The organism is Legionella antarctica, assembly GCF_011764505.1.
Lineage (GTDB): Bacteria > Pseudomonadota > Gammaproteobacteria > Legionellales > Legionellaceae > Legionella > Legionella antarctica.
Map to the genome: position 1 here is coordinate 2083752 of NZ_AP022839.1, position 57671 is coordinate 2141422.

Genomic DNA, 57671 nt, shown 5'->3' on the forward strand with positions numbered 1-57671 from the left:
ATTTAATTTATCATCATATTATAGTTTACAATGAAGCAAGCTAATAGAGTCCCCAAGTTTAATGATAAGTTCTAACAATCATCCACAACCTTGACCTAAAACAGCTTCGATGCGTCTTGTTATTGGATAAAATGGTGGCTTAGTGAAATTATATTTCTCACGTAGTACAATTCATATCTCATATAGTATTAGGATTTATATAATGAAAATAACTGCTATTTCTAGAGCTGGGAAGTCAATAGAATTAAATACCGAACTTGCTGAAGGACAACTTAGCATTCAAGTTGGATCGGTTTGGAATACACCAAAAGGAATTGGAATTGTTGTTGGTGTGTGTAGTAAGGATTATTTATGGTTTGCATTAGAGAAGGATATTTTTGCTATTAGTTATTGGGATTGTATCAAAACAAAACGAGATTTAATAAAAGCAGGATTTAAATTAACGGAAAATTTTTATTCAATTAATGATTTGGTGGCATTGCTGCCCCGAAAATTTTCTATAACAGATGTTCCTGAAGAAACGCTACAAATAGCAATTAGTGCACAGGTTTCTTATTGGCTTAAAAACTATTCCAGTATTGAACAGCTTGTCCCGGTTGAAAGAAAATTAGTACAGAATTATATACGTTTCTTCGATGAGAGGCGTAAAAATTCTAATTGGCCAGGAAGAGATGCCGAGGTTAAAAATTTGATCGAAACTCTTGGTGGAGTTACTTTGTCCTAGTTAAAATTGGATTTAATTAATACCGTATTTACAACACCAACCTACGCATTGGAGAATCAATTCATCCTGACCCTTTGTTTTTATTATTGGCCGCTCTAAGTCGCATATATAGATACTATTATGATTTAAAAACATGTTTATTATGGTCTTTTATTTATTTGGCTCTCCTATTTCTTATTAACTTTATATGTTGACCTGGTAGTTCATTTTTCTTTTTATGGAAAATTGCTGTTGTATTATGGAAGTTTAATAATTTCATTAGGGGCAATTTCATATATTTTCTTTTCTACGTATTTTCAATATAAAGAGCGAATTGAATAAAACAATAGGCAACGTAGTTTTAATTGAGACTGGTGAAAAATTTTACTGGGAAGGTAACTTAACACTATATATTTCATGCAATCCAGCTTTTAATATCGAGCAACATCAGATTATTGATTAATTTTTTCAGCACTAATGAGTTCAAAATTAAACGCATATTGGGCCAAATAGACTCACCAAACGGTCCTTTTCGTTAAAATCCGGGCCAAATCTCTGGCTTATTAAATAACACCCTCGGTTTTATTACATAAAATAATCAACCTTCAGCATTTGAATCAAAAAAATAGTTTTCGAATAGAATCGTAAGCTTACGATTCATTTGAAGGGACGGTATCAATTTGACCATTTACAACTTAATGTGATCCATCTATGATTATTGCACCGATAATCAAAGGAGGCGGTCTAATGCCTAGAGGTGGAAAAAGACAGGGGGCAGGAAGGCCTAAAGGATATGGAAAATTTGGTTTTGAATCCACGAAACAAATTCGTATTCCAGTTTCACGTCTCTCGGACATTAAAGCCTCATTAGAGCAACATAAACCGGTTAGTTCCTTGCCATTATATTCGAGCAAAGTACAGGCTGGATTTCCATCACCCGCAGATGATTATATTGAGCGTTATCTGGATTTAAATGCAGAATATATTAAACATCCTTCGGCTACTTTTTTGGTCACCGCAATCGGTGACTCTATGGTTGATGCGGGCATTTACTCTGGTGATGTCCTAATTGTTGATAAAAGTTTAGAGGCAGTTGATGGAAAAATTGTTATTGCGGCAGTTAACGGTGAATTAACGGTAAAACGATTATCACGAAAAAAGGGGAGGGTGCAATTGCTGCCTGCCAATTCCAAATACAAGCCTATTGATATAACTGATGAGCAGGATGTAGTGATTTGGGGGGTTGTAACCCTTGTTTTACATGAGCCTATCTAATCATGTATGCCTTAATTGATTGTAATAATTTCTATGCATCATGTGAGCGTTTGTTTCGCCCAGACTTGCGCGATAAACCGATTATTGTTTTATCAAATAACGATGGATGTGTGATTGCTCGCTCTAATGAATCCAAGGCTCTGGGAATTGCTATGGGAGAGCCTTTTTTTAAAATTAAAGCACTATGTAAACAACATCAGGTTCATGCTTTCTCTGTCAATTACACGTTGTATGGTGATTTATCCCATCGAGTGATGACAACGATTGAAGAGACGTGGCCACATTGTGAAATTTATTCCATTGATGAGGCTTTTCTTGATTTAAGTACCATGCCCGTTAATCAGCATGATGCTTTTTGTGACGCCCTGCAAAAGAAGATTCTCAAAGAAACAGGCATTCCCACCTCTATTGGGATTGGTCAAACAAAAACGTTGGCAAAGATTGCTAATCACTGTTGCAAAAAAATTTTTAAAACTCCTGTCTTTAATGTGAGTGCTCAGCGAGAATTTATTCTTAGACAAATAGCAGTGGGGGATGTATGGGGAATAGGGAGGCAATGGCGTAAAAAACTAATCAATTGCGATATCCATACCGCTTTTGATTTGGCCTCAACCAATGCTCATCTGCTAAAAAAACAATTTAATGTAGTGATGATGCGCACTGCGATGGAGTTACAAGGCATCTCTTGTGGTGGACTTGAGGAAGTGCAACCCAAACAAAGCATCATGTCCTCCAAAAGTTTTGGACAGATGCAAACCCAGTACTCAAGTGTTGCGCAATCCATAAGCAGTCATTGCGCGCGAGCAGTGGAAAAATTAAGACAACAGCAATTAGTTGCCCAACGTATGTATGTTTTTGTTCATACCAATCGTTTCCGAGAGGATTTGGCGCAGCACTTTCAATCCATTGAAGTGAACTTTATCAACCCCACAGATGATTTGCGAATCATCACCAGATTTGCAAAAAAATGTTTGGGTCGTATTTTTAAACCCGGTTATCACTATAAAAAAGCAGGGGTGTGTTTAGAGGATTTGATTCCGAAAGACCCAAGACAGCTGGATATGTTTCATCAGCCCAGTGATGAGACTTTAGAAAAGACAGAACAACTAATGTCACTCTTTGATAAAATTAATCAAAAATTTGGACGCAGTACCATTCGCCTGGCGGCAGAGGGATATTCTAAGCCCTGGGCGATGCTTGCCGAGATTAAATCACCGGCCTATACTACACGCTGGTCTGATTTACCTGTTGTTATTATCTGATTATAAAGGCAGTCATGCATTATTTCGTAGGGCATTAATTGAGAAACTACGGGTTGTAATATCGTGAGTACATTACTGTGGGATTATTATTTACGCAGATAAGTAAAGGGTGCTGCAACAAAGACACTATAATATATTGATTAAACAAGGCAGTCTTCATAAAAAAAACATCAATTTTAACCGATGTGCAGCCCAATACCAAGCTCGGTGCAGCCTCTTTGAGCAAGTCTGTTTTTGCTTACCTGGTATTAAAATTTATCGACAAAGGTGTTAATTAGCTGAGTTATCTGGAGCGGTTTTTCTAGTCTCTGGTCGATCATTATTTGGGACGTTGGCACATGATATTGAATTAAATCAACTTGCAACGCATACATTTGGTGGTGATTTTGTTCAAGTTAAATACAAAATTGATGCAACTGGCTTATCGGAGACATAAAATGATTAAGTTTGATGGTGGATGTTTGTGTAACGCTACTACCTATATCGCTAAAGGTGAACCATATAACCCGCATTTATGGAGCATAATAACTAAAAGCAATCTTAATTAAATCCTGTTTGGATGTGCAGAATAATTTATCTTTAACAATTGTAAGATAGGACTCTATGGTTCTTTTGGACATATGGAGAATATCGGCAGTTTGTTTTGCAGTAAGTCCGCGCATTAACCAATAAAGACATTCTGTTTGTTTTAATGAAAGACCGGACTTTTTTGCACGTATTTGAAACTGTTCCTTTAAATATGAAACATTATTGATAATAGTCGACAGGCCAATTAAACCGTATATTTCTCCATGCTCATCTTTTAAGGGCTGTTTCACGGAAATACTTCTTAAAAACTGGCCGTCAAGGGTGGTTCCTTCTTCCGTCAGCAAGAGACGTTCGTCCGAATCAATCACTTTATTATCTGCTTTGTCCAAAACGTCTGCAGTTTGTTCTTCAAATAAATCATATACAGACAGGTTGACTACATCAGCAGGTTTTTCCAAATGGGCTGATTGTGCCTGAACAAGATTGCACCATTGATAAAGTCCATGATTATTTTTCCAATAGACATGAGTCTTATATTTGCCAAAGCGTCTTTCGAGGAAGGAGGCAATATTGATTTTATCATCAGCAGGAATTGTAGGAAAAATAAATTCTTCTATTTTTGTCATAGTAGTAAAAACAAATTTCTTTATCATCAATAATACAATTAATTCAATAATAGATCAAATGGGTGATTACTTTTGGGGTGGTTCTATGGTGTTTTAGTAAGCCATAAATTATATAATCCATCAAGGGCATCTTATGTATAATCATCTTTCTATTTTCTTCTTGAAGGTATTTGTAACGTGTTGGTTTTTAAATACCATTATTTGACAAATTTCTTGTTCCGTTGTTCATGAGCTTTGACCACCAGGAGACGCTTATTGCTGTCTAATTGTTTGGGACATCCCTTAGAGCACGAGATTGTGCAGCGAAATCCGGCCTTGGTATTATGTTATCCTGCATGTTGATTTATCCATTTCTTGTACTAAATATTCTTCCTTTATTTTTTTATAAGTATCCAATAACAATAGTGCTTCTTCCTGCTTATAATGATAAAAATATCCCTTGTCTGTTTTTTCAAGATAAGTAAAGTAATGTCTCAGACCTTCTCTTAACTCAGGACTTTTATAAAATATTTTTAATTTATTTTTAATTTCAGCTTTAAGTTCATTAATTTCAACTCCCTTTTTCAGATAATTTTCAACATGAGTCAGGAATTGCATTGGCACAATTGTATCTGAGAAATTAAACGGATAATTAAATCCTTCTGCAAAGTTTATGGGATATATCCCGGGGTTATTGTGTAGCCAATGGCAGTTTACATTTTCAGACTGATCGATATTAGCTTGATAAATGAGCATTAGCTGTACGATTTCTGTTTTCCCCAATAGCGCCGCAAAACAAATCGGCGGGATTTTATCAAAATTACATATAACAAAAGATCTCTCCATTATTGCAGAAAAACTTTGATTAATGTGTACAAGATTACAAATTAACAAATACTCAAGGGCCAGAATATTATTGTCTGTAATAACAGATTTTAAAATATCACTCTTATTTTTCCCTCCATGATGCATTCTTTTTCTTGCAGTATGTAATTCCTGAAAAAACCTTTGTCCATAACCTCCTTTCGTAAAATCACAAAACAACATATCTAAAGACATATCATTCGGCATTGTTCTGTTGACACGAAACAAATTCATAATATCCTCATTACTTAAAAGAGATAATATATATTCTTTTAGAGGCTTAGGAAGCGATTTAAATGGCATAATTCAATCCAATAAGTTTAATTAATATCATTTTATACTTTGTGATTTTAAAATATCAGCGTATTAAATACTCTGTTTGGGTATTAAGAATTCTACTTATACTTATAATGCATGAGGAATATACTGGCAAACCATGATGACATCTTTAATATAGGCGCGGTTTTCTGGACACAAAAAAAGGTTTTTTAAGAGCTATTCTTCTTAATACAAAGAGGAGAATAAAATGTCTAAAAAGCGAGCTTATTATACGGCGGCCAAGAAGGCAAAAATAACGCTAGCTGCGATTGAGGGGAAACTCACACAAGCGCAAATTACCAGTGAATACGGTGTTCACGCAACGCAGGTAAAAACTTGGAAGCAATCGGCCATCAAAGCCATTAACGATTTATTCTCTGGGGCTAATGAAAAAGAAGCCAAGTCCCAAGAGCAGCTTGTTGAGGCATTATATCAAGAAATTGGTCGACTTCAAGCGCAGCTATCTTGGCTAAAAAAAAAGCATGAACTTTAGTCTGGATGAAAAGCGCGTCATGATTGATCCTCTTGCCGAGCTCACCATTCGTGAACAATGCTTGCTATTAGACTTGCCTGTTTCAAGTTATTATTATAGTGCCAAGCCCATTTCTGTCGAAGATGAAGCGCTTATGGCGCTACTTGATGAGCACTATCTGCAGTATCCATGTGAAGGTAAAATTAAGCGGGCAAGATGGCTGTCAAAAGAAGTAGGCTATCCTGTTGGTAAACGTCGAGTAAAAAAGTTGATGGAAATGATGGGGTTATCGACTGTTTACCCAAAGCCAAATACAAGCGTTCCCAATAAGGAGCATGAGGTGTTCCCTTATTTATTAAAAGAGGTGGATATCACCAAACCAAATCAGGTTTGGGCCGCAGATATCACCTACATCCGCATGAAAGGAAAGCATGTGTATTTAGTAGCTATTATGGACTGGTATAGTCGTTATGTGATTGGATGGGCTATTTCACCTACTATGGAGGCTGAATTTTGTATTGAGGCGCTTAGAAACGCTTTGCTGCATTCGCGTTGTGAGATCTTTAACACGGATCAGGGTTCTCAATTTACCTCAAAAGATTGGATAAATACGCTAAAATCTCACCACATTTCTATCAGCATGGATGGGCGAGGACGTTATTTAGATAATATATTTATCGAGCGATTGTGGCGTAGTGTTAAGCAAGAAAAAATCTACCGGTATGATTTTGATACAATTGAAGAGGTTGAGCTGGCCTTAACGGAGTATTTTGAGTATTATAATAACCGAAGGCTTCACCAGTCCTTTAATTATTTAACGCCCGCAGAGGTGTATTATGGCCGGAAAAGACCATAAACCCTAAATGAGAGCGTCATGACTTACCCACAAGGCCCACAGGCCTATACGAGAAAGTGAAGCTCTCCTGACCTGTGGACTTGTGGATAAGTCATTCTGATAGAGTTGTGGTAAAATGACCTAAGACAATTCGTAGTAGCAATCACTATTCATACGGTATTGAGTAGGTTTAAATAGGTTAATTTGAGTGAATTTTTAACTATAAATGATGGATGAATAGCTCTTATTTTTCCTTAATTTTGTTCCAGACATGCGGACCCATATCACTTTTGGTCAATTATTTGTTTTATCAAATTGTCCAAACCTGAATTTGTCTTTTAATATAGGGTTGACACTAAATTAAAATGAAACAATTGATTCACTTTCATATTAATCGACCAAAATAAAAGCAAATAATAAAACCTACATATTTTGATTATTACTAATTTAGTCAGTACAATAATAAATCATTTGTTATGCTGAGTTTAAAATGTTTACATTAACCCAAGTACAATATATTTTTGATTATGCTATGCTTTCCTTTTATCAATATGCTGAAAAAACAAGACCTGAAGCAGTTAAAAGATCCGCGCAGGTGGCTGCTGCTGCTACGACAATGGTTAATAAAGAAGCAAACATGGCAATTAAAACTAGGGACACAGTTTTTAGATCCGGTTTAGAAGCAGTGGTATTCAATAAACACTTGACGGGAGAAGCCCACAGGGAGGCTTTTGATAACCAATTTGCTAAAAGTTTAAAAATTGGCTTTGAGAAGCTTTTTTGTGTTGAAAACATTATTGAATATGACAAGACAAATACTAAGTCTCCAACGCTTCCTATTGCAGCAGTTAAAATAGCAGCCTCCTCTTGTATTGAGCAGCCCGTAACTCCCGAGCCTACATCTAATTTTAATCCTCAATTTTTTTCAACTGTAATACCGCCTCAACAACATAATAATTCTAAAGAGCTTGATAACCCCCCTCAAGGCTATGCTTTGTAAAAGGATCTCTGAATTTGCTTGTACACACAACAAATTATTTATAATTCGCCAAGTATAATATTGGGTGTTATTACAGGAACGGGGCAAATGCGACCAAGTCCAGCTATTTCTGTCATTAATTCAACCATTTCAGACTAAATCTAAAATTTTATCTGCTGAAAAACTTTACTAGAAGCTTGTATCACTCCTTTTGGTTTACCAAGTTTTATGCCTTTAAGCCTAGTGTGTACGAAGTCGGTGCTTTCGGACAATATTTTAGATTACTTTTTAATCATTATGTTTCATTAATTCGTGTTTTGAGTAATATATAATTTTTCAATGATAATCATTTTTTTTAAAAACCCTGTGAACTGACAATCTAGCCTTAAATAAGAGATTTTAGCCCAGTTATGACAACTACATCATGCAATGTGGAACTAATTTTGACTGAAAATACCGTCTACGTACACTCTAGGCCTATAAGGCATGTTTGAGGGGAGTGGCTTGCGGCCAGGTTTTTTCTTTTTAATCGTAATGGTTTTGGTTTCAATAACTTCTTCAGATGTAACATCTTGTGAGCTCAACAGTTCTGCTTCATCAAAGCCTAAATCCAGCTGTTTGTCTTCTTCAAGCTTCTCGCTTTTTCGGCCAAATTTAGCGTTTTTTAATACAAAGAGCTGATGGTGCAGCGCAGAAATAATAATGTCTTTTGATTGAATATGTTCTTGGTGTTTTTTCTCGGACTCGACCAATTTCAGCTGTAAATCAGCCACCATTTGTTCCATGGTTTTGGAGTCTTTTTGAGTGATGTAATTGGTCTTTTTCATGGGCTTATTATACCAAAAAACCAGTGGCCAAACCATCATTTGACCCAATAAAACCAACACGTTTCATTAATAAAAACCACTGTAATCAAGGGCTTTATTCTGAGCCATCAGGTCATAATCAAGGCCTGCCAATAACCAACTTAATTGCTTGTTATCAAGTGTTGCAACATCCATATTTTCATCATATTTTATGATTTTAAACCGGCCTTTTTCCAGACGTTTATAAATCAGGACAAAGCCATTCTTGTCCCAGTACAGCAACTTCACTTTATCACGAGCCCGATTATAGAATAGAGTCAGTGAACCATCTTGTACTATATGGCTCGATAGGTCACTAATAATATAACTCAAGCCGTTAATTGATTTGCGCATATCTATGGGCTGGCTGTATAAATAAATCTGCTGCTGGTCAAATGATATCATCGTGCATCGCCTAATAGCTGGATAAGCGCACTGGCTTTGCTGATGTCTGCTTCAGTTTTAATGTGCAATTTAATACCCGTAGGTAGGATAACTTCCAGACAGGATGTCGGCGCAGCTTTAACTTGGGATAGTTCACGTGCTGGGGTCGTTGATACCTTCAACAGCTTCGGCTCAGCGTTCCCGGAGATCTTTTTATTAAGTCTTCCGCGCCAATAAACAAATTGCTTATATACCAGACCTTGTTGTTCACAAAATTTTGGTTGCGCTAATCCACTTGATTCCCAGAGGCTGTTTTGCTCTGACCAATAGGCCTGTCGATTTGAACTCATACTCATGTCTCCTTTGTTTGTAATTTAAAGGAGTTTGAGTTAATTCACTTGTCCTGTGTAGATGGGGTTGCTTTGGCGCTTACTTGAGTATGGAAGATCGGGAAAAATTTATACCAGAAAAGTTGAATTTTTTCTCAGGTTTGATTGGAATAAATAAATAATTGTAGCAATAGATATTTTTAGAAGAGCTCCAAAAAGGTATGGCCATACGCCTATCCACCAAGCATTGGTAAAACCCAAGTAACAACTTAAGACTAGGAACCCAATAAACAAAATTGAAGATTCATTTAGAGATAGAGTGAACCAACTGTATAAAAAATTTTCGGGCTTAGTAAATAATAATATTTTAGGCAAACTGTTTGGGCAGTTGATAAAATATGCTTGAAAATTGAATAGATGATGCGGCATGGGTATTTGCAGCTGAATCTGTAATAATGCTTTTTTTAAATTCAATATTTACTACTGCTGCTGGATACGGTTTTATATAGTATTGTTCACTAAATGTAATTGCATTTATATTAATTCCGGGAAACCCGTCTAATTGGGTATTCCTGCGAACGTGATCACCGATTATCGCCTAGCGTGATCACCTATTACTGCGCTGTTTTTACAAGCGGTGAGATTATTACAAAGTGATCACGATGAAGCAATTTCTTTTTTTCTCATGGACTCTCCGTTGAGTTCTATTCGATGTGCATTTTCAGAGATGCGATCGAGTATGGCATCGGCGATGGTTGGCTCACCTAAATACTCATGCCATTTAGCCACAGGAAACTGGCTTGTAATAATGGTCGATTTTAGCTGATACCGATCTTCAATAAGATTAAACAAGTCGTGGCGTTGTGCTGCATTGATTGCTGTTAATCCAAAGTCATCAAGAATCAGTACATCATCCTTGTGTAATTGCGTCATTAACTTGGCATAGCTTCCATCGGCATGTGAGATGCTCATTTCTTCTAAAAATCGCGTTAACAATAAATAGCGAACTTTATAACCTAGACGGCAAGCTTGGTTTCCGATAGCGCATGAAAGATATGTTTTCCCGCAGCCGGTAGGTCCGGTTATAAGTAAATTTTGATGGTGACGAACAAAGTCACATTTAGCAAGAGCCATCACTTTTGCCTTTTCCAAACCCCTCTTATTTTTATAACAAACATCTTCAATGGCTGCAGATTGCCTGAGTTTTGCTCGCCGCTGTAAACTCTGCACACGATTATTGTCTCTGCGTAGTATTTCGCGGTCCAACAAGAGACTTAACCTCTCTTCAAAGCTTAAGTCGGCGTGTTTGGGTTGGCTTTGTTGTTCACGAAAGCCCTCCTGCATGCCCGTCATTTTTAGTTGTCTCATTTGTTCTAATACGGATTCATTGTTCATTTTTTTCCTTGTTTTTTAATTAAAAATTGTTGATACAGACTCAGTGGTAATACTGAGAGCCCCTAATGTTGTCATGCGTTAATCCATGTAGGTTCACGTCACGTGATGCATGAATTTTTGCTCCTTGGTCAAGGTTATTTTCTAGAATGGATAACACGCTTTTACGGCTGTATGCCCCCTGGTGTACACCATAGGAGCAGGCTTGCTCTAAACGGATTTCTCCATAGCGTTTCGCTAGTTTCAAAATACCAAGGCAGGAACGGTAAGCCTGTTCGGGGTGAGGTTTTTCATCAAATATTCTTTTTACGACCATGTGTGTGCAAGCACCTATCTCGCTCGCCCACCGTAAATATCTCTCTTTTGATTGCTCGGTGTGTATGCGGTGCCTCTTGGGCATGTGATGAGAAATCGTGGATTGTTTACCTGGTATGCTTGAATACAGATGCATCGCTATGCGCTCTCCTTCAAAATAACATTCAACCGTATGCTGGTTAAACCATAAATCAATGAGCTGGCCGCAGTACCTATGAGGCACGCTGTAATAATGCCCTTGAAGCACAACATGGTAATCAATACCTGCGCGAGACGCTTTGTACTGCCTGTAATAATAGGCATCTGCTGGTAACGGTTTTAATACAGGTTTGTCCATTTCCATGAAGACTGACTCGCGACATCCAGGTAGTTTTTGAAATGGTTTTTGGTTCATTATGGTTAATAGCCGTGCAATCTCTGCATTGAGTTCATTAAGACCCACAAAGGTTTGATGTCGTAATCGGGCTAATATCCAACGTTGAGCAACTTGAACACCTGATTCAACAGATGCTTTGTCTTGAGGACGATAAGGCCTTGCTGGAAGTACAGCTGTGCCATAATGCTCAATGAAGTGTGCGTATGTTGGATTCGTATCAGGCTCATATCGACATGATTTACTGATGGCTGAACGGAGATTATCTGGCACAACAAGTGCTGGAACACCGCCAAAAAACTCAAACATCCGGCGTTGAGAACCCAAAAAGTCAGGAAGTTGCTGAGACCATGTGGCTTCAGCAAACGTATACTTAGAGGCACCCAAAACACCTACGAAAATTTCAGCAGCCCTGATGTCATTTGTTTCAGGATCAATAATACTGAACGTAACACCGCTGTAATCAATAAAAACCTTATCTCCCGCCTTATGTGTCTGACGCAACGAGCGTTTTAGGCTTTGCTTATAAGCACGATAGTGGTAACAATAACGAGAATAGCTTAAAGCGCCTTCTTGTTCTGATTGATGTTCATCCCAAAGCAACTGTAATGTGACGCCTTTTCGGCTTAATTCTTGGTGAGTTTTTGCGAAATCTATTAAGTCTAGCGCCTTGTTTAGGCTGGCATGAGCGGCTTTCGGCTTTAAAATTTCAAGTAAAGCTGGCTCGTCCATCCCCTCAGGAAGAGGCCATGAAAGATTTTTATCCAGGGCTCGATTGATGTATTTGATAACCACACCAACCGATACACTAAGACTGTTTGCTATTTGGCGCCTGCTTAATTTTAACTCAAAATGAAGACGCAGTATCTGAATCAATTTACGCATAGATGTTCCTTTTGCTGACATTTTTACTCTCCGATTAAACTAACTAGTATAACCGGTGCTAATGCTTGCAAAAGCCACGCCCCATATGGAGTGGTGGCATCGTGATCACCTATTCCTGTTTTTTGGGAAAAGTGATCACGATCAGGCGATAATCGGTGATCACGATCAAGCGATAATCACTGATCACGGTAGGGCGATAATGACTGATCACGATGGGCAGGAATACCCACTAATAAAACTTCTATTAAACCAAAGTCGTTTATCAAGTACCTCAGATAATCATCGGAGCTAGTTGAGATTAAATCACCGGCTTATCCTACGCGCTGGTCTGAATCATCACAACGAACGCGAACAAGTTATCTGGATTTTCTATACTCGCGTATTTTTTTATCAGTATTATATTGTGAGAGGGAATATACAGCCCATAGGGCAGCAGGTATCCAGCCAATAAGAGTTATTTGCAATATTAAACATATAATACCTGCGAAGGGACGTCCAATAGTAAAAAATACAGTAAATGGTAAAAATATGGCTAGAAGCAAACGCATTTTGACTCCGATTGATTATGAATTTAATAGAATTGTATTCAATAGAAATTTTATAATCAATATTATAAGTTTTGATTATTAAAGGCTTAATTACCACGTATCTAATTCTTTCAGGTATTAAGTGCTTAACCTATACAGTCACATTATTCTCTGGAATCTCATATTTTACACTTTTCTACCGTCATAAATAATTATCAAGGTGGTATGGTTATTTTTTATGATTGCCCAACATGGCTGCAACGTTTATGTTATCTAAATCCATCTCAGGAGTCACTTTGGCGTCACTTCTAAATAACCCCCATCGACTTAGCAACGATGCAGTAGCGGAGATCGGGGCAATGTCACCACTATCCTGGTTTTCATTAAAATGATATGGCCACTCATCTGGCAATGGAGGTAAGGAGCCCATTTCAAAGTGATATGGCAATTCATATGGCAATGGAGGTAAGGAGTCCATCTCAAGGTAATATGGCCACTCATCTGGTAATGGAGGTAAGGAGTCCATCTCAAGGTGATATGGCCACTCATCTGGTAATGGAGGTAAGGAGTCCATCTCAAGGTGATATGGCAATTCATCTGGCAATGGAGGCAAGGAATCCATCTCAAAGTGATCTGGCCACTCCTCCAGGCTCTCTCCCTGGGGTGGTTTCTCTGGCAGAGTTATTAAGTCTAGTTCTACGGGAGTAGGAGCCTTTCTTTTTTTTCTTATATCAGGGATAGAAGAACTCGTCAGTTTTCTTTTATTTACGCGCCTGACTCCAGAGGTGGGTTCTTCCTCTTTTCCAGATGCACTGCGCTGTGGTAGTTCGTTTTTCGCTGTCATTTTTTCCTTACAGAAATACTTTAAATCAGTAAAGGTATCTATGTATAGATTTTGGACTTGTTTTTGGGTATGCGGCTTTATATTTTTGCACAAATCCTCAAGAAGTAATCCACTCTTGATTTCTTTACGTAAGTCTTCTTTACTCAAAATCGTGCCTAAAAAAGCAATATGAGAAGACCTGGAGTTACCATTTGCCAAAATGACAATAGAATCATGCGCCCCAGGATATGAGGAAATAAAATCACTAATAGAGATATCCTTGACCAGGTTAAACAGAGCATCTAAATTCTTGTAACCACTACCATGACCCACTGCAGCCACTATTTGATCGCGCGTAAAACCTGCGTTGGTTAACAAATTAAGGTCTGTTGTCTGGTTATCTTGGGTAGAGGGCAACAACAATTTTTTTAAGGCGTTTAAATTCCTGGAGCTAGCAGCATGTCTCAATACCTTCTCCAGATGATCACCGGTAAATCCTGCGTTGATTAACAGGTCAAGATCTGTTGTCTGGCTATCTTGTGTAGAGGGGAGTAACAGCATTTCTAAGGCAGCCAAATTAGTGGGGTGTCTGTTTATTCTTTGAATCTGATCATAGGAAAAGGGGCCATTTACTACTAATTTCTGGTAATTACCATCAGCTATATTAACTTTCATCTGCTTCTGTGCGCCTAAGAAATCCAGATGGTATCATATTTAAACGACCAGAGTGAACCAACAATTTTTGGTGTACATCCAGGGAGCGTTGGTATTTAAAAGAGGCTCATAAAAATTTATAATGTTAAGAAAAAGATGCAGTATAAGGGGCTTTGGAATATATTTTAATGCAGTGAAATGCTCAAACCAATATATTTTCACTGCATTGGAAGATCTAAAACGCGTTGTTTTCAAGAACCCTCTGAAGATTACATGGTGTTGTTCGCAATCTGTGCGTTATTCACTATTGGCTCTTCTGGTATCGGTGCAAATAACCCCAATTTATTCCTGGCCTCATAACTAAGCCTAGCCTTTTGGTACTGGATACATATTTCTTCCTGAACAGCACTTGGCATCATACCAACAGCACCATAGACTTTAACATTCCCACCAGGTTTTTTTTCAGATGAGTATTGTTTTACAGAAACAATGGCATCATGAAGATCGTTGATGAATTTCTTATCAAACTCTTCAACCAGAGTATGTACATGAGTGAGACATAAATGAAATCCAACAGGATTTTGCAGAAGGTTTAACTTCCAGCCACGTGCTTCCAGTTCATCAGCAATTAAATAAGGATTTAAAGTGTCGCTGCGAAAGCCCAATACGGACCATTTCGGATCACCATATACATAGATGTCATGCTGATTGACACCATTTTCTTGCCCACATAATTCAGACACTTTCGTTTGTATACTCTGACGAAGGCTTATAATATTTTCAGCGATTTCTATGTATTTTTTTCGTCCATAGTAAGACAGTGTAGCATAAACTTCGGCAACACGGGCGCCACTTGTTGAACCATCTAAAATGCCTGAAGTAGCATATAATCCACCACACCAATTCAGTGCTGAGTAAACAGAAAGCGCGGGCGAGTTCTCGCTAAAAAGACAAACAGATGTTCCTTTGGGACAACAGCCATATTTATGCAAATCAGCCGAGAGAGATGTCACGCCAGGAACACGAAAATCCATTGGGCTTTCTGAAGTATCCAGGAACGCAGTTACAAAACCACCTAAACAAGCATCGACGTGGAAAGGAATGTTTTTTTCTTGCGCCAATTTACCTAACTCATCAATTGGATCGTTAATACCATTCATGAACGAAGGAGCAGAACCTACCATTACTGCAGTATTAGCTGAGAGATACTGCCTCATAGTCGCAGCTGAAACTGCACCTGTTTTTTTATCAACAGGGACTATTATTAAGGTAGCTCCTGTTAGATCAGCCGCCTTCTTAAATGCTGCATGGGCAGTTTCGGGCACCACTATTTCCGGGTGCGTAATGCCTTTTGATCGAGCCTCGATAACATAAGCTGCCATTGCTTCAATGATACTTGTTGTTCCACCATGGGTTAGTAAACCATAACCTTCTGTTGAGTTATGAAATAGCTCTTGGCACCAACGTATAATTTCTGCCTGCATAGCATTAATACGTGGCCATTTATCATGCATGGGGTTACTTAATGCTGTTTTTCCATTTGTTTCTTTGAGTAATTCCGTAAGCTCTTGGGGATGGACGGCATAAAGTGCTCCAGAATCCTGACCATCACCAAGTTGAACAAAAAATTTTCTTGCCGTGTCACCATCTTTAATCAATTGGAAATTAAAACTGCATCTGCTCACATCGATATCAAATTCATTTAAAATTTCAACTACGGAACGGCCTTCTTCAGGAATTTTATCCAGAAGGGACATTTTAGCACGCTGTGCAGTCAACTTATCTTTGGTGGATTGAAGATTTTTATTAAGCTCCTGCTGCAGATATTTCTGGAGGGGAGGTAAATTCTTAGCTAACTCATACGCAGCATCAAGAATGCGCTGTTTCGGTGTGGCATTATTTCGCGCTCGATAAGTTCGGGCTATCCATGGGTTATGGTATTGATTGTAAAGAAAATAAAGAGAAGCAGTAACCATGACAATCTGATGGGCCGGCGTATGTTGAAATGTCTCATCAAAAGCCTCAATGCTGCTGGTTAGTAATTCTAGAATAGTATCAAACATATTTATAAAATCCATTTTGTCATAACGGCGGCTATCTTAAACGTTTTTTATCTTCGGCACCATATTTTAATTTAATAAAAAATGTATTTAATACTCATGGAAGAAACCACTCATGTTAAAAGAAAAACGAATTAGAATTAATTGAAACTAATCATGACCAAGAATAATGCATAAGTTTCTACTTTATGGTTCGCGTAAATAAGGGTATTTTTTTTTATTATATCGATAAGAAAAAAAAATTTGTCACTATACTAAGATTATGAGTTTTATTAGCAATTTGGAATTAAATAAAGGATTTTATCATGAATATTGAATTGAATTGGATAGATTATTCCTTTTTTATTCTGTTTATCATATCGATTGTCTTCGGTTTTATCCGTGGCTTTATCAGAGGTGTGGTGTCATTGCTTTTTTTGATTGCGGCTGTATATTTAGCTGTTAAATACGCACCCCAATTAGCAAATAGTGCGGGTCGTGAACAGACTACTTCCTATCTGATCCTGGTTGGTATTTTCCTCCTTATTTTCATCGTTACGATTATCATCGGTGGCTTAGTGAGCTATCTTTTAAATCTGGCATTTCAATTTGGTGGGCTAGGATTTCTTAACAGCTTTCTCGGTGGGCTATTTGGCCTTGTTCGAGCTGTAGTTATCAGTATCGGGATTATCTACGTTGTTCAGTTGACACCTGCAAGTAATAACCCAATGTGGCATAAATCGAAAATTGTTATGTATTTTCAACCAATGACAGCATGGCTGAAAATCAATATTTCATCAAAAATTGAAATGATAAAAGGACAAGTGAACAGAACAGTTCAGGGTGTAAATTTCAGAAATTAGGAAATAACTGAAATCCAAGTCAAACAAATACATTGCAGAGTAGGTCGTTCCTGAATTTCCGCAAGTGATATATATGTCAATCTCACAAATTGCTGGAAAGCATCAATCAGCATATTACTAATCATTGTTTATATCAGATCAAGTATTTTCCATTCAACCAGTATTTTTGCTGCTATTTGATGTGTTTTATGGTTGGTCTGTGTAATGGATCGACTTCGTGTAGTTTTTCCCAGTAACTGTCTTCATTACATTTTCTTTTCCAGAAAGAGGGCAGCAATCTCTTTGTATAAAGTTCGGTAGGTTGTATTGGTCCAGCCTGGGTAGGAATAGGTGACGTATTTCCAGCGTCGATGGATTTACTGGGTTGTCTTTTATACCCTGCTCGTTGATCCGTGGCTTTGGGTTTTTGTTTAGGAAATTCAGCTTGAGCTGAATGACTTCGCGGTCTTATAGAAGCAGATTTAATGGGGGTAAGTTGAGCATTATATTGCTCTGTGAGTAAATTAAAAGTACTTGTAAGATGCGGCTTTAACTTCTTTCTAGTTTGCATTTTTGTTAAAATAAATTTTTCCAGCATTTGTTCTTTTAAGACCACATTATCATAGGAATTATCACTTGGGTTCAGATCTTTACTTTTACTGAATCTATGTTTTTCACCAATTACTTCATTGAGGGACGTCATATCTTTTGCCAATAGAAATACTGGAGGAAAACTTTTCGGGTGTAAATTTTCCTGAATGTGTGAGCGAAGAACTTTGAAATTTTGAGATGGGAACAAAAGTGAGCAGAGTTGATTGTAATCTTTTTTAGTATTCTTAGGCAATTCATTACTTAATCGCAACTCTGAATCTACTTGTAAAAGACGCATTATTACTAAACTATTTGCTTCATAATTATGGTGCTTTTTCAGTAACAGGTCAGCGATTCCAACCCATCTTCTGAAAGCTTGTAGTTGTGCTTCCCTTTTAGAGTGCCCACAAATATCATCAGAAATAAATTTTTCCAGGATGTCTCGGCATGCAAAAAAATTTTTAAGTGGCTGACTAGCTTTCTTCAGGTCTGAGAACCCCGATGGATCAGAGAAATTTTTGCTCTTTAATGTTCTAATGACTTTTCTTAGTTGCCCGTCAACTAAATCTGCGTAGTCATGAACAAGGAGAGCCTCGGTGGCCCTGTATATTTTCTGAACTGATTCGCTTGTTTGAAGGGCTTTTTGACTTAATGGATCAGAAATTCTTTTGTCCCATTCCTGTGAGGCTAAAGGTTCACGAAGAAAGAGTTTATTTGATTTATACCAGTTTATGAACCAGTTTTTTGCATTAGCCATAGCATCTCAAAATCAATCAATGATTTCAAATTATGCTTTTTTTATTCTAAAAAAGCAACGCCCCAACAGTGCAACAAGTTGCCTTAAAATGCATGGTGCCTATAGAGAAAATGATAATTAGAAATTTTTTTATTGTGGAAGGATCTAAAAAGCTATTTTTAAGTTTGCAGTTTTTTAAAAGGGATAGGTTTATCTGGTTAGTACATTGCAAATATACATTGTGCTTGTGCGCGGCATGAATGTCATTGATTTGAGATCATCCTTGATCTAGCTAGTATATAAACATCCTGTCAACACTCTAGCCGCGCCAAACAAATACATTATATATTGAGTCTAATAAAAAGCTCTAAATACATCCGCTCGCATTATTGTAAGAGATATCTCAAAATAGTGTAGTAAAATACCCTATTAAACGACCAAAGCGGCATATCTTTATAAATCACAAATTGAATCTACTGACAAAACTAGCGTTGGCCTAAGAGCAAGCCATATCCTGACCACAGCAAACTGGTGATTTAATTTGGCCACAACCATTAGGGCATTTTGCTACCTGAATTTTATTTTTTCCTTCTGGTGTTATTGTTTCAGAAACCAGCGATTCATTACACTTACTGCACGCTATACCCTTAACACCCATACCACACACATTACATTTACATTCCATGACATTTCTCCATTTAAAATAACTTGTTTAGTATAGACCAGACAATTATAAAATCAAAAATAACGCAGGATGATTTTTTTGCTTAATAATTTTTCGATACCTTTTCTAATAAAATTTAAAACATATCAGTGTTTTTTAAACTGACATACAGCTTAAGCGGGAATTGCTGGGGCACCCAAAACTTTTTTGACTAAAAAACAATACAACGTCAAATATATGCTCATCGATAAGAGTAGAGGGTATATTGGACATGTCGGATCCATTGGTAGATTTATGGCATTGGATAATTCGTAAAGAAGCATCATTTCCCAAGGATAGTACTAATCCAATAGTGATTCAGAAGCTCGAAGAAACAATCCGTGCTTTAATTCAAATGATTCGAATACAAAAGCTAGTCCCGCTGGAAACAAAGCTGGCGCCAAGCGCCGCATCTTCTTCCATAAAGGATATTGATAATTGCCTTGCCTTTCTGAATTATTGTCAAACAACCCTCCAGTCTAATAGGAATGAGACCGCGTATTCACTTGCGCTTCGTTATTTTGTAGAGAAAGAGCAGGCAACAGTATGGCCTGAAGAAAAAATAAATGCCGTTTTTTCTCACTACCTGGAGCAGAATAAAGAGGATGCATTGGAGTTATATACAACTCATGAGGATTATTTTAACGAGCATACTCCAGGCATGAAAAATATTATCAGTAACATAGAAGTGACGCTTGAATTGGAACGCTTTCGTGAATTGCTGCGTTTAGAAAATAACCTTCTAGGAATTATCCCCTTAAGCACTCAACTGTTTGCCGAGCCAAATCAATTGGCAGCGTTTCTTCTGTTACTTTTAGAACGAGGTATTAGTACTGAAGAGCTGATTGAAAGCCATGTATTGCATACGTTCTTAGCCTACCACATCACCTCGCTATGCTCACCTGAGAGCGAAATCAAACAACTCTATAAGGTTCTTGGCTGGTATAAAACAGATGAATTAATCACCCAGGCACACACAACCACAGCCAGTATTGCCAATTACCATGTTGCCTATTCATTGACCGGCGAACAACAAGATATCTCTCCTCCTGCCCCCAATGCCTTGGAATCAAGCGTTACTTTTACCATTGATGAACAAAACTTCAGGAACCTGCATGCCCTGTTTGGCGATGCCTTTTTAACAACTGCCCTGCAATTTTTTCGTACGAATAAAAACGAGGGACTAGCCGGTTTATTAAGGCAAACATTTGATGAATTGATGTTAAAGCAGACAGCGCAATTCATTAATAACACGGCCACCACCAATCCTGCCTGGCTAGAAACGCTTGCTGAATTATTGAATGCCCCCCTGGTTATTAAACTGATTGATGCACGTTTTGGTGCTATTTTCTATCTGGCTCGATACAAACCTGAAGTGTTCGCACGTATAAACGACATAAGCGCCCTTAAAGCTTATATCGAAGACTTGTTGAAATCAGATACCTCTATTTATGAACAGTTAAATCAGTTAACTAACCTGCTGCAAACGTTTATAAATAATCAGGGAAACAAGGAGGCGCAAGCATTGCTCTATACCTCCATTCTGGATATCACTCTGGATAATACCAGATTACATGATTCATCAATCATTAATTTTTTATCAAAAAATGCAGGGAGTTATAAAGAACTTATCAGGCAACGTGCCCAAGACTTTTTCGACTTACTTTTCAATACAATTAAAAACAGCACCTTGTTAACGAATGCTTCAAAAGACGTGTTTATTGAGGTTGAAGACTGTTGGAAAGAAAACAATAGTAAATTTGCCTTACTCAGAGCAATTGATGATCAGTTGAGCAGCTCTTTTCCTTCGGATATCTATGCTCTTTACGGTTTTATCGTGGACATGGCCGTTAAAAAAGATGGTAACTTTAATTTATCTCAATTGCTTCAATCCTTATTGCCCCCAACAATAGAACCATCCAATGATGAGATCAGTATGCATGAAAGAGCACTTTTTGAATTAATGGCAACCATTGATGATGTTTCGGTGAGAGAGCAATGCATCGTTTTACTCGAGACAACACCTAGAAAGCAAGGTCAATGGCTTAACACGGAGTACGGTGGTGAATCTGTTGTTAGCCGCGCTGCCGCCGCAGGGAACGTTAGCGCTATCCACAAATTCCTGGAAATTGGAAGCATCGATTCATCTATAGTTAGCCAAGCTCTGAAAACTGCTGCTAAAGATGGATACTGGAATATTGTGCGGTCCTTTTGTGCTATGACAACCGACAGTAAGCCTAATCGTGAGGTTGTTTACGAGGCTTTAAAGCAAGCTTCTAAAAGCAAAGATTGGGATATTGTGCAATTTCTCTGTACCATGGCAACAGACAACAAGCCAGATAGCGAGGCTGTTGGCGAGGCTTTAGATCAGGCTTCTAGAACCGGACATTGGGATATTGTGCAATTCCTCGGCGCCATATCAACGGACAACAAAGCGTATCGTATGGCTGTTGAATTAGCTTTATGGGAAGCTGCTAGAGTCGGAAAGTGGAATGTTGTGCAGTTTCTCTGCGACCTAACAACGAGCAACAAGCCTGATTGGAATCTTGTACGATTCCTCCGCGCCATGACAACGTACAATAAACCAGATAGCAAGGCTGTTGGAGGAGCTTTAATGCAAGCTGCCGCAAACGGACCATTAGATATTATACAGTTGCTATATACTGTGATAACGGATAATAAACCAAGTAGCATCACTGTTAGCTCGATTTTAAAGGAAGCCTCTACAACCGGACATTGGGATATTGTGCAATTTCTCTGCGCCATGACAATGTACAAGAAACCAGATAGCGAGGCTGTAGGCACCGCTTTAATGCAAGCTGTTGCCCATGATCGATTAGACATTGTTCAGTCTATCTGTACCATGGTATGGGATAACAAGCCAACTAGCAAAATTGTTGGCAAGGCTTTAAAGCAAGCTATTATAATTGGACGATTAAATATCGTACAATTCTTCTGCGCTATGACAACGGACAACAAGCCAGATGGCAAGATTGTTGACGAGGCAGAGCAAACGAAATTACTATTTTCTTTGCAAGACCAAATTACCAAGTATAAAATCAATGGTCAGAATCTAACGGACATACATCCAAAATCTTACGATGGGAAAAGAGCTATAGAAACTGCCGATAAACTTACCCAACTAACATGTTCTTTATTTTATCAGCATAGCAATGCACAAGAATATAAACGTCTACGAAAATCGTTTGCACTCACTTTAAACCAGGCCTACGATCGAATGGGAAGTCATGGAGAAACAGAGAAAACAATTTTGGACAGTGTTACCAAAGCTGCAACAGAGGCCAGTGTAATTAGACGACCACTATTGACGGGAACCGGTTTTTTTAAACAAACAGAAATTAGGACGCTTGAAAAAAGTGTTAACTACTTAAGCCTTTCACCTGAGTAGCCATTCGCTCGTACAAAAAAGCAAGGGCCTGTTGTTGACAATATACCCTATACTTATTTTTTGACTAAAAATTCTATATGCCTATCAATAGGGTAGAGGTGTCCATCAGGTTACTGATAAATTAATTGATGACCTAATGTATAATAATAGACTCTGAAAAACTTTCTGTATAATTCCATCGATTAGGTCTGATTATTTTGATAATCAGACCTTGCCTGTAACTATAGTGAGCGGATTCAACTCGCTAATGCAACACTACTTTTTTATTTCGATTATGAAGTTAATAGTTTTATTTTCTACATTCATACACAATGCTAGAATCATCTTTATCAGGGCTTAGAGAACCATCAAAAGCCTTAATCGTTTTAATTTCTTGAAAACCAACTTCTTTAAGCATATCAATTAAAACTAAAGGATCATCGTAGATTCGAACATTAAAATTCTCAATTTCTGTTTGTATGATATGTCCTTTTTCTACTAGTTCATATCTATCTATAGAATAGCAAACATCATTTTCGTAATTTGTAAGCCGATTTACTAGAATAAAATTACCATCTGGTTTGTTGCATACCATACCCCTCCAAACACCAAGTTGATCGGGAACTATTTTAGATGTTTCAGCTTCAAATAATAAAATCCCATCATCATTTAAATGATCATAAAAAATATTTAATGCTTTTTTAACGGAGTCAAAACTAATAAGATGTCCAAATGAACCACTCGGGATAAAAATCAGATTATATCTTTGTCCTCTATTTAAATCCTCAATAAATCCTTGCCATATTTCTGGCTTAATATGTTGCATTTTTGCTTTTGTGTGTAAGGCGTTAAGCATATGCTTACTGGCATCAAATCCTACAACTTCAAGATTTTCTTTGAGGAGCGGAAGTAAAAATCGGCCTGAACCACACATAGGCTCCATAGCTATGCCACCAGCATTAGCCACGTAAGTGCGGTAAAATGCATAAGCATCTTCTGGTGGATGTGGTCTTATTAAATCATAAAATTCAGTACAAAGATTAAGATAACTATTTAGCTCATGTTGACTCATCAATTAATTTCCAAATGTCCATTAATAATTTCATTAGGCGTAAAATAATTTAGCGATTTTCTAGGTCTTGAGTTTAATTTATTCATTATAACAAGTAGCGTATTATCAGTCACGAAAACCAGGCTAGAACTCTTAGTAACATATTGGCGAACTAAACCTACAGTGGACCCCATTGTCAAGACAGCGATCCGTTTAATTTAAGATATAACTTTAATTCTACTTTCTTTCGTTGACGAGGGTGCGTAGCACACGAGTCAACCACAATAGCAGTTAATGAAACACCTGTTATTGAGCCTGTGGGTATGTGGGCGCGAAGCCATCGAGTGTGGTCAAGCGGTGGATAACGTCTTTTTGTTATCCATGGCTTGTCCACATGTCCCGAAGGGCGATGGCTGATCCGCAGGACGCGTCCACATATCCACAGGCATTCCATTACGCTGCAGCCTCATATAGGCCAGCATAAACCTCTGACGGCGTGTATATTCCAAATGATTGATGAGGTCTTTCGTCGTTATAAAACTTGAAATACACCCTTAAACCATTTCGTAGTGCTAAAACTGTTCCGTATTCTTTTATGTAAATATCTTCATATTTGACTGAACGCCATAGCCGTTCAATGAACACATTATCCATCCATCGACCTTTCCCGTCCATGCTAATTTTGATGTCATGGTCTTTTAAAACATCGGTAAACGCCTTACTGGTAAACTGGGAGCCTTGATCCGTATTAAAAATATCAGGCCTGCCGTGGAGCCTGATGGCGCTCTCCAACGCGCTTACACAAAAGTCATCATCCATGCTGTTTGATACCTTCCAAGAGAGCACCTTGCGGCTATACCAGTCCATTATTGCCACCAAATATACAAAGCCTCCTTGCATCCTAACGTAGGTAATATCGGTGCACCAAACCTGATTGGGTCGATCAATCACTAAACCACGTAGCAAGTAGGGATAAACCTTTTGTTCCTTGTTCTTTTTACTCGTATTCGGCTTTGGTGCCACTGAAACCAGACCCATGATCCGCATCAAACGCTGCACTCTCTTACGGTTAACGTCATGGCCAAGGCGACGTAAATAAGAACGCATCTTTCTGCTTCCATAGAAAGGATGGCGCATGTATTCCTCATCAATCAAGACCATCAAAGCCAGATTCTCTGGGCTCTCGGTACATATTCCTTCGCCAGCAGTGCGATAGTAGCTAGCGCGTGACAAATTAACCAATGCACATTGGCGTACGATGCTGAGTGTAGGGTGATTGACATCAATCATGGCTCGCTTCTCCCGCACGCTCAACTTAGATGACCGGTCTTTTTTTTAAGCCAGTCTAACTCAACCGCTAGCTGGCCTATTTGCGTGTATAATCGATCTCGTTCTTGTATGATGGAGTCCATGTCTTTGTCATGCTTGCCGCTAAACAATTGCTTGCTTCCATCCAGTAATTGTTTTTTCCACAGATTGATTTGTGTTGCATGCACCTCAAATTCAGATGCCAATTCATTGGTCGTCTTGTGACTTTTTAATGCCTCAATTGCTACCTTTGCTTTGAAGTCAGATGTAAATTTTTTTTTAGCCACTTGGTACCCCGTTTAACAATGGTTTCTATTTTACACCACTGTCTCATTTTTGGGGTCCACTATAACCATTAGTGTTCTCATTCAAGCCACGCTGCCATTCAGGTTGTATGACTTTTTCAGATACAGATTTAAAAACTGGAAAATTTAAGAAAAAAGGTTTTATCAAAGACTCATAGAAAGAATGGATTCGGATCTCATTAACTTTAGCCTATTAATACATTGAAACAAATTTGACATAACAACCATATCAACTAATATTATTATACAATGCGACCATTATTGAGGCTATATTTTGCATCTTTCCACTTCAGCAAAGCCTAAACTGACATTTAAGAGTTTAAAACAAATTGAAGATCCTGCTCTTTCTGAGAAGTGTCTGGGATTGGTAACTACTTGGTTCACAGAAGAATGGGGTTATATACATGATAAAGATAAAACCCAAGAACATGCCATTAAGACTCGGAAGAAAAATCTAAAAGAAAATGCAGATAAAATCCACATCGCTTTTTATGAAAAGCTCATCGTAGGGGCTTTTCGAATTGAAGAAAAAAAAATTGATGAAAATTTATTAATAAAAGAGCAGTTAAAGACCAGTGAAATATGGTTTATATATGTAGACCCTACTTACCGAAGCTTAGGAGCTGGACGCCAAATGGTTCAGGAAATCAAACGAATGTCTAAAGATGAAATGAAAGCTGGTATGGTTTTATTAGAAACCTTAAATCCTGGTTTAAACCACTTATATATGACGGAAGGAGGCAAAGTAGTTTGTGAAAATTCTTTAGATAATAATCCAACCGATGTCATTAAAATAGGTTTATGATAATTATTCATCGCATTGTAACATCCTGTATTATGATGCCCTCTCCGAATGGGGAGAAATGTGGTATGTTCTGGCATGTCATTTTTTAGTTTTTCTTATATATAATTGCAACACTTAACCCGATGATAGTGTTCGCACACAAAAATAGCTGAAGTAAAAGCAATGAAACTGACACAGAGGAGAAGGAAAACACTTCCGTACGAAAAAATCCAGCAAAGCAAAATAACATTCCTGATAAAAATACAGCAGCTATGGCACCGCACCAACCGAAGTGCACGCTAACATAAATAGTGATCAGCATTACTAACAGGGCCAGAACAATCGTTGATACGATTGTTTGAGTAAAGATAAGCGAAATCATAACCAATAATAACAATACAAATAAGACGTAGGTTTTTTTCAATGGTTTTGCAGCATAAAAATCGAGAAAATATGCATCAAAAGTAATTAACGCACAAGAAAAGATAAGAATTGCATTAAGGTTGGCTAGCCACCACTGTAACCAAAGTTGCAATGCTGAGGCCTCTACATGAAGCAGCAGCGTGTAACAGATATAAATTAACATAAAACTGATAATGCAGGTTAATATAGCAGTGTATATAACGAAGGTAACGAATTTCCCCAGTCGATAAAAAATAAGAGTGGGGCCCAAAAAGTGGTGACTAAACCAGAGAAGTAGTGTTGCTTGCAAAGAGAGCACTATTGCACAACAGATAGATACCAAAAAGCCTGCCTTTGCTAGGTAGTATGCCGAAAACGTACCTAACCAAATCCCTGGCATGACACTATACCCTCGTAAAAAAAGGTAAGCGCATGAGGTACCAGTAGCGAACCACAAAGGTGATAGATTTTGAGATAAGGTACTTAGATTTAAACCGATATACTGTAATATAAAAATAAAGATATTTTCTGTTAGCAACCGTAGGAGAAATAGTTTTTTTAATTTCCAAACTAAGTCATGATGTAATATCTTCGAGTTTTGGTTAACTACGAGCTGCATTTGATGCCACTTTTCTGTATCAGACAAGGGTAAAGGAAGTTTTAGGCTCATATAAATTAAGGCATCTAGTAACGTGTTATTTCATCAGGTTTCTACAACAGGCTTAAGTATTAATGATATTGATTCATTATGCCAACAATATTTGGCTATTCTATATCATGATGTTCAAAGGAGAAACGATCTTGTTATAAATAATATCTGTGAAACTTATGGTGAAATTCTCTATCCCAGTGTGGATAAGATACTATCAGTAATCCAGCCATCTGACAGTGATGTATTCGTTGATTATGGTTCAGGGCTTGGAAAGATGGTCATCCAGTTTTTTTTAAAGTCACGGGTTAAAGAAGCTTACGGTATAGAAATTTCCCCAGATCTTTATCAGCACTCTTTTAATGCCGCTCAGAGACTTCGCCATGAGCTTCCAGGCTTTTATCAATGCGGGCGAAAATTAACATTCTTTTTAGGTGACTTCTTGGAAGTGCATTTAGAAACAGCTACCATAGCGATGGTAACGTCAACGTGCTTCACCCAATCATTATTAAATCAATTGGGGAAAATAATTGAGCACACACCAAGTATTCATACAGTGTTATCATTGCGCCCTATTAGCATATTAGAGCGCCTTACGTTTAAAAAAACCATTCGTCTTGAATGTTCCTGGGATACAGAATTATGTTATGTTTACAGTGATAAATAGAAGATCTGGAGCAATAAGAATATCTGTAAAATAATTGGACCTCCAATGCCTTTTTTTTGTGCGCGGTATTTAAAGAAAAATTCAACAGCTTCTGATAAAATTGATTTGTATGATCCGCAGTTTTTAATATGTCATCAGATGATAAGGTGACCAAAAGAAACTCGTGCAATGAACTAAAATATCGTAAGATTAAAAAACATAATAGGCAGCGAGTGCATCCATGAATTCAACTTACACTGAAAAAAGCCTAGCAGCTATTGAGGCTCGGCTTTCTCAAATTGAGAACAGTCTGAATTTAAGTCATCCTTCCCAACCACTGTCTGTAAATAAGAACATGAATAAACCGGTACCTAAACCGATGTCGGGAAACTGGCTTGGTATAGTAGCCTCGGTCTGCTTTATTCTGGCTGCTGGCTTTATCATTAAATTATCCATTGCATCAGGTTGGTTAACACACGAAAAACAGCTTGGCCTTGCTACGTTATTTGGGCTGGCGCTTTTTACAGCAGGCATCCTGATCTCAAGTGCAGATAAAGTTTATGCCAGCTTTTTGCCAGCAGCCGGAGCTACTATTCTTTATATTACCTGTTTTGCTGCATATCAATATTATCTTCTGATCTCGTTCCAAACGGTTATTGCAATTACCAGTATGGTATCGGGGCTTTCCATTTGGTTTTACATTCGATTTAAGCACGATATTTACGCAATAATTGCTGCAATAGGAGCATATATTGCCCCTGTTATTTCAAATGTTGATGGAAACGTTATTTTTTCACTGTATTATTTTATTATTTGCTCCTTAACCTTTGCTACTCTTTCTATTTGGGTGCAGTCACGAACCTTAACTGTAGTTGCAGCCTATCTGGCGATTTCCATTACGGCCTGGGTGGGACTGAAGTTAGATCAAGACGGCTTAATAGCTATCGCTCTAGTGCTTAATTTTCTTATTTTTTCCATTGGATCTTATTTTCATACCCACCTGACCCATCAGGAATTAACCGAAAAAGAGTCGTGGAGTTTTTTCCCCGTCTTATTAATATTTTATGCGATGGAATATTATTTTATTGCCCGTATAGAACCCGCATTGGCTCCATGGGTCTCTTTGGCAGTAGCTGGAACTCTTATTGGTCTTTATCTGTCTGCAAAGAGATGGCTGCCAAACCGACAATTTAATAGTCATATCATGATATTAACCTTTGTAACTGTAGTTTTTTTCCATTCGGTGTATCTTGAACTGTTACCAGCAGTAATTAAACCCTGGCTTTTTGTCCTCATTGTACTCGGGTATGGTTTAAGTCATAGTACTGGTTATTTAAAGAAAGCTAATGCACAGCTGATTGTCCCGATTGTTGCTCTTTCTGCAATTATAGGGATCGAATATCTCAATATATTAAGCCATCTGATTTCACATTTTACCCTGCAATGGACGTTGGTTTCTTGGGCTTCTTTTGCCAGCATCTGGTTTGCATTTTTAAAACATCGACGAGAGTTAGCTCAAAAAGATGAATACAGTTATGCTCTTCTAGCCGCTGCTCATCTACTTTGTATTATGGGGCTTTATCAGATCACTATAAATTATGGGTCCCTTGCCGTTTCTTCCTCATGGCTTTTTTATGCCCTTATTGTACTTGTAATTTCCTTTATTAGGAACGATGTAATCATGGCTAAATCAGTGCTTATTGTTTTAAGCTTTGCGGCAGGAAAAGCATTGATTTATGATGCATCATCAACGCCAACAATCATTCGTACCTTATGCCTCATATTGACTGGCATTGTTCTTTATACTTCAGGTTTAGTGATCAGAAAAATGACTCAGTGGAAAGGAAAAATTCGTTAGCCCATGCAGAACAGAATCTAACCTTTAGAATCAAAAATAATCTAAAATTAAAATTAAAAGATGTGCTGTTTATTGCAAAAAATGTTGTCGAAGATATTTTTTAATGTTAGTCCTATACTTACACTAACTGTATTTATAATAAGAGCGGGTATGGGACGTTTAAATGATTTAATTATGGCAATTCTTAGTGGAATTTTGCTTTTGACGGTTAATCAATACCTTCCTCTCGCAGCTTTGATTAATCTTATCTTTAATTTTTTTATGATTATCATACTCGTTGTATATATTATGCAATTTCTGGCGCTAATAAACCCCGTACTCCCCTCTCCTAAAATATTTAAGTAACTATGGGCCCTTCTTGAAGAGGTATTTCGCAAACGCCACAAGAGACCTGTTGGGTATGGATGAGACCTATATTAAAGTAAAAGGGGTTCTGCGCAGGAAGGTACGAAATTTCCCACTATGTGCTTAAAATCCTTTACCGGACTGGGCTATAAGCGAGAAATTGATTTTCATCTGTCTAAATTATTGTGGTGCAACCTTTTGTAAATAATAGTATTTCTACTTTCTACTTTTTCATTTAATCTAAGTTCGTCTTTTATTTGTTTAACAATAATCTTTGTCAGACCTCCAAGGCTTCACACAACTTCTAGAGGCCTGATCCAGGTTATTATTTTGTAAAGGCCATTACTTGTTCAGATATGTAGATTGATTTCAGACAATCTGCCATTGACACACTTTCGTCCAATCTTTCAATGCTTTTTTGTGGTAGAATTTCTTTAAATTTATCTTGAATTGATTCATGGTATTGTCCATCTTTAAAGCCATTTTTATACAATTTTTCAAACAAAAGACTTGCTTTTGAGGCATCTTCATTTTCTTCAATCAGACCTTGCCCAATTATGTTTACTATAGATTTGAATTTTTCAATACTCGTTATACATCCATCAACTAAAAATCCACCCACTCCTGCATCTGCTTGACTGTAATTCCACTCTGCATTCTCATAACATCTATAAGCATTTGCCAAATATTTTAAAATAGTATCTTTATTGCTATTCTCTTTTTTTGCAAACATGGTTTAAACCTCATAATACAATTAATTATAGTTAACTCACAATTAGCCTACGAGCAAAATGTGGGTGTGTGATATGGGTCCGCATGTCTGGAACAAAATTAAGGAAAAATAAGAGCTATTCATCCATCATTTATAGTTAAAAATTCACTCAAATTAACCTATTTAAACCTACTCAATACCGTATGAATAGTGATTGCTACTACGAATTGTCTTAGGTCATTTTACCACAACTCTATCAGAATGACTTATCCACAAGTCCACAGGTCAGGAGAGCTTCACTTTCTCGTATAGGCCTGTGGGCCTTGTGGGTAAGTCATGACGCTCTCATTTAGGGTTTATGGTCTTTTCCGGCCATAATACACCTCTGCGGGCGTTAAATAATTAAAGGACTGGTGAAGCCTTCGGTTATTATAATACTCAAAATACTCCGTTAAGGCCAGCTCAACCTCTTCAATTGTATCAAAATCATACCGGTAGATTTTTTCTTGCTTAACACTACGCCACAATCGCTCGATAAATATATTATCTAAATAACGTCCTCGCCCATCCATGCTGATAGAAATGTGGTGAGATTTTAGCGTATTTATCCAATCTTTTGAGGTAAATTGAGAACCCTGATCCGTGTTAAAGATCTCACAACGCGAATGCAGCAAAGCGTTTCTAAGCGCCTCAATACAAAATTCAGCCTCCATAGTAGGTGAAATAGCCCATCCAATCACATAACGACTATACCAGTCCATAATAGCTACTAAATACACATGCTTTCCTTTCATGCGGATGTAGGTGATATCTGCGGCCCAAACCTGATTTGGTTTGGTGATATCCACCTCTTTTAATAAATAAGGGAACACCTCATGCTCCTTATTGGGAACGCTTGTATTTGGCTTTGGGTAAACAGTCGATAACCCCATCATTTCCATCAACTTTTTTACTCGACGTTTACCAACAGGATAGCCTACTTCTTTTGACAGCCATCTTGCCCGCTTAATTTTACCTTCACATGGATACTGCAGATAGTGCTCATCAAGTAGCGCCATAAGCGCTTCATCTTCGACAGAAATGGGCTTGGCACTATAATAATAACTTGAAACAGGCAAGTCTAATAGCAAGCATTGTTCACGAATGGTGAGCTCGGCAAGAGGATCAATCATGACGCGCTTTTCATCCAGACTAAAGTTCATGCTTTTTTTTTAGCCAAGATAGCTGCGCTTGAAGTCGACCAATTTCTTGATATAATGCCTCAACAAGCTGCTCTTGGGACTTGGCTTCTTTTTCATTAGCCCCAGAGAATAAATCGTTAATGGCTTTGATGGCCGATTGCTTCCAAGTTTTTACCTGCGTTGCGTGAACACCGTATTCACTGGTAATTTGCGCTTGTGTGAGTTTCCCCTCAATCGCAGCTAGCGTTATTTTTGCCTTCTTGGCCGCCGTATAATAAGCTCGCTTTTTAGACATTTTATTCTCCTCTTTGTATTAAGAAGAATAGCTCTTAAAAAACCTTTTTTTGTGTCCAGAAAACCGCGCCTATATTAGTGATTACTATTGTTTTATTCAATTCGCTAATGATGTTATATAGCTGTAATGTAAAAAAACAATGGGTCATATTATATCATGATTGATTAAATTAAAAACATATATTCGAAAGCACCGATCAATCATAAACAAATTTACCAAAGCTAGAGGTTGAGCATGAGGCACAATTCCATTATAAATGTGCGGATATAAATTTTTGCGGAGTTGCTCAACAATGACACCCGAGACTATATCCGTTTTAGCTGCTTTTGCACCTTTATTGCGCCTAATGAATCAATTTTCTTAGCAACTAATTAACCCGATTGCAACGTGTATCAAAACAATTATGCCCACTATTGTTACTTTCACCTTGTAAGCTTTGGCTATCAAAAAATAAATGATTGTTAAATGAGGCAGATGATCTTGAGGAATAGAACCTAGTTTGTCTTTCTTGGAAGCACACAGTTTCTTTTATCTGGGTAGAGATATCCTGGACAGGGTGATAGCCAGGAGATTCAATATGTGTCGTTACGTAAGGAGTTACATCATCTCTACCAATCTCAACCTCTTCAATGCTTAAAGCAGAAAAAGTAGTTTCGAATGTGGATAGGACTTTGGTATTGTGCTCAGCCTTAAATTCCACCCGTGTTTTTTCTTGCTGTAGTACCTCTTGAACAGTAAGAGTATATCGATACTCACTGGGTAAACCTGAATCAATTAATTGCCGATCACCATTTGGAGTCGTAATATATATATCCCCACGTTTTTTGACTTTGTTGTCTTCATAAATATAGGGAATAAAAAGCACGGCATTATAATATTGAAGGTTTAGGGTATTGAAATCCTTGCCTAATTCATGAGCAAAGTTTATAGCTAACAATTCATTAGTATTATTTTCTTCGCAAATAAAAAGCTTCATAGCATTTAAATTTTTAGCTAATTCGGGATTGAATCCACTTTTTTTCAAGCGTGAAACGATTGCCTTTACACTGAGAAAATAAGGGGTTTCCTTCAATTTGTAGAAGTAATCATTAATATTACCCACAAGGTTAGGATCTCCAACGCCGTCAGCCATGACATAGAGCGTGGTGTCTAAGGGGCAGTTGTCTGTAGTAAAGTGAAATTGCACATCGTAACCCTCGTAATCTTCATCATGTTCATCAGAATTTCGATATATGATCACATCTGGAACTTTTTCTAACTTATTGCCTTTTTTTAAATTATTAATATAGGCGCGGTTTTCTGGACACAAAAAAAGGTTTTTTAAGAGCTATTCTTCTTAATACAAAGAGGAGAATAAAATGTCTAAAAAGCGAGCTTATTATACGGCGGCCAAGAAGGCAAAAATAACGCTAGCTGCGATTGAGGGGAAACTCACACAAGCGCAAATTACCAGTGAATACGGTGTTCACGCAACGCAGGTAAAAACTTGGAAGCAATCGGCCATCAAAGCCATTAACGATTTATTCTCTGGGGCTAATGAAAAAGAAGCCAAGTCCCAAGAGCAGCTTGTTGAGGCATTATATCAAGAAATTGGTCGACTTCAAGCGCAGCTATCTTGGCTAAAAAAAAAGCATGAACTTTAGTCTGGATGAAAAGCGCGTCATGATTGATCCTCTTGCCGAGCTCACCATTCGTGAACAATGCTTGCTATTAGACTTGCCTGTTTCAAGTTATTATTATAGTGCCAAGCCCATTTCTGTCGAAGATGAAGCGCTTATGGCGCTACTTGATGAGCACTATCTGCAGTATCCATGTGAAGGTAAAATTAAGCGGGCAAGATGGCTGTCAAAAGAAGTAGGCTATCCTGTTGGTAAACGTCGAGTAAAAAAGTTGATGGAAATGATGGGGTTATCGACTGTTTACCCAAAGCCAAATACAAGCGTTCCCAATAAGGAGCATGAGGTGTTCCCTTATTTATTAAAAGAGGTGGATATCACCAAACCAAATCAGGTTTGGGCCGCAGATATCACCTACATCCGCATGAAAGGAAAGCATGTGTATTTAGTAGCTATTATGGACTGGTATAGTCGTTATGTGATTGGATGGGCTATTTCACCTACTATGGAGGCTGAATTTTGTATTGAGGCGCTTAGAAACGCTTTGCTGCATTCGCGTTGTGAGATCTTTAACACGGATCAGGGTTCTCAATTTACCTCAAAAGATTGGATAAATACGCTAAAATCTCACCACATTTCTATCAGCATGGATGGGCGAGGACGTTATTTAGATAATATATTTATCGAGCGATTGTGGCGTAGTGTTAAGCAAGAAAAAATCTACCGGTATGATTTTGATACAATTGAAGAGGTTGAGCTGGCCTTAACGGAGTATTTTGAGTATTATAATAACCGAAGGCTTCACCAGTCCTTTAATTATTTAACGCCCGCAGAGGTGTATTATGGCCGGAAAAGACCATAAACCCTAAATGAGAGCGTCATGACTTACCCACAAGGCCCACAGGCCTATACGAGAAAGTGAAGCTCTCCTGACCTGTGGACTTGTGGATAAGTCATTCTGATAGAGTTGTGGTAAAATGACCTAAGACAATTCGTAGTAGCAATCACTATTCATACGGTATTGAGTAGGTTTAAATAGGTTAATTTGAGTGAATTTTTAACTATAAATGATGGATGAATAGCTCTTATTTTTCCTTAATTTTGTTCCAGACATGCGGACCCATATCATATATCTCCATTCCATAGCTCGTATGTAGAGAGAGAAATTATTCTCTGTTGCAGAAAATGGAATAAATAAAATATTTTTTTTGGGCATACTACTTTCTCAATAAAGAATTGGTAGGTGTCTTTTTTTTATACAGGTAGTGTATCAAACAATTATTAAGATAAGATTAAATTGAGTATCCGGAAAACACAATTTCCTTAAAAGTTTAAATTAAAATCGCTTTGCACTAATTTATCACAAGAATTATCTGCATAGCCACGATAAATAGGACACTGATGGTAATCCCCCCATTTTTAATTGTAGCTAAAAGTAGAGGGTTAGGCAGCTAGCGGAAAGATAAGACTTCATGTTGTTGATTGTTAGGGTTTAAATTCAAATTCTACAGCTTGAACTTCTATACTTTCCAGCTCTCTTTCTGATATATTATAATTTTTCTTAACAAAACTATCTACAGCTTCTTCTATGAGTTTCAAACGAGGATTGTCGGAACCTATCGACACAAGTTTTTGTATGGCCTCTGTCATCAAAGGAACAAAAAAAACTGATTCGTTATTTTTAATTTCCTGTTTCTGAGTTGTATGGATTAATCGTAAAAGAAAAATTAGTATTTCTGTCTGAGCAGATGTAAATTTGTTAAAGCCAAACAGGTAGGAAGCCTCTTGGATTTGATGATGAATAAATTGACGTAATCTCTCTATGCCCTCGTTTATTTCATTCTTTTCTTTTTTTGGCTTTAGTTGATCGGTGATTCCCACTTTATCTGATTTTAATGTATAAATTTTGCCATTTTCAATTAATTGATTTTCCGTTTTAATTATTTTACAAAAAGCTTCTAAACGATTTGAAAACCCTTCATTCATCTGTCTGCATGCATCTAGTGTTGCAATTACATCTGAAGGCCACTGAATTCCTGATAGACGCACATATTCAGCAGCATCTAAAGCTATATCTCGATCGGTTTTTATATATTCAGCAATTTTCTCAATTTTTAGAAAATCTTGCTCGTCAAATTGCCCTTTTTGAGCAATGATCTTGTTTAATATATTTAATAAAGGTTCCATCGAGTCTACGGGGAGATTTAAAAAGTATCGACCATTAATATAGGTTTCAATGATATTTAATAAGACAGTGAGTCTCTCTGCATGCTTGAGTGATGGTGTTACCCCGATTATTTCATGTGTTAAATCAATTTTGTCGAACAGTTGATCTCTTATTTTATAGTTCTTTAAGTCAATTTGTAAAATTATTGCCGGATAGATCTTATCAGTTTGTTTTAATACAATTTCTGATTTTTTATATAGCTTTTCGTTCTTATTAGACTGTATACCCATACTAGCTAATTTTATGAAGTCTTCTTTGGTATAATTTTCCAGTTTTATTTCTGGCTTAGGATGGGATAAATGGTAAAGATCATATAAGTGTTTATCAATTTTTAAAGTTTGATTAAGGTCATTTTTGATAAAAGCAAACTTTTCACCAAGGGGGGTGCTATTATTATAAGTATGTAGTTTACTTACATCAAGAAAAGTTCTTAACCCTCGTAGAACTGGGAATGAAAACCATTCTAGAAAGGTGTCAGGTGGATTTTCCTTACCTAAATATGCTTTGTGTAATAAGGTATCGAACGTACTGAGGCTGTAAATTTTTTCTCTATTCCGCATGTAAACAAACCCTTTTCTTGCAGTAATTTTAAAGGGTTTGTCTTTAAATAACTCTAACATCTGCTCAGCGATTGAAGGGAATTCTTTTGTCTCTGCTCCAGCCTCACATATTATCAAAGAAATTGTTGTTTTAGTTATATTTTTTTTTAAAATATCTGATTCAATCAATGCAGTCACTTCGTCAATGGAGTACGATTGCAATGTACAGTTTTTGGTTACAGAGGATAAAATATGATGTGAGCTGCTATATGGAGAATGACCTAAAATTTCAACATTCAATGTTCCTTCACTCAGTGCTTCCTCTATGTATTCATCTAGAGAATCATAAATTGCTGGAGCAATAATAGGCTCACCCTTCTCACTGTTACAAAAATATTGAAGCTCCTTCACTATTTTAAGAACCCCATCCTCATCTCGACGTGCAATCAGTAATACATCGCCAATATTGAGTCTTAATGGACCAGCTAGGTCATCGGCAAAATTAAGAACAACACGACGTTTCATTAGTTAACCTCAGAGTTAATGTAGATGACCTAACTAAAAAGCAATTTAACTGCCTCCTTAAAATGAGAAGACATGATAAATGTTTTTATTTATGCACTTTGGAAGTTCTGAGTATTGAGAAATTGTGATCAAAACTAAACTTCTAAGTATAATTATAGATAATGAAAATTAAGTAAATATTAAGCAATTTGGATAGTAAATTACAAATTAGTCAGTATTGGTCAAATCGGTTTGTCGGGAATAGCGGGTAGTTTGCTGGCCCTGATTGCCCATGCATGATTCACCGGGCTTTTTGGTTTCCACGACAAACGCTCTGCAACAAATGTATCAGCCAGAGCACGATTCCCTAGCCGTATCGCAGCCTCAGTGAGTGTCCAGGAAAATATATCACGTTGCGCATGGCTGCCACCAAAACGATTAGCCTTTGCTCTTAGGGGTACTAATAACTCAATTGCCTGCGTATAATCTCCACGGCCAAATGCAACAAGACCTTGGCAGGCCTGTAACCCTATCTCACGGCTCATCATCGCATTTGTCCCTGTTCCTATCGCTGCGCGTTTCAAACTTGCAAGCTGTATTTTTTGCGCTGAATAATTGTCTGTTCCAACGAAAACCATCATCGCGTTAACATCATTAAAGGCATAATAGGCGTCTTTAGCTCGGGTACGCCATTTTTTACTCAATATATTCCAACGGTTACCAACATCATGGCCCAGTAGATGCAATCGCCACAATAAGGATGATCCGTCAATAAGCTCTAGCGTTTGACCAAATCCACCAGCCGATATCTTCTCGTCAAACAGTCTCAATGCGTTAGCTACATCATTTGTATCAAGATGAAAAAGAGCTTTATGCCACCAAAGGTGAAATGCAAACTGACTATTAGGTGCCCATCCATCGGCAGCATCTGCAAGAAAATCCGCGCCTTCAACTGTTCGACCTTGCATTTCCATAACATGCGTGACTGCATGCACAGCCCAGCCATCCTGTTTGTTTATAGATATAGCTTTGCGACCATGTTCTTCTGCTTGCTCATAGTCACCAGACTCCTCAAGACCGAATGCATACATGCCTTCGACAAAACCATATCCAGTAACGTTTTGATTCCATTGTGGCAGCACACGCGCAATACGGTCGCGCAGCATGTGCGAGTAACCCAGGAAGAAATCACCAAGATGGGCAAATTGGAGTGCCAATAGATCGCGTGGCCAGTTCATTGAGATTAGACCCCAAATATTTGTTGCTCGATCCCAGTCACCATCGAACCAAGAGCGAACAGCGCTGATATGCATTCGTTCACGTTCATTGGCTTTGGATGCCAGCGCTTCGGCAGCGATTAGGCTCTTGAATAACTCGGGCTCAAAAGTTTTGTCGGTGGTTATTGCTATGGCTCCAGCGCGAAAAGCGTGCGCCATCACAAACGTGGGATGATTGGTGAGTATTTTATCGACCTCAATCAGCGGATCGTTCTGATATGCATGCAGCAGGTCAAAAGCATGATCCAGAGCATCGATGGCTTGTTGATCACTATAAGAAACAGTGTTACCTCGCTTATCGAATTTGCTCATAATTTTCTCCAATAGCAGTAATGCTGTTTGGTTAACTATGTTTTTAAATTATAGACGTATCACTTCACCTTGTGCACGTAAATAATCCAGTGCAGCTTGCATGTAAACTGTATTCCATAAGATATCTTAATAAGCTATGGTAAGGAGCTCCGTATATTTTTATCAGAAATGGTTAAAAAAAGACACCCTATATTTACTAAGTTGTTGAAGTCATTAAAAATCAATAGCTCTAAACAAAATGATAACTTGATTATGGCGATTAATTTGGCTCTTAATAATGAATCACGAAAATCAGAGCTAATTGATAATAATATTAATTTATCCTTTGCCACAGATTCTTTGGGAGCGTACGTAAAAACCAAATGCCACTTGCGGTTCAAAGAACCGCAAGAGTCATGACATTTTCATTGTTGATGAAACCTCGTCTACTGAATTCACCGGACTATGGAAGTAGATGGGATAGAGTGGAGATTCTTTATATTCTTCACCTTCAAAATACGGCTCAAATCCCTCCAGTTTATAGGCTGCCGCTTTAAATAATTGCAGACGATGCTTTGTATCATCTATAAGTTGGGACTTTACTGGATCGAAATTTAGTTTCTCGCTCGAAGTATTTAATCGATTATCTTCTACCGCGTGCTCCATCATTAATTCTTTGGTGCTCTTCATGGGGGGAACAATGGTTTTGTTAATTTCTGCAATATATGTGTTTATATCAATCTTTAAAATTAATGCTAATCCAAAGAATAACTCTTGGTTCCTCTTATCAGAGCGAAAATAATCCAAAAATAATTGGGATTCATATATTTTTTCATCAGTTGATTCATGTGTAAAAATTTCGCGAAAATATTCAGCTATGGTATCACCCATGGCATTTTGCAAATCCCATTTATCACCAAAAATCAAAGCATCATCATCATCATCATCATCAGAAATAAAACCATCATCAACAGTTTCACAAGGAAACATTTCGGCAGCTTTTTGGGGGTCATATATATAATTCAGGTGCGCTTCGATAGATTCAATAGTCTCGCCAGAATCTGAAAAACAGCATTCCGGATCAAGTTTTATAATTTGAGACTTGGCTCTTCCAAGGTTATAAATAACATCAGGATCCCTGAGAAAATAACTAACTATAAGAATCACGATAAGCCCATCTAGATTGTCGTTGAATTTTGTCAACTTTTCAAAATCTGTAACTTCCTTTGAAATTCGGTATAAGGTGCATAGTTCCAGTTTCGTTTTGTTATTTCGCTCATTAAAATAAGGGATTGCGGCTTGGGCAATATAATATTCCGGTTGAGACCCTCCCAATATAAGTCGATATAGATCTCCTCCGATTACTGATAAAGCGACAGAGTAATTAACTGAGGTCTCATGCAGCGAACCGCTAGCTTTATCACCATTACTGAGAAAATATTTGTTTTTTGAAGCATCTAAGGCGATAATAGTTGTGTTAAATGTTGCTTTTGGTAATTGCTTCGCAGAAACCGTGACCTGTTCAACATCAGTATTTACTCTTCTGAAAAAATCTATCTTAATAAGAAGTTGTGCTGCAATAATCCTGTCAAATAATTCCTCTCTAAAAGGATCTCTACCTGGGTTAAAAAATGTTAGCAGGCTTTTAACGTGGCTTAAGGCCATTCCATCTGGTTCACCATGTAAACCGTGTTCTTTGCTTACCTTTTGAAGCGTTGTTTTAACCAACTGATCTTCTCGTTTTCTTTTTTCACCAGGCATACATAACCCTCAAATTGCCTCATTTAGTAATCTACCCACTTCTAGCAAAAAGAAAATATTTCATTTAGAAGTTAATGTTGCCAAGGATAACAGTTGAACATAATGGCGTCAATAATTCATATCGCGTTAATTTTTCTCATATAGATTGCTTGGCATTTGGTCATATTGCATCTCAAGTCGTTTTATCAATTCCGGGCCTTAAGGCTGGAATCTTGCGATGGAAAATTGGTCCACACATTTTTATACTCATTAAATGATATGCATACCCGAGTCAAATGCATCCTCTTCAAGCTTCAATGGTGTATCCTCCACCGCCCGGTCATCCATAGCTTTTCTGAGCTGCTCCGCTAGCTTACTATCTGGTGCAACCCTCTTATCCACTATTTCAAAGTCCAGGTTAGATTTTTGTTTGATTTCTACAATAGCAAATGCTCCATCGCATAACTCAAAGACATAATCACGGTACTTACTTTGTTCAAATTGAATAGATGAAGTCATACGTTTGACTTCAGGCAAATCCAAAGGTTCATCTAAAAAGCCACCCACAAACACTTGGCCGCAATTATCTAGTAACATCTGCACTGATAAACCGCTCCCTGAATAAGTTTTAATGTTATATACACCAATATCAATGATTTCTTTAAACGGTAATTTTTGTAATTTAGTAGGCTTATGGTAGGGTTGATCACAAGTATTATTTGGTTGCACATAAACTTCACCTGCACCAGCCAAGAACACAGTAAAATGATTTGTTGAATGAATTTTAGTTATTGGTGGAAGGCCACAAAAAATTCTTGGTTTTGTAGGTGAAAACATCGCAGAGTGATCAAAACTGCCACTGTAATAAACCTTACCTTCCGTATTTAAGAAAAAGGCTGCTGAGCACCTATACTGGATTCCTGTTATATTGAAATCGTTTAAATCCGTCACCTCTTGTGGCACTAAAACATTATCTTTGTGTCCTACACCTAATTGACCATATTGATTTTCACCAAAACTATACACCTTATTATTTTCATCAATAAGAAATGTAGAAGTATGACCCAAGGCAAAATATTTGATTGGCGGTAATCCTTCAATTTTAGTTGGATTTTCTCGATCGATTGTATCACCAAGCCCAAGTTGTCCCGCATAATTACGACCCAAACCATAAACCGAACCATCCTTGGTTAAGGCCATCGAATGAAGATCCCAGCGCGCACTAGCTTGTTTTTTGATATTGGTTAAACTGTGAAAGTCGTTATTTTTAACGAGTACGAATGTTGTATCGCCTTTGTCCAAGGCTTCTTTTTTATAGATTATTTTATTCATTGTCACTCCATTGAATCGTTTAGCCATGATATTATCAAGATCATATACAGTTTTTATCCATTCATTTTTCGAATCAAGAATTCTTCTAACATGCTCCAATTAGTAATCTTCTGGAAATTTCAGATTGTCTCATTTTATCTTTAAATAATGCAATGATTTCATTTCCATTTTGGGGAAAACTATATCGATGTTTCCCACTCGCTGAATATGGGATAATGGCACTGAGCTATCGGGAGCCAGATGCGGTAGTTCCGCAAGCCGGTTCTGAGGAGAGCTTGGTCCGAGTGATCCGGCCAATCTACTCAACCGGCCTCTCACTTAGTTGTTTCATCTGGAAGAGTAAAAACCGGGGTTGTAGCAGGAATTTTTTTATCCTCCCGGAGCAAGCAGCAGCAACATCGTCAATCCCTTTTTCATACTGTGTATCAGTCACATCATCTGCCTTCTTAATCAAATCCATTAATTTGGGTTTAGCACATTCACAGAAAGCAACAGTTATTTTTTTATTTGCATCAGTTTGCTTGGAAAATACAAGGTTCCATCGGTCTTCACAATACTCTTTAATATCCGTATCGTTAGCTTCACTTAGTCCTGCCTCCTCTTCCAATGACTCCATTGCATCATGTAATAGGGTTTTAGACATACAAAATTGAATTGCTTTTTGAATCGCAGCATCATTATCTAATTGCTGACCGGCTGCGCAAGTACAATATTTTTCACCAAAATTTTTAAAATTAACTCCATCACTAAAATCACTACTTTTTTTCATCCAGGTATTAATACATAAAGATTGAAAAGACTCATCAGGTTGCGCATATAGGGAAATAGAGAAAAATCCCATTGTTGCTGCAAATAATAATCGTTTTAAAGAAAAACTCATAATTCTACTCCTTTGATTGAAACTTTCTAATTTACCTAGGATAGCTTAATTTTTATCTATAAGCGTTTAGCACAAAGTCAAGCGAATAATGTGAAATGAATTAATTTACGCAGATGGATTTTCTTAAAAAAATTGCATCCTCAGCGCTGTTGCTATCTTTATAGTACTCTTTTTTTATTTCTACTTGTTCAAAACCCATGGATTGATAAAGATGTAGCGCTACATAATTGCTAGGTCTGACTTCAAGTACTACAATCTCAGCCTGAGTATATTTAGATAAGGAATAAAGAAAAGTTTGCAGTAACTTACGTCCAAATCCTTTTGATTGTAAAGGCTTGGCAATACAAAGATTTAATATATGACAGCTATTATTAGAAACTCTCGAGATAATATATCCAGCAAGTACAGGGCTATCCCCATTATTTATTTCAATAACTCGACAGTCATATCCTACAAGAACACAGTCTCGTAGTATATTTTTACCCCAGGGAGCAATGTGAACACTGGCCTCAATAGCATAAACATTCTCTATATCAGTATCCTTCATACGTCGGATATTCAGTATCATTACTTCTCCAGAGAGTCCACTTACAAGCATTTAATTATTGATGAGGAATATAAATTTATCAACGAGTTATAAATACTGAGTCAATATAAATAGTTATCCAACAGAGATGTAAGGAGTTTTTATGTGACAGTATTTACTCATTTGTCCGATATTGGACTTTAATCAATTGGTTAAGGTCATTCTCCATCTTGAAGGAATGACCTTTCACTAACTATTCCTTCTTTTTCTTTTTAGGTAAATAAAGATCAGTGATAGTACCTTCAAATGCTTCAGCAGCTTGCGCTATAGTTTCTGACAAAGTCGGGTGAGGATGAATAGTAAGTGCAATATCCTCAACGTCACAGCACATTTCAATGGCTAAAGCTGTCTCTGCAATCAAATCGCCTGCATTTACTCCGACGATGCCCGCACCTAGGATGCGGTTTGTATCAGGGCAAAATAGTAGTTTAGTCATGCCCTCTTCGCGTCCCATACTGAGTGCGCGTCCGCTTGCTGCCCAAGGGAACGAAGCTTTCTCATAGGTAATATCTTTTTCTTTTGCTTCTTTTTCGGTTAATCCAACCCAGGCAAGTTCTGGATCAGTATAAGCTACACTGGCTATACACTTGGGCTCAAAATAGTGTTTTTTCCCTGCAATGACTTCTGCAGCCACTTTCCCTTCTGGTATTGCTTTATGAGCGAGCATCGGTTGACCAACAACATCGCCGATAGCGAAGATATGAGCAACATTGGTTCTTTGTTGATTATCCACATGAATAAAACCACGCTCATCTATCTTTACCCCAGCTTTGTCAGCGTCTATAGACCCGCCATTAGATTTTCTACCTACAGAAACCAAAACCTGCTCAAAACATAGTGGTTTATCAGTACCATGAGCACCTTCCATCGATACATAAATTCCATCTTTCTTTGCTTCAACTGCAGTTACCTTTGTTTTCAGAAGGAACTTTACTCCTTTTTTGACCATTCGCTTTTGGAGAATATTGACTATGTCTGAATCAGCTCCTGGTATTAACTGATCCATAAACTCTACTACAGTCACGTCCACCCCTAATGCTGAGTAAACAGTCGCCATTTCCAAACCAATAATGCCTCCTCCCAAAACCAACAGACTACCTTTAATATCCGCTAGCTCTAAAGCTCCAGTAGAGCTAAATATACGCTTATCTTCTGGTATAAATGGCAAGTTAATAGATTCAGAACCAACAGCAATGATGGCATTTTCAAACTCAATTTCCACTGGTTCGTCTTTGGTATCCACTATAATTTGATGCGTGCCAGAAAATTTACCTGCACCAGTAACAACTTCAACCTTACGTTGTTTTGCTAGGGCTTTTAACCCTCCGGTTAACTTGGAGACTACCGAATTTTTCCAGGAAACCATTTTTTTATTATCAAACGCAGGCTTGCTGAAACTCACACCTTGCTCAGACATTTCTTCGGCTTCTTCCACAACTTTTGCTATGTGCAATAATGCTTTAGAGGGAATACAGCCTACATTTAAACAAACACCACCCAAAGTATCAAAGCGCTCAACCAAAACAACTTTTTTACCTAGATCTGCTGCTCGGAATGCTGCAGTATATCCGCCTGGTCCACTTCCTAATACGACTACTTCTGTTTTAATTTTGTTAGCCATTGCAAGCCTCATTTAAAATATTATTTTACAAAAAATAAAAATGTTTCATTGATATCAAAGTAAGATCCTTCTGATGTCACTTAATGCATCGCAAATAAAACGAGTAAATCGTGCTGCCTCGGCACCATCAATCACGCGATGATCGTATGATAACGAAAGGGGTAATATTAATCGTGGTTTAAAATCCCCGTTCTTATAAACTGGTTTAATAGCGGACCGAGATAAACCCAGTATTGCAACCTCAGGGGCGTTTACTATAGGAGTAAATGCTGTACCTCCTATGCCGCCAAGGCTCGAGATAGTAAAACATCCTCCCGCCATATCGATGGGCATTAAACCTTTGTCTCTTGCTTTACCACTCAATCGTGTCATTTCGATAGCAATTTCAGAAATGTTTAATTTATCTACATTTTTAATTACCGGCACTACTAAGCCATTGGGTGTTTCTACAGCAATACCCAGATTACAGTATTTTTTATATATTAGATTTTCGCCGGTGCTGTCTAAAGAGGCATTAAACTGGGGATACACTTGTAACGCTTTGCTCACCGCGCCACAAACAAAAGCCAGTATTGTCAGTTTAAAACCAGCATTTTTAAGACGATCTGTTTCCAACTTTCTAAATGCTTCCAGGTCCGTAATATCTGCTTCATCAAATTGCGTGACATGGGGAATAGTAATCCAGGAACGATGAACATTGATTCCTGTAAGTTTTTTTATTTTATTTAATGGTTTTGTCTCAATTTCACCAAACCTGCTAAAATCAATAACTGGGGTCGCAGGTAAATTAAAACCACCTGAACTCTGCTTTTCGGTTAAACGTGCTTTGACATAGGATTGCAAATCTTCTTTTACAATACGAGATTTTCGTCCACTCCCTTTAACCAAAGCTAAATTGACACCCAACTCTCTGGCCATCCGTCGTACTGCCGGACCTGCAGCAATAACTTCTGAATGAGTCGAAGTGTTTGTAGTGATGGATTCAGGTTTGGATTCTGGCTCAGGTCGTCCAGATTCAGGGGACGAATTAATCGCTTGTGGGGATGCTGTATCAGCCATCTGGGGACTTTGATCGTGATCAGCATTCGTTTCCAGTGTTAAAATTGCACTACCTTGAGATACTTTATCTCCTAACTTAAGGTTAATCGTTTTAATCGTTCCAGTATAGGGGGATGGGATATCCATTGTTGCCTTATCACCCTCAAGGGTTATCAAAGCCTCATCTTTTTCTATCTTCATACCCGGTTTAACCAAAATATCGATGACATCAACATCTGTAGCACCGCCAATGTCTGGGATTTGTATCTCTAGCGATTGTGGCTGCTTTTTACTGGCCGGTGGTTTTGCTGTTTCTGAAGGCGATTCATTTTTTGACTTTTCAGCCTTATTTGATGAGTCAGGTTCTTTAGTTTCTTTAGAAACATCCTCTGATTGAATTAGTAAAATGGTATCCCCTTCAGATACTTTATCTCCCACTTTTACAGAAATGCTCGTTATTTTTCCTGCTTTAGGAGATGGTATTTCCATACTTGCTTTATCAGTTTCCAATGTGATTAAAGGAGTATCAATGGATATCTCTTCCCCAACATGGACAATAATTTCAATCACATCAACCTGAGTAGCACCACCTATATCAGGAATTTTAATTTCTATTTCGTTCGCCATATCTATCCTCAGCATTCAGTTAAATTTTATTTATAACTCACAATAAATGTTTAACTAATGGGTAACCGGATCCAATTTATCCGGATTAATGTTGTAACGCTTAATTGCATCAACAACTTTAGATTTATCTATTGTTCCTTCTGCAACGAGAGCATTTAATGCTGCCAAAACGATAAATTTTGCATCAACTTCAAAGAAATGACGAAGACGTTCGCGTGTGTCACTTCTACCATATCCATCAGTACCTAAGGTAGTGTATCGTTTAGGTACATAGGGACGAATTTGATCTGCATAAATACGCATATAATCTGTTGCAGCGATTACCGGACCCTGACGATCTTTTAATAGGGACGAGACATAGCTTTCTTTGGATTTTTTATCAGGATGTAAGGCATTATAACGTTCTACAGCTAATCCATCACGTCTTAGTTCATTAAAGCTGGTAACACTCCAGATATCGGAGGTAATAGAAAAATCTTCTTCAAGCATTGATGCTGCTTTAATTACTTCACGTAAGATAGTTCCACATCCTATCAATTGGACATGCTGTTTGGATTGTTTCTTGCTTTCTTTTAATACATACATTCCCTTTATTATACCCTCCTCTACACCTTTTGGCATATCGGGCTGGATATAATTTTCATTCATTACCGTAATATAATAAAAGACATTATCCATTTTTTCAAACATACGATATAAACCATTCTGGATAATAACAGCCAGTTCATAAGCATAAGTAGGATCGTATGAAACGCAATTAGGAATAGTTGAGGCATACAAATGACTATGACCATCTTGGTGCTGAAGTCCTTCCCCTGCAAGCGTGGTGCGACCAGCGGTTCCTCCAAGTAAGAATCCTCTGACTTGCATATCTCCTGCAGCCCATGCCAGATCTCCGATACGTTGAAACCCAAACATGGAGTAATAAATATAAAAAGGTATCATAGCTAACTTGTTTGAGCTGTATGAGGTACCTGCAGCCATCCATGAACAAAAAGCGCCAGCCTCGTTGATACCCTCTTCTAATATCTGTCCATCCCGCGCTTCGCGGTAATACATTACCTGCTCATGATCAACAGGAGTGTACAATTGTCCAACAGGAGAATAAATACCGATTTGTCGGAATAATCCCTCCATACCAAAGGTTCGACATTCATCTGGAACAATTGGAACGATACGTGAACTCAACTCTTTATTTTTAAGTAATGCTGAAAGAATACGAACAAAGGCCATGGTAGTTGAAATTTCACGCTCCCCTAAGCCCGAGGTAACTGAGGAAAAATCCTCTAAAGGTGGTGCTTTTAATGGATCAACCTTGGTTGATCTGGCAGGTAGATAGCCCCCCAATGCTTCCCGTTGATTTTTAAGGTATTTAATTTCAGGGCTATCATCTTCTGGTTTATAAAAAGGAACCTCAGCAATTTTATCATCACTGACAGGAATACTAAATCTGTCTCTAAACGCTTTTAACTGATCTAAAGTCATTTTCTTTTGCTGGTGAGTTATATTTTGGCCTTCACCAGCAGCCCCCATGCCATAACCTTTAATAGTTTTGGCTAATATTACAGTAGGGCTTCCCTTGTGCTCGACTGCTTGTGCATAGGCAGCAAAAACTTTTTGAGGATCATGGCCACCTCTATTCAAGCGCCATATTTCATCATCTGAAAGATTCTCAACCATTTTCTTCAGTTCAGGATATTGGTTGAAAAAATGTTGTCTTACATAAGAGCCATCGTTCGCTTTATATGATTGGTAATCTCCATCAAGACACTCTTCCATTCGTTTTTGCATCCACCCTTCTTTATCACGGGCAAATAATGGATCCCAACGCCCCCCCCAAACCACTTTAATTACATTCCAGCCCGCTCCTCGGAATACACCCTCTAGTTCTTGAATAATTTTGCCATTCCCTCGGACGGGTCCATCCAATCGTTGTAAGTTACAATTAACTACGAAGATAAGATTATCCAACTTTTCTCTAGCTGCTATACTTAGTGCACCTACAGATTCAGGTTCATCCATTTCACCATCACCAAGAAAAGCCCAAACCTTTCTTCCTTCAGCTTTAATAAGACCTCTGTTTTCCAGATACTTTAAAAAACGCGCTTGGTATATGGCTTGCAGAGGACCTAAACCCATAGACACGGTGGGGAATTGCCAAAAATCATTCATTAACCACGGATGAGGATAAGAAGACAAACCATCGACCTCCACCTCTTGTCGAAACAGGTTTAATTTATCTTCTGTAAGTCGACCTTCAAGAAAAGCCCGGGCATAGATACCAGGGGATGAATGTCCCTGGATATAGAGTAGATCGCCACCATGATCGCCATTGGGACCTTTAAAGAAATAATTAAATCCGGTTTCGTATAAAGTAGAAGACGAGGCATAAGAGGCAATATGACCACCCAATTCAGGTGCATACTTCCCCGCTCTTAAAACCATGGCAACCGCGTTCCAGCGAATTAAAGCATTAATGCGTTTACCTATCCCCTCATCTGGAGGCATTTGCTTTTCTTCATGGGGTTTTATGGTATTTCTATATGGCGTGTTAATTGATCCTGCCAATTTAACCCCTTCAGCATTTGCTTTGTTAAGGAGTTGTTGTAAAAGAAAAGCACCACGTTCGCTACCATCATTGGCAAATACAGATTGCAGGGCATCCAGCCATTCGCGCGTTTCAATTGGATCTAAGTCAACATTAGGTTCATTTGCCATGAATAGTTCCCCGACATTCTTTAATATTAAGTGCAATATGGTACAGATTGTAATCTTTTTTGAATAACACCGGAACAACTTTGAACGCAAGTATTGAAATCCGATGCACAGTTACAACTTACTTTGCGGCATTGTAGTGGATCACGGTAGGAATTCAACCCGCGAGTTATATATCCGCCCTGAATTTTTTTTTCATGTACGTATTTTAAATAGTTTGTTGTTGAGGTATAGGTCGATGCAGAAGAACACCTTGGACAACTATTTGTACAATATTGCCTGCAAGAATCCAAGCGTTGCACGCAAAAACTTTTACATTGATTAAACGCCTTATGATTGGTTACAATTTTTTTTTGTATTATGCAGCCAGAAAGGCCTAGCAGGAGCACGCAACATAAAACACGGAATAACAGATTCATAGTTTAAGTCCATCATAAATTCAAGTTAGCCTCAACGTCACAACCAAGCCGCTAAGGTAAATAACGCGATTAATACCATAAAAACAATAGTGGCATGCTCTACTAGACTTTCTGCAACAGGCAGAGGAATTTCATCAGTCTCACCGATACGAACTGCCTGGAGACCACAACTACTTACTAATTGGCTATTTAATTCAGGTTTAGAAAGGAATAATCGTGTAAACAACATAAAACCACGTTGAAAATTGCCTACCATTAAAAAAAGCAAGGCACATACTCGTGCAGGAATCCATTCTGCAATATTAGTTAACTCCTCTGCCTGCTGGCTGATTGAACTGATGTCTCTACATAAAGTAACTAATCTATAAGTTAAAACGGCAATAGGTCCAGCCAGGATATACCAAAAAATAACTGAAAATAATTGTCTATTAACTTGAGAAAAATAGGTTCCTACCTGAGTATTATTAGATGATTCAGAAGATGATTCCGAGACCGGGTAAAATGCATTTTGGGGTCCGAGACAATAGAGAAAGAGTATAATACTGAGAATCAAACACAAAAAACCAAAAAGAATACTACAAGATAATGTGTAGATTATAAAAGTAACCAGTACAATTGGTAATACTGTTGCGGCTAAAATCATCCAGGGATTTGTAAATAAACTACTCTTGTCTATTGTACTCTTAATCAATAAATAATAATCGCCAAACCAATAAAACCGTTGGAAAGAAGCCTTATGAATTAAAAATCGTTCACTAAGCAAACATAAGACTACAACTAATAATTTCATATATTAATCCTTCCGCATTTTTTCAGATAACGCTATTGGTGTTGGGTATTTTAATACCACAAGATACGATGAAACAATAAAGGTCAAAATAGTTGTAGCTTGAATCAAATTAGAAGCAACCTCTGTTATCAGTTGTGTACTTAATGCGATGCTGGCAACAAGTAAAGAAAACTCACTACTCTGACCAAGTCGAATACCCACCTCTTTTGCAACTTGTTTTTTTTCACCTGCTCTTGCTAAGAGAACATAGAATAAAAATGGTTTTATTATAAGGATCAAACCGGCTAATATAACAGCAGGAATCACTACCTGCGCTGCAAAGCTAAAATTAAATGTTGCACCAACAGAAAAGAAAAACATAACAAGGAAGAAGTCTCTTAATGGCTTCAGGCTCTCTGCAATAAACAATGAAATTGGGCTCGATGCCAAGGCAACACCTGCTACAAATGCACCAATATCCTCTGAAAGACCTAATTTTTGTGCAAGAACCGATAATCCCAGACACCAGCCAATAGAAAGTAAAAAAACATATTCTTGTGTTCTGTCAAAACGGGCCAAGAGCTTAATTAAAATATAGCGTTCAAAAGCAAATGCGAATAAGCACAGGGCAGGTAGCGCAATGACCACTAACAGTAAGTCATTAAGTGATAACCCACCATGCTGCTGGGCTCCATTAATTAAAATAAGTATGACTATTGCTATAACGTCCTGCATTAGTAGTACGCTAATCATCACTTCACCAGTGTGCTGATGATGAAGTATTGTAGTCGGCAGCAACTTCAGACCGATAATGGTACTTGAGAACATCATTGAAGCTCCCAAAACCCATGATTCAGTAACGGATAAACCAAACCACCTACCTATAAAATAGGCAATAGTAGCAAAAACGATAGAACTGATAATTGCGATCCAAGTCACTTCCTTTAACATATGGACCAGATTCTGGGGTTGTAAGTGCAGGCCTAATAAAAATAACAAAAAGACGATACCAATATCACCAATCTGACGCACAGCAGAAACGTCAGAAACAAGTTTCAAACCCCAGGGGCCAAGTATGGCACCTAAAAGTATGTATGCCACTAAAAGGGATTGTTTTGTATATAAGACCAATGTAGAAAGAAAAGCAGCCCCAGCGAATATTAAAAAAATTGTATAAAATACAGAGCCATCATGCATTGATAATATGCCTCATTTTGATTTAAACAGGTGAAATTAGAATTATAAACATAATTTTATCCATTAATTTATTAATAAGCTATTAATTATTCTGTATAAAAGAGCAAATAATTTCTATTTACACTTAAAAGATAAGAGTATAGATATTTTATGTAAGTTTCAATTTGATTTTCCTGACTATTAGTGTCCAGTCAATTTGAAAAAAAGACTCCGTCTGTTAACAGCTTAAATCAAGACCGAAAAAGAGCCTGTGACACCATTCCTCGCCAATTTTATTTTTAAATTATCGGCCATATGCTTATCGCCAAATGGCCCCACTCTAACTACATAATGATCCTTATAATGTTCGATAAATACGGGGGATGGACTTATAAGCATTAATTTTTGTTTTAAGCTTTTGGCTAAGTTTTCTGAGGAAAAGGCGCCAGCTTGCAAATAATAATGAGCCTGACCAGCTGGACCCATTAAGGTTTCTATTTCGACTGGAGCCGTCCCTTTTGGAAATACACCTAATTTTAAAGCAGCAGCATAGGATAAATCAATTATCCTATCCGCATGAAATGGGCCCCTGTCATTTACCCGAACAACTGCGACACGGCCATTATTTAAATTTCTAACTTTTACATAAGTTGGTAAAGGTAGGGTTTTATGTGCCGCAGTCATGACATACATATCATAAGGTTCGCCGCTCGATGTTCGTTGTTTGTGAAATTTTGTTCCATACCATGACGCAATACCACGAGTCTTATACCCTGTGGAAGTTTTCAATACCTCATAGGTACGGCCATCAACGTAGTATTCCGTTGGATTACCATATCGACTTAATGGTTCTTTGGTCGGAACCGGTTCTTTGAAATCTACAGATCGCTCCTTTGTTGGTGCACCATCTTGTAGAATCGTATAACGATTCCCTCTGTTTTTATATCGATCGTAAACTGCATTTGCCGATTGAACTGAAGATTTTGTGCTGGCATGTGTTGAAACGGGTGGATTGTTGTTAGTTGTCTGACAACCTGAGATAAATGCAATTATTACGATTAATATTTTTCTCATATATACTTATTATAATTATTTTATCTAACTATACCTAAAAAGAGATATTTTTCGAAGTTTTTGATTTCAAATATATTTAAAACCAATAAAAAAAATCAATATTTTCATTCTGCTGTTTGGTCGCGTGTAACAGGCTGTGATAATATAACAATATTTTGTAACTACATCAGGAATTTCATGACCAAAGCCACGTCTTTTTTATTGACGACATTATTTTTTATTACCCTCTTTGTGCAATCAACTAATTCAGGTGCACAAGAGTCGTTACCCACAGATTTAAAGAAGGCATCACCATCAATTTCAAATAAACCTCTAGTTACTCCTGCTGCCCCTACTCTAAATGCAAAGGCTTATATTCTTATTGATGTAAATAGTGGCAAAATTATTGCAGAAAAAAACAGTGAAGAGCGTTTACCTCCAGCAAGTTTGACTAAAATGATGACCTTATATGTATTATCCAATGCATTACATCATGAACAAATTCATTTGAAAGATAGTGTGAGAGTGAGTCGTGATGCTTGGAAAATTGGTGGCTCACGCATGTTTATCAAAGAAGGACAGCAGGTATCGGTAGAAGACTTGTTAAAAGGCATTATAGTAGACTCCGGCAATGATGCCTGCGTTGCTATGGCCGAACATGTTGGTGGAACCGAAAATGCATTTACCGACATCATGAACCAGCAAGCCCAAAACCTGGGGATGACTAATAGCCACTTTACCGATAGTACCGGTTTACCAGATCCAGGCTTATATACCACAGCTAAGGATTTGGCTATTTTAGGCAGAGCCTTGGTTACTGATTTTCCTCAGTATTATAGTTGGTATAAACAAAAATGGTTCACCTATAATGGTATACGACAACCTAATAGGAACCGTTTATTATGGCGTGATAACCAGGTCGACGGGCTTAAAACAGGTCATACTTCTGAAGCAGGCTTTTGTCTCGTTTCTTCGGCAAAGCGCGACAACATGCGTTTATTAGCAGTGGTACTAGGCGAGCCAAATGAATCTTCACGAGCCGATGATAGCGAAAAGCTGCTTAATTATGGCTTTAGATTTTTTGAAACCCATCAATTATACAAATCAGGCCAGTCTATTACGGAAATGCCGCTTTATAAAGGTACTGTTGATAAAGTAGCTGTTGGATTAACGGACGATCAATTTATTACTATCCCCACTGGGCAGTATCAAAGACTTAATATCTCAACCAAAATTCCTTCCCATTTACAAGCTCCCATTACAAAAGGGGACAAAGTTGGCGATTTGGTAGTGACCTACGACAATAACATTATAACAACACGTCCTTTATATGCCCTGCAAACAGTTGAATCAGGTGGTTTTTTTACCAGGGCAATAGACGCTATTCGGTTGACCTTCAAAGGATGGTTTGGATCTTAGGGTTTATCAAGGATGAAAATTTTTATTAATGGCGAGTTTTTAGATGCTAGTGACGCCAAGATCTCAGTATTTGACCGTGGTTTTCTGTTTGGCGATGCTGTGTACGAAGTGGTGCCTGTTTACAACAGACAGCCCTTTTTTGTCGACAGACATTTAGAACGCCTTAATTCTAATTTAAAAAAAATCAAAATTCAGATGCCTCAGTATGATTGGCATTCAGTAACTCATCACCTGATTGCTGAAAATAATGGTGGTAATTTTCAGATTTATATTCAGGTGACTCGAGGTAGTCAAGGGATACGAAAACATGATATTCCCTTGTCAATTACGCCGTCTGTTATTGCATTTACTATGAATAACCCCTTCCCTTCTGATGAGGATAAAGAAAAAGGTCTTAGTGCAAAATTAATTGAGGATATTCGGTGGTCAAGATGTGATATTAAAACGACCTCTTTAATTGGAAATATATTACTCAACGATGAGGCTGTCTCAGCCGGTTACCAAACCTCTATTTTAGTTAGGGAAGGTGTCATCAATGAAGGAAGTACTTCAAATGTATTTATAGTTTCTCAAGAATCGACAGTTAAAACTGCTCCCCTAAACCATTTTTGTTTGCCAGGTATCACTCGACAAATTGCAATTGAATTAATAAACCAATTAAATTGGATATTCTGCGAGGAAGAAATAAAGGTCAGTGAGCTTTTTAATGCAAAGGAAGTTTGGATAACGAGCACGACGAAAGAAATTATGCCAGTTACACAAATTAATGATGTTCTTATCAATGAAGGTAAAGCTGGTAAATATTGGACTATTATAAATGAATCCTATCAACAATTATTAAGTTAACTATGACTAAATCTACAGCAATCGAATTTCCTTGTCTTTTTCCAATAAAAGTTATTGGTACTAATTCTAAAGTCTTTTTGGATGAAATAAGAAAAATTACCCAAAACCATTATTCTGGGTTTCAGGAAGAACATCTAACTCATAAAGTCAGTCAAAAAAATAATTATCTGGCAATTACAATAACTATACTTGCCGAAAATCAAGAGATGCTTGATGCATTGTATCAAGAGCTAAGCAAGCATCCCCATGTAAAAATGGTTCTGTAATGATAGTTCATCAATGGGGGATAACAGACTACGATGCTGTGTGGATAAAAATGAGAGAATTTACCACCAATAGAGAGAGTTACACTCCAGACGAACTTTGGCTTTTAGAGCATTCGCCAGTTTATACGCAGGGCCAGGCTGGTAAACCGGAACACATCCTAAATAAAAATTTTATCAAAATTGTTCAATCGGACCGCGGAGGTCAAGTTACATACCATGGCCCAGGACAATTAATAGCCTATGTGTTAATGGATATTAGCAGACGTAGTCTTGGTATTCGTACATTAGTTTCTCAATTAGAACAAGTCTTACTTTCAGTACTTGCAGAATATGAAATAGTAGCAAATACTCGTTGTGGAGCTCCCGGAGTATATGTAGGTGAAAAAAAAATAGCTTCAATTGGTCTTAGAGTTAAAAATGGTTGTACTTATCACGGAATAGCTCTGAATGTTGACATGGATTTAAACCCATTTTATGGTATTAACCCTTGTGGCTTCGCTAATATGGAAATGACTCAAATAAGTCATTTCCAATCTGATATCAGGTTAGAAGAAGTAAGTCAGCAGTTTGAGCGAGCTTTCCTAAATCAATTTAAATAACGAGATACTATGAATTTGTTCGCAGATTATGTTCAACCGCTCACTGATTGGCTGCAAACAAACCCTAGGTGGTCTCTCTTCATTACTTTTTTTATTGCTTTAACTGAATCCTTAGCCATTATCGGTAGTATCATTCCAGGCTCGGTAACTATGACCGCAATAGGGATACTTGCGGGATCAGGAATTATGCGTCTGGATTTAACTTTAGCAGCTGCAACCTTAGGAGCAGTCTGTGGGGATAGTCTTAGCTATGCATTAGGCTATTTTTATAGCGAGCGACTCGTTGAGATCTGGCCATTTAAAAAATACCCCCACTGGTTAAAATATGGCGAAGATTTTTTTTCCCGACATGGAGGAAAAAGCGTATTAATTGGACGCTTTATAGGACCATTAAGATCATTAATTCCCGTTATTGCGGGTATATTACACATGAAACAATGGCGATTTTTATTGGCAAATGTTATATCTGCAATAGGCTGGTCTTTATTGTATATTTTGCCGGGTGCTTTAATTGGTGCTGCCAGCCATGGACTTTCAGCCGAAAGTGCAACACGTTTGTTTGTCCTGATACTAATTCTACTTTCGGGAATTTGGTTGGTTTCTTTGTTTTTAAAATGGCTCTATCTTAAATTAAGTTCCTTCTTTAAACGCAATTTACATCACTTTTGGTTGAGTTTTAAATCCCATTCTAAATTAAGTCCACTCTATAATGCACTTACTCCCAAAGACGAACCGAATCACTTCCCAACAGCAGCATTGTTATTGTTAAGCTTGTTTAGTTTGCTTTTATTTATAATACTTATAATTTTAAGCATTATAACTCCATGGTTTAACTGTATTAATTTTCCCATTCATCTCATATTTCAAAGCTTCCATACACCATTATTAGAAGCATTTTTTATTGTTTGTACCCAATTTACAAGTACTATTACTATTACCAGTCTTTATATAATTTGTTGTCTCTGGTGTATTTACTACAAACATTTTAAAGTTATTGTATATTTAACGAGTTTAATTATTTCCAGCTATCTAATCGCCGTTTTATTAACTTTTTTCATTGATAACCCAAGACCTCAAGGCCTGCAAGTCACCATGGATGGGGCTTCCTTTGCAGCTAATCTCGAAATTGCAACAGCTTTTTATGGGTTTATATTATTCTATATCAACAATAAATACGCACTCCTTACTAATACGCTAAGAATTTTTATATTGGTTATACTCGGTCTAAGTGGTGTTGGATTGGCATACCTTGGAGACGTTTGGCCTACAGATATTCTTGTCGCTTATTTCGCAGGGGCAAATGTATGTCTGATTCATTATCTGATCTATAGGAAATATAATTTTAACGATTTAATAATCACCCATTCGGCAACGATACTTTCTACATTGCTTGTCGTCATATTATTTTTTACATCCTTATCGACTTATCTTAATTTTAAAACTTTGACTTATAATCATACCCCCTATCGCAAAGAATATTCTCTTAATAAATCGATATGGTGGAATCAACAAAAACCATTTTTGCCTATATATCGTCTGAACCGGCTTGGACACAGAATAAGTCAGTTTAATATTCAATACGTTGGTGACCTGGATCTATTGCAAAACAGCTTGGAACAAAAAGGTTGGGAAACACACACGGAATCATTTGCTACGAAATTACTGATGAAGATGAGTTCTAACTCTAACAAAATTACGTTCCCATTACTTTCTCAGTTGTACGATAATAAACCTCCCGTTTTAATTATGACCTATAAAGACAGTCATGCTCATTTAATTTTAGAATTAAATTTATGGGAATCGAGTTATAAAATCAGCGAATTAAATAAACATCTTTTGATTGGCACTCTTCATCAAAACCTCGATTACGCTGACAAGAATAACCAACAACAATCCTCCTCTCAATTAGTTAGTCCATTGACTTATAT

General features: G+C 37.5%; 48 protein-coding genes and 2 pseudogenes (1 of these 50 only partly in view). 19 read left to right on the plus strand and 31 right to left on the minus strand.

What is annotated here, in order from left to right; translation table 11 throughout:
• Positions 1 to 202 precede the first annotated feature (202 nt).
• The 3 genes from HRS36_RS09970 to HRS36_RS09980 all read left to right on the plus strand — a co-directional run bounded on the left by HRS36_RS09970 (position 203) and on the right by HRS36_RS09980 (position 3240).
• The gene (locus HRS36_RS09970; RefSeq protein ID WP_173237197.1) at positions 203 to 724 is read left to right on the plus strand and encodes a hypothetical protein; all 522 of its coding nucleotides are present in this window, start codon (positions 203 to 205) and stop codon (positions 722 to 724) included.
• A 726-nt stretch (positions 725 to 1450) separates the two neighbouring features.
• Positions 1451 to 1978: a LexA family protein gene (locus HRS36_RS09975; RefSeq protein ID WP_226905446.1), complete on the plus strand. Its 528-nt coding sequence runs from the start codon at positions 1451 to 1453 to the stop codon at positions 1976 to 1978.
• Between the two features lie 2 nt (positions 1979 to 1980).
• The gene (locus tag HRS36_RS09980; protein ID WP_173237199.1) at positions 1981 to 3240 is read left to right on the plus strand and encodes a Y-family DNA polymerase; all 1260 of its coding nucleotides are present in this window, start codon (positions 1981 to 1983) and stop codon (positions 3238 to 3240) included.
• A gap of 512 nt (positions 3241 to 3752) precedes the next feature.
• Here HRS36_RS09980 and HRS36_RS09985 read toward each other — a convergent pair.
• Positions 3753 to 4421 (minus strand): helix-turn-helix transcriptional regulator, encoded by a 669-nt coding sequence (locus HRS36_RS09985; protein ID WP_173237200.1) that lies wholly within the window; start codon positions 4419 to 4421, stop codon positions 3753 to 3755.
• 294 nt (positions 4422 to 4715) lie between these two features.
• Entirely contained in the window at positions 4716 to 5540 is an 825-nt protein-coding gene (locus tag HRS36_RS09990) for a hypothetical protein (RefSeq protein WP_173237201.1), read from the minus strand.
• Between the two features lie 223 nt (positions 5541 to 5763).
• On the opposite strand from HRS36_RS09990, the gene HRS36_RS09995 reads away from it, so the two are divergent.
• The 3 genes from HRS36_RS09995 to HRS36_RS10005 all read left to right on the plus strand — a co-directional run bounded on the left by HRS36_RS09995 (position 5764) and on the right by HRS36_RS10005 (position 7862).
• Positions 5764 to 6048: a transposase gene (locus tag HRS36_RS09995; protein WP_173235475.1), complete on the plus strand. Its 285-nt coding sequence runs from the start codon at positions 5764 to 5766 to the stop codon at positions 6046 to 6048.
• Positions 6038 to 6883 carry an IS3 family transposase gene (locus HRS36_RS10000; protein WP_173235473.1) on the plus strand — a complete coding sequence of 282 codons (846 nt, stop codon included), beginning with the start codon at positions 6038 to 6040 and terminating at the stop codon, positions 6881 to 6883. Before HRS36_RS09995 ends, HRS36_RS10000 begins: the two co-directional genes overlap by 11 nt.
• A gap of 469 nt (positions 6884 to 7352) precedes the next feature.
• The gene (locus tag HRS36_RS10005; RefSeq protein ID WP_173237202.1) at positions 7353 to 7862 is read left to right on the plus strand and encodes a hypothetical protein; all 510 of its coding nucleotides are present in this window, start codon (positions 7353 to 7355) and stop codon (positions 7860 to 7862) included.
• 416 nt (positions 7863 to 8278) lie between these two features.
• On the opposite strand, the gene HRS36_RS10010 is transcribed toward HRS36_RS10005, so the two are convergent.
• The 8 genes from HRS36_RS10010 to HRS36_RS10045 form a co-directional block, all read right to left on the minus strand.
• The gene (locus tag HRS36_RS10010) at positions 8279 to 8707 is read right to left on the minus strand and encodes a transposase (protein WP_226905447.1); all 429 of its coding nucleotides are present in this window, start codon (positions 8705 to 8707) and stop codon (positions 8279 to 8281) included.
• A 27-nt stretch (positions 8708 to 8734) separates the two neighbouring features.
• Positions 8735 to 9091: an IS66 family insertion sequence element accessory protein TnpB gene (tnpB, locus tag HRS36_RS10015; protein WP_173236292.1), complete on the minus strand. Its 357-nt coding sequence runs from the start codon at positions 9089 to 9091 to the stop codon at positions 8735 to 8737.
• Entirely contained in the window at positions 9088 to 9420 is a 333-nt protein-coding gene (tnpA, locus tag HRS36_RS10020; RefSeq protein ID WP_173236269.1) for an IS66 family insertion sequence element accessory protein TnpA, read from the minus strand. The genes tnpB and tnpA overlap by 4 nt, the downstream gene beginning before the upstream one ends.
• A 636-nt stretch (positions 9421 to 10056) precedes the next feature.
• On the minus strand, positions 10057 to 10794 hold the full coding sequence (gene istB, locus HRS36_RS10025; RefSeq protein WP_173236264.1) for an IS21-like element helper ATPase IstB: 738 nt from the start codon (positions 10792 to 10794) through the stop codon (positions 10057 to 10059).
• Positions 10795 to 10834: 40 nt separating this feature from the next.
• Positions 10835 to 12385 (minus strand): IS21 family transposase, encoded by a 1551-nt coding sequence (istA, locus tag HRS36_RS10030; protein ID WP_173236263.1) that lies wholly within the window; start codon positions 12383 to 12385, stop codon positions 10835 to 10837.
• Positions 12386 to 12720: 335 nt separating this feature from the next.
• Positions 12721 to 12912, minus strand: coding sequence for a YqaE/Pmp3 family membrane protein (locus HRS36_RS10035; RefSeq protein WP_173237203.1), 192 nt, complete (start codon positions 12910 to 12912; stop codon positions 12721 to 12723).
• Between the two features lie 208 nt (positions 12913 to 13120).
• Complete coding sequence (locus tag HRS36_RS10040) at positions 13121 to 14389, minus strand: hypothetical protein (RefSeq protein WP_173237204.1); 1269 nt, start codon at positions 14387 to 14389, stop codon at positions 13121 to 13123.
• 248 nt (positions 14390 to 14637) lie between these two features.
• Positions 14638 to 16431, minus strand: a complete 1794-nt coding sequence (locus HRS36_RS10045) for a pyridoxal phosphate-dependent decarboxylase family protein (protein ID WP_173237205.1) — start codon at positions 16429 to 16431, stop codon at positions 14638 to 14640.
• 302 nt (positions 16432 to 16733) lie between these two features.
• Between HRS36_RS10045 and HRS36_RS10050 the strand changes: the two genes are divergently transcribed.
• Positions 16734 to 17270, plus strand: a complete 537-nt coding sequence (locus HRS36_RS10050; RefSeq protein ID WP_173237206.1) for a CvpA family protein — start codon at positions 16734 to 16736, stop codon at positions 17268 to 17270.
• Between the two features lie 172 nt (positions 17271 to 17442).
• On the opposite strand, the gene HRS36_RS10055 is transcribed toward HRS36_RS10050, so the two are convergent.
• Positions 17443 to 18597 carry a RasGEF domain-containing protein gene (locus HRS36_RS10055; protein ID WP_173237207.1) on the minus strand — a complete coding sequence of 385 codons (1155 nt, stop codon included), beginning with the start codon at positions 18595 to 18597 and terminating at the stop codon, positions 17443 to 17445.
• 914 nt (positions 18598 to 19511) lie between these two features.
• Here HRS36_RS10055 and HRS36_RS10060 point away from each other — a divergent pair.
• On the plus strand, positions 19512 to 22688 hold the full coding sequence (locus tag HRS36_RS10060) for an ankyrin repeat domain-containing protein (RefSeq protein WP_173237208.1): 3177 nt from the start codon (positions 19512 to 19514) through the stop codon (positions 22686 to 22688).
• A 289-nt stretch (positions 22689 to 22977) separates the two neighbouring features.
• Here HRS36_RS10060 and HRS36_RS10065 read toward each other — a convergent pair whose 3' ends face one another.
• The 3 genes and pseudogenes from HRS36_RS10065 to HRS36_RS10070 all read right to left on the minus strand — a co-directional run bounded on the left by HRS36_RS10065 (position 22978) and on the right by HRS36_RS10070 (position 25313).
• A complete protein-coding gene (locus HRS36_RS10065; RefSeq protein WP_173237209.1) occupies positions 22978 to 23739 on the minus strand; it encodes a class I SAM-dependent methyltransferase in 762 nt (253 codons plus the stop codon).
• Positions 23739 to 23906, minus strand: a pseudogene (locus tag HRS36_RS19055) (IS30 family transposase); the annotation flags it as partial. The pseudogene HRS36_RS19055 and the gene HRS36_RS10065, both read right to left, overlap by 1 nt.
• 265 nt (positions 23907 to 24171) lie before the next feature.
• A pseudogene (locus HRS36_RS10070) lies at positions 24172 to 25313 on the minus strand (IS3 family transposase).
• 292 nt (positions 25314 to 25605) lie between these two features.
• On the opposite strand from HRS36_RS10070, the gene HRS36_RS10075 reads away from it, so the two are divergent.
• Entirely contained in the window at positions 25606 to 26136 is a 531-nt protein-coding gene (locus tag HRS36_RS10075) for a GNAT family N-acetyltransferase (protein ID WP_173237210.1), read from the plus strand.
• An 85-nt stretch (positions 26137 to 26221) separates the two neighbouring features.
• On the opposite strand, the gene HRS36_RS10080 is transcribed toward HRS36_RS10075, so the two are convergent.
• Positions 26222 to 27187, minus strand: coding sequence for an MASE1 domain-containing protein (locus tag HRS36_RS10080; protein ID WP_338033691.1), 966 nt, complete (start codon positions 27185 to 27187; stop codon positions 26222 to 26224).
• Positions 27188 to 27209: 22 nt separating this feature from the next.
• On the opposite strand from HRS36_RS10080, the gene HRS36_RS10085 reads away from it, so the two are divergent.
• From HRS36_RS10085 to HRS36_RS19060, 3 genes are all read left to right on the plus strand, one after another.
• Positions 27210 to 27833: a class I SAM-dependent methyltransferase gene (locus HRS36_RS10085; protein WP_173237212.1), complete on the plus strand. Its 624-nt coding sequence runs from the start codon at positions 27210 to 27212 to the stop codon at positions 27831 to 27833.
• A gap of 220 nt (positions 27834 to 28053) precedes the next feature.
• Positions 28054 to 29670: a DUF2339 domain-containing protein gene (locus HRS36_RS10090; protein WP_173237213.1), complete on the plus strand. Its 1617-nt coding sequence runs from the start codon at positions 28054 to 28056 to the stop codon at positions 29668 to 29670.
• Between the two features lie 174 nt (positions 29671 to 29844).
• On the plus strand, positions 29845 to 30015 hold the full coding sequence (locus HRS36_RS19060; protein WP_420814330.1) for a Thivi_2564 family membrane protein: 171 nt from the start codon (positions 29845 to 29847) through the stop codon (positions 30013 to 30015).
• A 325-nt stretch (positions 30016 to 30340) separates the two neighbouring features.
• Here HRS36_RS19060 and HRS36_RS10095 read toward each other — a convergent pair whose 3' ends face one another.
• The 4 genes from HRS36_RS10095 to HRS36_RS10110 all read right to left on the minus strand — a co-directional run bounded on the left by HRS36_RS10095 (position 30341) and on the right by HRS36_RS10110 (position 33512).
• On the minus strand, positions 30341 to 30748 hold the full coding sequence (locus tag HRS36_RS10095; RefSeq protein ID WP_173237214.1) for a hypothetical protein: 408 nt from the start codon (positions 30746 to 30748) through the stop codon (positions 30341 to 30343).
• A gap of 335 nt (positions 30749 to 31083) precedes the next feature.
• Positions 31084 to 31929, minus strand: coding sequence for an IS3 family transposase (locus HRS36_RS10100; protein WP_173235473.1), 846 nt, complete (start codon positions 31927 to 31929; stop codon positions 31084 to 31086).
• On the minus strand, positions 31919 to 32203 hold the full coding sequence (locus HRS36_RS10105; RefSeq protein WP_173235475.1) for a transposase: 285 nt from the start codon (positions 32201 to 32203) through the stop codon (positions 31919 to 31921). The genes HRS36_RS10100 and HRS36_RS10105 overlap by 11 nt, the downstream gene beginning before the upstream one ends.
• A 367-nt stretch (positions 32204 to 32570) precedes the next feature.
• Entirely contained in the window at positions 32571 to 33512 is a 942-nt protein-coding gene (locus HRS36_RS10110) for a hypothetical protein (protein ID WP_173237215.1), read from the minus strand.
• A 49-nt stretch (positions 33513 to 33561) separates the two neighbouring features.
• Here HRS36_RS10110 and HRS36_RS10115 point away from each other — a divergent pair, with 49 nt between their 5' ends.
• Together HRS36_RS10115 and HRS36_RS10120 are read left to right on the plus strand one after the other, a co-directional pair.
• A complete protein-coding gene (locus HRS36_RS10115) occupies positions 33562 to 33846 on the plus strand; it encodes a transposase (protein ID WP_173235475.1) in 285 nt (94 codons plus the stop codon).
• The gene (locus HRS36_RS10120; RefSeq protein WP_173235473.1) at positions 33836 to 34681 is read left to right on the plus strand and encodes an IS3 family transposase; all 846 of its coding nucleotides are present in this window, start codon (positions 33836 to 33838) and stop codon (positions 34679 to 34681) included. The genes HRS36_RS10115 and HRS36_RS10120 overlap by 11 nt, the downstream gene beginning before the upstream one ends.
• Positions 34682 to 35304: 623 nt before the next feature.
• Here the strand turns inward: HRS36_RS10120 and HRS36_RS10125 are convergent.
• The 12 genes from HRS36_RS10125 to HRS36_RS10180 all read right to left on the minus strand — a co-directional run bounded on the left by HRS36_RS10125 (position 35305) and on the right by HRS36_RS10180 (position 52634).
• Positions 35305 to 37110 (minus strand): hypothetical protein, encoded by a 1806-nt coding sequence (locus HRS36_RS10125; RefSeq protein WP_173237216.1) that lies wholly within the window; start codon positions 37108 to 37110, stop codon positions 35305 to 35307.
• A 221-nt stretch (positions 37111 to 37331) separates the two neighbouring features.
• Entirely contained in the window at positions 37332 to 38678 is a 1347-nt protein-coding gene (locus HRS36_RS10130; RefSeq protein ID WP_197933186.1) for a tetratricopeptide repeat protein, read from the minus strand.
• Between the two features lie 393 nt (positions 38679 to 39071).
• Positions 39072 to 40418 carry a hypothetical protein gene (locus HRS36_RS10135; RefSeq protein WP_173237217.1) on the minus strand — a complete coding sequence of 449 codons (1347 nt, stop codon included), beginning with the start codon at positions 40416 to 40418 and terminating at the stop codon, positions 39072 to 39074.
• A 249-nt stretch (positions 40419 to 40667) separates the two neighbouring features.
• Positions 40668 to 41729, minus strand: a complete 1062-nt coding sequence (locus HRS36_RS10140; RefSeq protein WP_173237218.1) for an RCC1 domain-containing protein — start codon at positions 41727 to 41729, stop codon at positions 40668 to 40670.
• A 298-nt stretch (positions 41730 to 42027) separates the two neighbouring features.
• Complete coding sequence (locus HRS36_RS10145; protein WP_197933187.1) at positions 42028 to 42609, minus strand: hypothetical protein; 582 nt, start codon at positions 42607 to 42609, stop codon at positions 42028 to 42030.
• Between the two features lie 100 nt (positions 42610 to 42709).
• Complete coding sequence (gene rimI, locus HRS36_RS10150; protein WP_173237219.1) at positions 42710 to 43177, minus strand: ribosomal protein S18-alanine N-acetyltransferase; 468 nt, start codon at positions 43175 to 43177, stop codon at positions 42710 to 42712.
• A 211-nt stretch (positions 43178 to 43388) separates the two neighbouring features.
• Complete coding sequence (gene lpdA / locus HRS36_RS10155) at positions 43389 to 44816, minus strand: dihydrolipoyl dehydrogenase (protein ID WP_173237220.1); 1428 nt, start codon at positions 44814 to 44816, stop codon at positions 43389 to 43391.
• Positions 44817 to 44870: 54 nt separating this feature from the next.
• Complete coding sequence (locus tag HRS36_RS10160; protein WP_173237221.1) at positions 44871 to 46481, minus strand: dihydrolipoyllysine-residue acetyltransferase; 1611 nt, start codon at positions 46479 to 46481, stop codon at positions 44871 to 44873.
• A 54-nt stretch (positions 46482 to 46535) separates the two neighbouring features.
• Positions 46536 to 49199, minus strand: a complete 2664-nt coding sequence (aceE, locus tag HRS36_RS10165) for a pyruvate dehydrogenase (acetyl-transferring), homodimeric type (RefSeq protein WP_173237222.1) — start codon at positions 49197 to 49199, stop codon at positions 46536 to 46538.
• Positions 49200 to 49652: 453 nt separating this feature from the next.
• Positions 49653 to 50405 carry a hypothetical protein gene (locus HRS36_RS10170; protein ID WP_173237223.1) on the minus strand — a complete coding sequence of 251 codons (753 nt, stop codon included), beginning with the start codon at positions 50403 to 50405 and terminating at the stop codon, positions 49653 to 49655.
• A gap of 3 nt (positions 50406 to 50408) precedes the next feature.
• A complete protein-coding gene (locus tag HRS36_RS10175; RefSeq protein ID WP_173237224.1) occupies positions 50409 to 51581 on the minus strand; it encodes a cation:proton antiporter in 1173 nt (390 codons plus the stop codon).
• A gap of 225 nt (positions 51582 to 51806) precedes the next feature.
• Positions 51807 to 52634 (minus strand): septal ring lytic transglycosylase RlpA family protein, encoded by an 828-nt coding sequence (locus HRS36_RS10180; RefSeq protein WP_173237225.1) that lies wholly within the window; start codon positions 52632 to 52634, stop codon positions 51807 to 51809.
• Between the two features lie 177 nt (positions 52635 to 52811).
• On the opposite strand from HRS36_RS10180, the gene HRS36_RS10185 reads away from it, so the two are divergent.
• The 5 genes in view from HRS36_RS10185 to HRS36_RS10205 are tightly spaced (at most 12 nt apart) and all read left to right on the plus strand, a layout consistent with a single transcriptional unit that may run on beyond the window.
• A complete protein-coding gene (locus HRS36_RS10185; protein ID WP_173237226.1) occupies positions 52812 to 54032 on the plus strand; it encodes a D-alanyl-D-alanine carboxypeptidase family protein in 1221 nt (406 codons plus the stop codon).
• A gap of 12 nt (positions 54033 to 54044) precedes the next feature.
• Positions 54045 to 54878, plus strand: coding sequence for a D-amino acid aminotransferase (locus HRS36_RS10190; protein ID WP_173237227.1), 834 nt, complete (start codon positions 54045 to 54047; stop codon positions 54876 to 54878).
• 2 nt (positions 54879 to 54880) lie between these two features.
• Positions 54881 to 55144, plus strand: a complete 264-nt coding sequence (locus HRS36_RS10195; RefSeq protein WP_173237228.1) for an HP0495 family protein — start codon at positions 54881 to 54883, stop codon at positions 55142 to 55144.
• Complete coding sequence (gene lipB / locus HRS36_RS10200; protein ID WP_173237229.1) at positions 55144 to 55743, plus strand: lipoyl(octanoyl) transferase LipB; 600 nt, start codon at positions 55144 to 55146, stop codon at positions 55741 to 55743. Before HRS36_RS10195 ends, lipB begins: the two co-directional genes overlap by 1 nt.
• 9 nt (positions 55744 to 55752) lie before the next feature.
• Positions 55753 to 57671, plus strand: partial view of a VTT domain-containing protein gene (locus HRS36_RS10205; protein WP_173237230.1) — the 5' portion only. It continues 124 nt past the right edge of the window; 1919 of the gene's 2043 nt are visible here — the first part of the coding sequence; the start codon lies at positions 55753 to 55755; its stop codon lies beyond the right edge, outside the window.

Excerpts from the sequence above, each read along its gene's own strand:
- HRS36_RS10195 (WP_173237228.1), top strand. The coding sequence starts at position 54,881 with ATGACTAAATCTACAGCAATCGAATTTCCTTGTCTTTTTCCAATAAAA.
- HRS36_RS09990 (WP_173237201.1), bottom strand. The coding sequence starts at position 5,540 with ATGCCATTTAAATCGCTTCCTAAGCCTCTAAAAGAATATATATTATCT.
- HRS36_RS10080 (WP_338033691.1), bottom strand. The coding sequence starts at position 27,187 with ATGAGCCTAAAACTTCCTTTACCCTTGTCTGATACAGAAAAGTGGCAT.
- HRS36_RS10180 (WP_173237225.1), bottom strand. The coding sequence starts at position 52,634 with ATGAGAAAAATATTAATCGTAATAATTGCATTTATCTCAGGTTGTCAG.
- HRS36_RS09970 (WP_173237197.1), top strand. The coding sequence starts at position 203 with ATGAAAATAACTGCTATTTCTAGAGCTGGGAAGTCAATAGAATTAAAT.
- HRS36_RS09985 (WP_173237200.1), bottom strand. The coding sequence starts at position 4,421 with ATGATAAAGAAATTTGTTTTTACTACTATGACAAAAATAGAAGAATTT.
- HRS36_RS09975 (WP_226905446.1), top strand. The coding sequence starts at position 1,451 with ATGCCTAGAGGTGGAAAAAGACAGGGGGCAGGAAGGCCTAAAGGATAT.
- HRS36_RS10050 (WP_173237206.1), top strand. The coding sequence starts at position 16,734 with ATGAATATTGAATTGAATTGGATAGATTATTCCTTTTTTATTCTGTTT.
- HRS36_RS10095 (WP_173237214.1), bottom strand. The coding sequence starts at position 30,748 with ATGTTTGCAAAAAAAGAGAATAGCAATAAAGATACTATTTTAAAATAT.
- istB (WP_173236264.1), bottom strand. The coding sequence starts at position 10,794 with ATGAACAATGAATCCGTATTAGAACAAATGAGACAACTAAAAATGACG.
- HRS36_RS10040 (WP_173237204.1), bottom strand. The coding sequence starts at position 14,389 with ATGAAAGTTAATATAGCTGATGGTAATTACCAGAAATTAGTAGTAAAT.
- HRS36_RS09995 (WP_173235475.1), top strand. The coding sequence starts at position 5,764 with ATGTCTAAAAAGCGAGCTTATTATACGGCGGCCAAGAAGGCAAAAATA.
- HRS36_RS10185 (WP_173237226.1), top strand. The coding sequence starts at position 52,812 with ATGACCAAAGCCACGTCTTTTTTATTGACGACATTATTTTTTATTACC.
- istA (WP_173236263.1), bottom strand. The coding sequence starts at position 12,385 with ATGTCAGCAAAAGGAACATCTATGCGTAAATTGATTCAGATACTGCGT.
- HRS36_RS10100 (WP_173235473.1), bottom strand. The coding sequence starts at position 31,929 with ATGAACTTTAGTCTGGATGAAAAGCGCGTCATGATTGATCCTCTTGCC.
- HRS36_RS10060 (WP_173237208.1), top strand. The coding sequence starts at position 19,512 with ATGTCGGATCCATTGGTAGATTTATGGCATTGGATAATTCGTAAAGAA.
- HRS36_RS10125 (WP_173237216.1), bottom strand. The coding sequence starts at position 37,110 with ATGAAACGTCGTGTTGTTCTTAATTTTGCCGATGACCTAGCTGGTCCA.
- HRS36_RS10000 (WP_173235473.1), top strand. The coding sequence starts at position 6,038 with ATGAACTTTAGTCTGGATGAAAAGCGCGTCATGATTGATCCTCTTGCC.
- HRS36_RS10055 (WP_173237207.1), bottom strand. The coding sequence starts at position 18,597 with ATGGCTAATGCAAAAAACTGGTTCATAAACTGGTATAAATCAAATAAA.
- HRS36_RS10145 (WP_197933187.1), bottom strand. The coding sequence starts at position 42,609 with ATGAGTTTTTCTTTAAAACGATTATTATTTGCAGCAACAATGGGATTT.
- HRS36_RS10010 (WP_226905447.1), bottom strand. The coding sequence starts at position 8,707 with ATGATGGTTTGGCCACTGGTTTTTTGGTATAATAAGCCCATGAAAAAG.
- HRS36_RS10035 (WP_173237203.1), bottom strand. The coding sequence starts at position 12,912 with ATGCGTTTGCTTCTAGCCATATTTTTACCATTTACTGTATTTTTTACT.
- tnpB (WP_173236292.1), bottom strand. The coding sequence starts at position 9,091 with ATGATATCATTTGACCAGCAGCAGATTTATTTATACAGCCAGCCCATA.
- HRS36_RS10175 (WP_173237224.1), bottom strand. The coding sequence starts at position 51,581 with ATGCATGATGGCTCTGTATTTTATACAATTTTTTTAATATTCGCTGGG.
- lipB (WP_173237229.1), top strand. The coding sequence starts at position 55,144 with ATGATAGTTCATCAATGGGGGATAACAGACTACGATGCTGTGTGGATA.
- HRS36_RS10045 (WP_173237205.1), bottom strand. The coding sequence starts at position 16,431 with ATGTTTGATACTATTCTAGAATTACTAACCAGCAGCATTGAGGCTTTT.
- tnpA (WP_173236269.1), bottom strand. The coding sequence starts at position 9,420 with ATGAGTTCAAATCGACAGGCCTATTGGTCAGAGCAAAACAGCCTCTGG.
- HRS36_RS09980 (WP_173237199.1), top strand. The coding sequence starts at position 1,981 with ATGTATGCCTTAATTGATTGTAATAATTTCTATGCATCATGTGAGCGT.
- rimI (WP_173237219.1), bottom strand. The coding sequence starts at position 43,177 with ATGATACTGAATATCCGACGTATGAAGGATACTGATATAGAGAATGTT.
- lpdA (WP_173237220.1), bottom strand. The coding sequence starts at position 44,816 with ATGGCTAACAAAATTAAAACAGAAGTAGTCGTATTAGGAAGTGGACCA.
- HRS36_RS10005 (WP_173237202.1), top strand. The coding sequence starts at position 7,353 with ATGTTTACATTAACCCAAGTACAATATATTTTTGATTATGCTATGCTT.
- HRS36_RS10170 (WP_173237223.1), bottom strand. The coding sequence starts at position 50,405 with ATGAAATTATTAGTTGTAGTCTTATGTTTGCTTAGTGAACGATTTTTA.
- HRS36_RS10190 (WP_173237227.1), top strand. The coding sequence starts at position 54,045 with ATGAAAATTTTTATTAATGGCGAGTTTTTAGATGCTAGTGACGCCAAG.
- HRS36_RS10065 (WP_173237209.1), bottom strand. The coding sequence starts at position 23,739 with ATGAGTCAACATGAGCTAAATAGTTATCTTAATCTTTGTACTGAATTT.
- HRS36_RS19060 (WP_420814330.1), top strand. The coding sequence starts at position 29,845 with ATGGCAATTCTTAGTGGAATTTTGCTTTTGACGGTTAATCAATACCTT.
- HRS36_RS10105 (WP_173235475.1), bottom strand. The coding sequence starts at position 32,203 with ATGTCTAAAAAGCGAGCTTATTATACGGCGGCCAAGAAGGCAAAAATA.
- HRS36_RS10140 (WP_173237218.1), bottom strand. The coding sequence starts at position 41,729 with ATGAATAAAATAATCTATAAAAAAGAAGCCTTGGACAAAGGCGATACA.
- HRS36_RS10120 (WP_173235473.1), top strand. The coding sequence starts at position 33,836 with ATGAACTTTAGTCTGGATGAAAAGCGCGTCATGATTGATCCTCTTGCC.
- HRS36_RS10160 (WP_173237221.1), bottom strand. The coding sequence starts at position 46,481 with ATGGCGAACGAAATAGAAATTAAAATTCCTGATATAGGTGGTGCTACT.
- HRS36_RS10135 (WP_173237217.1), bottom strand. The coding sequence starts at position 40,418 with ATGCCTGGTGAAAAAAGAAAACGAGAAGATCAGTTGGTTAAAACAACG.
- HRS36_RS10090 (WP_173237213.1), top strand. The coding sequence starts at position 28,054 with ATGAATTCAACTTACACTGAAAAAAGCCTAGCAGCTATTGAGGCTCGG.
- HRS36_RS10115 (WP_173235475.1), top strand. The coding sequence starts at position 33,562 with ATGTCTAAAAAGCGAGCTTATTATACGGCGGCCAAGAAGGCAAAAATA.
- HRS36_RS10130 (WP_197933186.1), bottom strand. The coding sequence starts at position 38,678 with ATGAGCAAATTCGATAAGCGAGGTAACACTGTTTCTTATAGTGATCAA.
- aceE (WP_173237222.1), bottom strand. The coding sequence starts at position 49,199 with ATGGCAAATGAACCTAATGTTGACTTAGATCCAATTGAAACGCGCGAA.